This window comes from Pseudomonas sp. GW823-FHT02F05, from assembly GCF_058797315.1.
The window spans coordinates 170,168-226,724 of the sequence record NZ_JBXAJM010000006.1 but is presented as its reverse complement, the minus strand read 5'-3'; the positions used below and the strand labels follow the sequence as shown (position 1 = coordinate 226,724).

Sequence of the window (56,557 nt, the reverse complement as noted above, 5' to 3'; positions counted from 1 at the left end):
TGACCATCGTCTACCTGTCGATGGCGCACGAAGAGAACCATTAAGACCAGTCTCGACTAGTCTGATGTCCTTCCCGGTCAAACGGGAAGGTGGCCCAACAGGGCTATGAAACGATTTGTTTTACCGCTTTAAAATCTAAAAAACCTAAACCATACGACGTAAAAGTCGGGAGGAAAGATGGAAACTGTAGTTGGTCTAACCGCTATCGCTGTTGCACTGTTGATCGGCCTGGGCGCCCTGGGTACTGCCATTGGTTTCGGCCTGCTGGGCGGCAAATTCCTGGAAGGCGCAGCGCGTCAGCCAGAAATGGTCCCAATGCTGCAAGTTAAAATGTTCATCGTCGCCGGCCTGCTCGACGCCGTGACCATGATCGGCGTTGGTATCGCACTGTTCTTCACCTTCGCGAACCCCTTCGTTGGTCAACTCGCTGGCTAATCACTCGACTTTTCGAGTGATTGGGGTGATGGACAACGAATGAGCGAGGTGTTGGCGTGAACATTAATGCAACCCTGATTGGCCAATCCGTTGCGTTCTTCATTTTTGTAGTGTTTTGCATGAAGTTCGTGTGGCCTCCGGTCATCGCGGCTTTGCACGAACGTCAGAAGAAGATCGCGGATGGTTTGGACGCTGCCAGCCGTGCAGCTCGCGACCTGGAGTTGGCCCACGAGAAAGTGGGTCAGCAACTGCGCGAAGCTAAAGCACAGGCAGCCGAGATCATTGAGCAAGCCAAGAAACGCGGTAACCAGATCGTCGAAGAGGCTGTTGAAAAAGCCCGCGTCGAAGCTGACCGTGTGAAGGCTTCGGCTCATGCCGAGATCGAACAGGAACTGAACGGTGTCAAAGACGCGCTGCGTGCCCAACTGGGTGCTCTGGCCGTTGGCGGTGCTGAGAAGATCCTCGGTGCCACAATCGATCAAAACGCGCACGCGGAGCTGGTTAACAAACTGGCTGCTGAAATTTAAGCGAGGGCGATCATGGCAGAACTGACCACGTTGGCCCGACCTTACGCTAAGGCAGCCTTCGAGCACGCCCAGGCCCACCAGCAGCTGGCCTCTTGGTCAGCCATGCTCGGCCTGGCTGCAGCAGTGTCGCAAGACGACACTATGCAGCGCGTGCTCAAGGCCCCGCGCCTGACGAGCGCAGACAAGGCCGCCACTTTTATTGAAGTGTGCGGCGACAAGTTTGATGTGAAGGTGCAGAACTTCATCCACGTCATTGCCGAAAACGACCGTCTCCCGCTATTGCCGGAGATCGCCGCTCTGTTCGACCTGTACAAGGCCGAAGCAGAGAAATCGGTAGACGTTGAAGTGACCAGTGCTTTCGCATTGAACCAAGAACAGCAAGACAAACTCGCCAAGGTTCTCAGTGCACGACTCAATCGGGAAGTGCGCCTGCAAGCTTCGGAGGACGCATCGCTTATTGGTGGTGTTGTTATCCGTGCCGGCGACCTGGTTATCGATGGCTCGATTCGCGGCAAAATCGCGAAACTTGCCGAAGCATTGAAATCTTGAGTTTGAAGGGGCAGCAGAGCAATGCAGCAACTCAATCCTTCCGAAATAAGTGAAATTATCAAGGGCCGCATCGACAAGCTCGATGTGACCTCCCAAGCCCGTAACGAAGGCACTGTCGTCAGCGTATCTGACGGCATCGTGCGGATTCACGGTCTGGCCGACGTAATGTACGGCGAGATGATCGAGTTTCCGGGCGGCGTCTACGGTATGGCCCTCAACCTGGAGCAAGACTCCGTAGGTGCCGTTGTATTGGGCGCGTACACCAGTCTGGCTGAAGGCATGAGCGCCAAGTGCACAGGCCGCATCCTGGAAGTTCCGGTTGGTAAGGAACTGCTGGGTCGCGTAGTCGACGCACTGGGTAACCCTGTTGACGGTAAAGGTCCACTGGGCAACACCGAGACCGACGCGGTCGAGAAAGTTGCTCCAGGCGTGATCTGGCGTAAGTCGGTAGACCAGCCTGTACAGACTGGCTACAAGGCTGTCGATGCCATGATCCCAGTCGGCCGTGGCCAGCGTGAGCTGATCATCGGTGACCGTCAGATCGGTAAAACCGCTCTGGCGATCGACGCGATCATCAACCAGAAAGACAGCGGCATTTTCTGCGTCTACGTAGCCATCGGTCAGAAGCAATCGACCATCGCCAACGTAGTTCGCAAGCTGGAAGAAAACGGCGCCCTGGCCAACACGATCATCGTGGCTGCCAGTGCTTCGGAATCTCCTGCGCTGCAATTCCTGGCACCGTACTCCGGCTGCACCATGGGTGAATTCTTCCGCGACCGCGGTGAAGACGCGCTGATCGTTTATGACGATCTGTCCAAGCAAGCAGTGGCTTATCGCCAGATTTCCCTGCTGCTGCGCCGTCCACCAGGCCGTGAAGCTTACCCAGGCGACGTGTTCTATCTCCACTCCCGTCTGCTGGAGCGCGCATCCCGCGTTTCCGAAGAGTACGTAGAGAAGTTCACCAACGGCGCAGTGACCGGCAAAACCGGTTCCCTGACCGCACTGCCGATCATCGAAACCCAGGCTGGCGACGTTTCCGCGTTCGTTCCGACCAACGTGATTTCCATCACCGACGGTCAGATCTTCCTGGAATCGGCCATGTTCAACTCGGGCATCCGCCCTGCAGTGAACGCCGGTGTTTCGGTATCCCGTGTGGGTGGTGCCGCTCAGACCAAGATCATCAAGAAGCTCTCCGGTGGTATCCGTACCGCTCTGGCTCAGTATCGTGAACTGGCGGCATTCGCCCAGTTCGCTTCTGACCTGGACGAAGCGACCCGTAAGCAACTTGAGCATGGTCAGCGCGTTACCGAGCTGATGAAGCAGAAGCAATACGCCCCAATGTCGATCGCTGACATGGCGTTGTCGCTGTATGCCGCTGAGCGTGGGTTCCTGACCGACGTTGAAATCGCCAAGGTCGGCAGCTTTGAACAAGCGCTGATTGCTTACTTCAACCGCGATCACGCCGAATTGATGGCGAAGATCAACGTGAAGGGTGACTTCAATGACGATATCGACGCTGGCATGAAAGCCGGTATCGAGAAGTTCAAGGCCACCCAAACCTGGTAAGCCGCAGCGGGAGCCGCAAGGCTCCCGCTTGCTAACCTGATAGGTGTTACATGGCAGGCGCAAAAGAGATTCGCAGTAAGATTGCGAGCATCAAAAGCACGCAAAAAATTACCAGCGCCATGGAAAAAGTGGCGGTCAGCAAAATGCGCAAGGCACAAATGCGCATGGCTGCTAGCCGTCCTTATGCGGAGCGTATCCGCCAGGTAATTGGGCATCTGGCCAACGCCAACCCGGAATACCGCCACCCGTTCATGATCGACCGCGCCGTCAAGCGTGTGGGTTATGTGGTAGTGAGCAGTGACCGTGGTTTGTGCGGTGGTCTGAATACCAACCTGTTCAAGGCCCTGGTCAAGGACATGGCGGTAAACCGCGAAAACGGCGTCGAGATTGATCTGTGTGTTGTTGGTAGCAAGGGTGCGGCCTTTTTCCGCAACTTCGGCGGTAACGTCGTTGCAGCTATCAGCCACCTGGGTGAAGAGCCGTCGATCAATGATTTGATCGGCAGTGTGAAGGTGATGCTGGATGCGTACCTGGAAGGCCGTATTGACCGCCTCTCCGTGGTATCCAACAAGTTCATCAACACCATGACCCAGCAGCCAACCGTGGAGCAATTGATTCCACTGGTGGCGACTCCGGATCAGGAACTCAAGCACCACTGGGACTACCTCTACGAACCAGACGCCAAAGAGCTGCTTGACGGCTTGATGGTGCGCTACGTGGAGTCGCAGGTGTACCAGGCGGTGGTCGAGAACAACGCAGCTGAACAAGCGGCGCGGATGATCGCGATGAAAAACGCTACCGATAACGCCGGTGATCTGATCAGCGATTTGCAACTGATCTACAACAAGGCGCGTCAGGCTGCGATCACCCAAGAGATCTCGGAAATCGTCGGCGGCGCTGCCGCGGTTTAACGGTTCAAATATTCAGAGGATCCAGCTATGAGTAGCGGACGTATCGTTCAAATCATCGGCGCCGTTATCGACGTGGAATTTCCACGCGACAGCGTACCGAGCATCTACAACGCGCTGAAAGTACAAGGCGCGGAAACTACCCTGGAAGTTCAGCAGCAGCTGGGCGACGGCGTAGTTCGTACCATTGCGATGGGTTCCACCGAAGGCTTGAAGCGCGGTCTGGACGTTGTCGACACTGGCGCTGCCATCTCCGTACCGGTCGGTAAAGCGACTCTGGGCCGGATCATGGACGTACTGGGCAACCCGATCGACGAAGCTGGCCCGATTGCCACCGAAGAGCGCTGGGGCATTCACCGCGCAGCACCTTCGTTCGCAGAACAAGCGGGCGGCAACGACCTGCTGGAAACCGGCATCAAGGTCATCGACTTGGTTTGCCCGTTCGCCAAAGGCGGTAAAGTCGGTCTGTTCGGTGGTGCCGGTGTTGGCAAGACCGTAAACATGATGGAACTGATCCGTAACATCGCCATCGAGCACAGCGGTTATTCCGTGTTCGCAGGTGTTGGTGAGCGTACTCGTGAGGGTAACGACTTCTACCACGAGATGAAGGACTCCAACGTTCTGGACAAAGTGGCACTGGTTTACGGTCAGATGAACGAGCCGCCGGGAAACCGTCTGCGCGTAGCCCTGACTGGCCTGACCATGGCCGAGAAGTTCCGTGACGAAGGTAACGACGTTCTGCTGTTCGTCGACAACATCTACCGTTACACCCTGGCCGGTACTGAAGTATCCGCACTGCTGGGCCGTATGCCTTCGGCAGTAGGTTACCAGCCGACCCTGGCTGAAGAGATGGGCGTTCTGCAAGAGCGTATCACTTCGACCAAGGAAGGTTCGATCACCTCGATCCAAGCGGTATACGTACCTGCGGATGACTTGACCGACCCGTCGCCAGCCACCACCTTCGCCCACTTGGACGCCACCGTCGTTCTGTCCCGTGACATCGCTTCCCTGGGTATCTACCCAGCGGTCGATCCACTCGACTCGACTTCGCGCCAGCTGGACCCGAACGTGATCGGCCAGGAGCACTACGACACCGCTCGCGGCGTTCAGTACGTGCTGCAGCGTTACAAAGAACTGAAGGACATCATTGCGATCCTGGGTATGGACGAGCTGTCGGAAGCCGACAAGCAGTTGGTAAACCGTGCTCGTAAGATCCAGCGTTTCTTGTCGCAGCCGTTCTTCGTGGCTGAAGTCTTCACCGGTGCCTCGGGTAAATACGTTTCCCTGAAAGACACCATTGCTGGCTTCAAAGGCATCCTCAACGGTGACTACGACCACCTGCCAGAACAAGCGTTCTACATGGTCGGCGGCATCGAAGAAGCGATCGAGAAAGCCAAGAAACTGTAATCCTGGCGCCCGGAAACGGGCGCTCATCAGGTTGAGGCAATCAGATGGCTATGACAGTCCATTGCGATATCGTCAGCGCGGAAGGAGAAATTTTCTCCGGTCTGGTCGAGTTTGTAACAGCGCACGGTGACCTGGGTGATCTTGGTATCGCCATGGGTCACGCCCCGCTGATCACAAGCTTGAAGCCAGGTCCGATCACTCTGACCAAGCAAGGCGGGGAACGTGAGGTGTTTTACATCTCCGGTGGTTTCCTCGAGGTTCAGCCGAACATGGTCAAGGTACTTGCCGACACCGTGCAACGTGCTGGCGACCTGGATGAAGCCTCCGCTCAGGAAGCCGTCAAGGCTGCCGAGAAGGCGCTGAACGAAAAAGGCGCAGACTTCGACTACAGCGCTGCTGCAGTCCGTCTGGCCGAGGCCGCAGCCCAGCTGCGTACTCTCCAGCAGATCCGCAAGAAGTAAGCGGCGTCGCCGTTTTGTTTCATGCGTGATTGATTAAAAAGGGTAGCCTCGGCTACCCTTTTTCTTTTTTTGCAAAACACTTCTTTGGTCTGAACCCGGACCGCCCAGGATTGGTAGCCATTCATGTCTCTTGAAATCGTCATTCTCGCCGCAGGCCAGGGCACCCGCATGCGTTCAGCCCTGCCCAAGGTACTGCATCCGGTTGCCGGCAACTCCATGCTGGGCCATGTTATCCACAGTGCCCGCCAGTTGGACCCACAACGTATTCATGTGGTGATTGGCCACGGTGCCGACGTGGTCCGTGAGCGTCTGGCTGCGGACGATCTGAATTTCGTATTGCAAGACAAGCAACTGGGCACCGGCCACGCGACCGCGCAGGCTGTGCCTTTCATCACTGCGGACACGGTATTGATCCTCTACGGCGATGTCCCGCTGATTGAAGTGGAAACCTTGCAACGCCTGCTCAAGCACGTGGTGCCTGGCCAGATGGGCCTGCTGACCGTTGAGCTGGATGACCCTACGGGCTACGGCCGCATTGTGCGCAACGCCGACGGCAAGGTGGCTGCCATCGTTGAACACAAAGATGCCAGCGAAGCCCAGCGCGCGATTACTGAAGGCAATACCGGCATTCTCGCCGTGCCTGCCAACAAGCTCGCCGACTGGATGAGCCGCCTGTCCAACAACAACGCTCAGGGCGAGTACTACCTCACCGACGTCATCGAGATGGCCGTCAGCGATGGCCTGCTGGTCGCCACCGAGCAGCCCCACCATCCGATGGAAGTGCAGGGCGCCAACGACCGCAAACAACTGGCAGAGCTGGAACGTCACTATCAACTGCGCGAAGGCCTGCGCCTGATGGCCCAGGGCGTGACCCTGCGAGACCCGGCGCGTTTCGATGTACGTGGCGAAGTCACGGTGGGCCGCGACGTCCTGATCGATATCAATGTGATCCTCGAAGGCCGCGTGATCATTGAAGACGGTGTGGTCATCGGTCCGAACTGCGTGATCAAGGACAGCACCTTGCGCAAAGGCGTGGTGGTCAAGGCCAACAGCCATATCGACGGTGCCGTGATGGGTGAGGGCAGCGATGCCGGGCCGTTTGCGCGCTTGCGTCCGGGTAGTGAGCTGGGGGCCCAGGCCCATGTGGGTAACTTTGTCGAACTGAAAAACGCTCACCTCGGCGAAGGCGCCAAAGTCGGCCACCTGACTTATCTGGGGGATGCCGTCATCGGCGCACGCACCAACATCGGCGCTGGCACCATCACCTGCAACTATGACGGTGCCAACAAGTACCAGACCACCATTGGTGAAGACGTGTTCATCGGGTCCAATAACTCGCTGGTTGCTCCCGTGACCATCGGTGATGGTTCCAACACCGCAGCGGGCTCGACCATCAACCAGGATGTGGATAAGTCCCAACTGGCCGTTGCCCGCGCCCGCCAACGCAACATCGACGGCTGGAAACGCCCGGTCAAGATCAAAAAGAGCTGAGTTATCCACAACTCGATAGGTTGAGACTCACTCCTGTGGAAGCTGGCTTGCCTGCGATAGCGGTCTGACATTCATCATGATGTCGCCTGACACGCAGCTATCGCAGGCAAGCCAGCTCCCACAGTTGTTTAGTGGCATGCCCGAAAGCTCTACAAAAATGCCTTCCGCCTCTTGACGATCTTTCCCCAATAGGTTTTGATTGCCTTCGTTATCTTTCGAAACGAAACTTATCACTACCATGTCGAAACGAAACACCCCCCAGCGACGCCACAATATCCTCACCTTGCTCAACGAGCAGGGCGAAGTCAGCGTGGACGAGTTGGCCAAACATTTCGAAACTTCGGAAGTGACCATCCGCAAGGACCTTGCTGCCCTCGAAAGTAACGGCTTGCTCCTGCGTCGCTACGGCGGTGCAATCACTATGCCCCAAGAGCTGGTGGGCGACGCTGCCCAGCCCATCTCGGCCTACAAGCGCGCCATCGCCCGTGCGGCCGTGAAGCGTTTGCGTGAACATGCGCGCATCATCATCGACAGCGGCAGCACTACCGCCGCGATGATCCCCGAACTGGGCCATCAGCCGGGCCTGGTGGTGATGACCAACTCCCTGAACGTGGCCCGCGCCTTGAGCGAATTGGAACACGAGCCGGTGCTGTTGATGACCGGGGGTACCTGGGACCCACATTCGGATTCGTTCCAGGGCCAGGTCGCTGAGCAGGTGCTGCGTTCCTATGACTTTGACCAGCTGTTCATCGGTGCCGATGGCATCGACCTGCAGCGCGGTACCACTACCTTCAACGAACTGCTGGGCTTGAGCCGTGTGATGGCCGAGGTCGCCCGTGAAGTGGTGGTGATGGTCGAATCCGACAAGATCGGCCGCAAGATTCCCAACCTGGAACTGCCCTGGAGCAGCGTCCATACCCTTATTACCGATGATCGCCTGCCGCTCGAGGCCCGCGACCAGATCCAAGCCCGCGGCATTACGCTGATATGCGCGGCAATCATCTAGGAGAAACACCATGTGTGGAATTGTTGGCGCAGTCGCCGAACGTAACGTTACTGCCATCCTGATCGAAGGCCTCAAGCGCCTCGAATACCGCGGCTACGATAGCGCCGGTGTGGCCGTCTTCACCAACGCCGGCAAGCTGGAGCGCATGCGCCGCCCGGGCAAGGTCAGCGAACTGGACCAAGCCCTGGCCGGTGAGCCGCTGGCAGGCCGCCTGGGCATTGCCCACACCCGTTGGGCCACCCACGGTGCACCGTGCGAGCGTAACGCTCACCCGCACTTCTCCGGCGACCTGGCCGTGGTGCACAACGGCATCATCGAAAACCACGAAGTGCTGCGTGAACAGCTCAAGGGCCTAGGCTATGTGTTCACCTCGGACACTGACACCGAAGTGATCGCCCACCTGCTCAACCACAAGCTCAAGGATCAAAGCGACCTGACCACCGCCCTCAAGGCCACGGTCAAGGAACTGCATGGCGCCTACGGCCTGGCCGTGATCAGCGCCAGCCAGCCTGACCGCCTGGTTGCCGCACGCAGTGGCAGCCCATTGGTGATCGGCCTGGGCCTGGGCGAGAACTTCCTTGCCTCCGACCAACTGGCCCTGCGCCAAGTGACCGACCGCTTCATGTATCTGGAAGAAGGCGACATTGCCGACATCCGCCGTGAAAGCGTGCAGATCTGGGATGTGAATGGTCAGTCCGTCGAGCGCGAAGCCGTGCAATACCGCGACGGTGCCGAAGCCGCCGACAAAGGCGAGTTCCGCCACTTCATGCTCAAGGAAATCCACGAGCAGCCGTCCGTGGTACAGCGCACCCTGGAAGGTCGCCTGAGCCAGAACCAAGTATTGGTGAACGCTTTCGGCCCGCAAGCCGCCGAACTGTTCGCCAAAGTGCGCAATGTGCAAATCGTCGCCTGTGGCACCAGCTACCACGCCGGTATGGTGGCGCGTTACTGGTTGGAAGAACTGGCCGGCATCCCCTGCCAGGTCGAAGTCGCCAGCGAGTTCCGCTACCGCAAGGTGGTGGTGCAGCCCGACACCCTGTTCGTGACCATCTCCCAGTCCGGTGAAACCGCCGACACCCTGGCTGCCTTGCGCAACGCCAAGGAGCTGGGCTTCCTCGGCAGTCTGGCGATCTGCAACGTCAGCATCAGCTCCCTGGTGCGTGAATCCGACCTGACCCTGCTGACCCAGGCCGGTCGCGAAATCGGCGTGGCCTCCACCAAAGCCTTCACCACCCAACTGGTGGGCCTGTTGCTGCTGACCCTGTCCTTGGGCCAAGTGCGCGGCACCCTCGCCGAAGGTGTCGAAGCCACCCTGGTGGAAGAACTGCGTCGCCTGCCGACCCGCCTGGGTGAAGCCTTGGCCATGGACAGCACCGTGGAAAAAGTCGCCGAGCTGTTCGCTGACAAGAACCACACCCTGTTCCTGGGCCGTGGCGCGCAATACCCGGTGGCGATGGAAGGCTCGCTGAAACTCAAGGAAATCTCGTACATCCACGCCGAAGCCTACCCGGCCGGCGAGCTGAAGCACGGCCCGTTGGCCCTGGTGGACGACGACATGCCGGTGGTTACCGTGGCGCCGAACAACGAACTGCTGGAGAAGCTCAAATCCAACCTGCAGGAAGTACGCGCCCGTGGCGGCCAACTGATCGTTTTCGCAGATGAAAAAGCCGGCATGACCAACGGTGAAGGCACCCACGTCATCAACATGCCGCATATCCACGACACGCTGTCGCCGATCCTCTACACCATCCCGCTGCAGTTGCTGTCGTACTACGTGGCCGTGCTCAAAGGCACCGACGTTGACCAGCCGCGTAATCTGGCGAAGTCGGTGACGGTGGAATAAGCCTTACTGACGTACCCAATAGGGGCTGTTTTAAACAGCCCCTTTTTTTCGTTCTGGATTCGCTCAATTGAAGGATGCGTATTGATGCAAAGCCCTTCTGCTACCGTCCACGCACGTCTGCACAATCGTCGGTTTGTGGTCGCGAATAACGCGCAAGGCTTGTCCGGTACCGGCACCGTGTTTCATTACAAAGTCGAAGACGGGGTGATTTCGAGCATTTATCAGGGTGGCCGAATTCGCCTGGGAACGCAGGTCGGGCGGGTGACCGGCCCAGATACTATCGAGCTGCTTTATCAGTGCGTCACCCTGGACGGGGAGCTGCTCGCAGGGTGGTCACGAGGCACGGTAGGTGTTGATCACGCCGGGCGCACTACCCTGAGTTTCGTTTGGGGCTGGCTATCGGGTGCGACCGGAGGCGGAGAGTCTAGCTATATCGAGATCACTGGCTAGAGGCATTGAAAGCACCATAAAACCTACAGGTAGGCGCATATCCCCTGTGGGAGCGGGCTTGCCCGCGAAGGCGGCGTGTCAGTCGCTGCATCTGTTACTGCACTACCGCTTTCGCAGGCAAGCCAGCTGCCACATTTTGATCTCCATCGGGTTTGTGAAAGGGGTGGGTCAGGTCCACCAGTAGCGCACGAGATGAAAGAAGATCGGCGCCGCAAAGCACACCGAATCCAGCCGATCCAACATCCCGCCGTGTCCTTCGATCATGTGCCCCCAGTCCTTCACACCGCGGTCACGCTTGATCGCCGACATCACAATCCCTCCCGCAAACCCCAGCAAGTTGATCAGCAGCGCGATCAGAAACGACTGCCAGGGATTGAACGGTGTGGTCCACCACAGCGCCGCGCCGATCAAGGAGGACAGCAGAATTCCGCCCACAAACCCTTCCACGGTTTTCGATGGCGACAGGTTGGGCGCGATCTTGCGTTTGCCGAACAGCTTGCCGCACACGTACTGCAATACGTCCGACAGTTGCACCACGATCACCAGATAGGCGATCAGCAGCAGGTTGCGGCCTTCGTAGCCCGGTATGTCCAAGGTCAGTAGTGCCGGGACGAAAGACACGCAGAACACGGCGATCATCAGCCCCCATTGCACCTTCGATGCCCGTTCCAGAAAGTGCGTACTGTCGCCGCCCAGGGAGGCGAGGATCGGCAGCAGCAGGAACACGTACACCGGGATGAAGATCGAGAACAGCCCGTACCAGTCGGCGTAGATCAGCAGGTATTGCAGCGGCAGGGCCAGGTAGAACGCGGCCACCAGGGCCGGGTAGTCGCTGCGTCGGGTGGGCGTGAGGGTGAGGAACTCGCGCAGGGCGTAGAACGACACCGCGTAGAACAGCAGGATCACCGCGCCGGTGCCGAGCCAGAACGCGATGCCGATCACCACCACCATCACCCACCAGGCGTTGATGCGGGCGTTGAGGTTGTCGATCACGGCATTCGGGCTGCCACGGGTGCGCAGCTTGAGGATCAGGCCGATCAGCGAGGCGATGACCAGGATCGCGCCGATGCCGCCAAATAACATCAGGGTTTGGCTATCCATCTCAGGAATGCTCCGGGGCAAGGGCGAGCAGGGCGTCGCGGCTGCGGGCAAGGAAGTCGGCTTTGTCTTCGCCTTCTTCCAGTTGCAGGGGGGCACCGAAGCTGGTGGTGCATAACAAGGGCAGTGGCAATACGCGGCCCTTGGGCATAACCCGGTTCAGGTTGGCTATCCACACCGGGACCAGCTCGGCCTGTGGGTAACTCTTTGCCAGGTGGTACAAACCGCTTTTGAACGGCAGCAAGCCATCCTCCAGATTGCGCGTGCCTTCGGGAAAAATGATCAGCGAATCGCCGCCCTCCAACGCCGCAAGCATGGGCTGCAATGGGTTGTCCACAGGGTCCTTGCGCTCACGGTCGATCAGCACGCCATTGAACACTCGATTGATGATGTAGCGGCGCAGCGCACTCTTGTTCCAGTAATCACTGCCGGCCACCGGGCGTGTGAATTTGCGCAGGTTCTGCGGCAGTGATGCCCACACCAGGACGAAGTCGCCGTGGCTGCTGTGGTTGGCGAAGTAGATCCGCTGCACCGGGACCGGCGCGCACCCCAGCCACAGGCTGCGGGCGCCAGTGACGGTGCGGGCCATGGAAGTAATCAGCGTGGCGACCACGGGTTCGAACATGGGAATTCCTTATCCGGCGAAAGGTAGCCAAGGGCTGGCGAGAATGACGCCCAGGGTCAACAGCGCTTGCGCGCCCAGCAGCCAGGCTTGTTTACGCAGCAGTTTGAGGGCGCCGCGACGGCGTTCAGTCCATGGCCGACCGGCTCGCTTGGGCGATTGCAGGCCAAGGGTTTGCAGGGCCTGGTCCAGGTCTGGCGTGCGGGTGGTGTCGCGAGCGAGCAGGGCGAACAGGTCGGCGTCAAAGGCCACCCGCAGCGCCCAATACTTTTGCAGCAGGCCCAGCACGATCATCCACAGGGCCAACAGCAGACAAATGGTGGAAATGCTGGCCAACAGCAGCTGGGCGAGGCCAAACAGCACGCCTAGCAGCGTCAGGCCTGTGGATAACTGATCCAGGGAGCGGCCGCGGCGCAACAGGCTGGCGACGACCTGGAGTTCCATATCAGCAGGCATTTGGCAAACCCTCCAATGCTTGACGGTGTTCGGGGTGCAGGACCACATCGGCCCGCGCTGTACGAATAATAGCCAGCGCTTGCTCAACCGTGGTGGCTCGCCCCGTGTTCAACAGCCAGGCGGCGACGGCGGTGGCGCTGCGTGAGTAACCGAGGGCACAGCACACCAACAGGGGGCCGCTCGCTTGCAGGCGTTCAATGGTGTGGGCCGCTTTCAAGCATTCGTCGGGGGTTGGGGCGATCAGGTCCAGCACGGGCACGCGGGCGTAAGCACGGCCCTGTGGATTAATCGGCAGTTCGGCGCATAAGTCGACAATGGCCTTGAATGAACCCAGCTCGCGGGTGGCAGGAATACGCCCGAGCCAGACGTTATCCACAATCGGATCGGCCTGAGGATGTTTGCGCGTCCACAGCCGCGAATTGATCCAGGCGCCCGCCAGATAAGGTGCATATAACCAGCGTGCCGCAGGCGTAAGGTGGCCATCCTCACGTTTTTGAAAGCCCGACGCGCCGAGTACGAGGTAGTTGGCCGTGATCAACCCCAGAGAAACCGCAGGCCATAGCAGCCACAGGCAAGCGCCACCGCATAAGCAGGCCAGCACTGTCAGTATCACTGCGCCCAGCCCATAGCGTATCCCTAGCCGCCATCGTTGGTTATCCCGCGTCAGCCGTGCATTCAGTAAGGGGCTCGGGTGCTGCATCGGCCATAACCACACGCACAACCACCCCGCGAGGGCGCCTGTGGGTAAGTCGATAAAGTGATGTTGATAAGTGGTCAGCACCGAAACCCCGATTAGCGCGAACCAGCCGTGCACCACCCAACGCCAGAATCCTTGAGTATGCCGTTGGTACATCACCCACAGGATCACCAGCAGCGCGATATGCAGCGAAGGCGCCTGGTTGAAGGGCTTGTCAAAACCGGCCAGCACCGCAAACAACCAACCGAACACACCGTCCAGTTCCGGCCGCTCAAACGTGAAGCGCAGTGGCCAGATCAGGAAGCAACTCACGGCTATCACCTGCGCACTCAGCAGGCGCAGCGCATGCTGTTTGAGCTCATGACGCGTGTTGGGTAGCAGCAACGAGAAGCCGTAAAGCAGGTCGATGGACCAGTAGGGCACGATGGTCCATGCCCAGAACGGCATGTGTGTTTCCCAGCCGAACACCAGGGTGCCGACGTCGCTGCGCTGGCTGGTGACCCAGGTGGCGAAGCCGTAGGTGCTGAAAAACAGCGGTGCCAACAGCAGCAGCCAAAGCATCGCAGGTTTCAATAAACCGGTTTCGCGCATGTTCAGATCTTCTGTGCCAGGGACACGGTGAAAATGCCCCACTCATCCACGCGCTGGGTGATCTTGCGAAAGCCCGCTGCTTCGACGAGTTGGTCCATTTCCGCCTGGCTGCGCCGGCGCATCACCCAAGCCTGACCCTGACGGTGGCTGGTAAGCGAACGGGCAATCAGCTCCAACTGCGGGTGCCACGGTTGGCCGGTGTAGACCAGGTAACCACCTGGCTCCACGGCTTCGGCCAGGCCCGCCAGTGAACCGCCGACCATGGCGTTATCGGCGAACAATTCGTACAGGCCAGACACCACGGCCAGGGACGGCTTGGGGTCGAGGGCGGCCAGGTCGGCGCGGTCGAACGCGTCGCCTTTGACGAACTGGGCGATGTCCCCCAAACCCTTTTCGCGAATCAGCGCGCCACCGTCGCGCACATTGATATCGCTGTAGTCGCGCAGCAGGATCGACTCCGGCAACGGCGAGACGCCCTGCAAGGCTTCAAGAATGTAACGGCCGTGGCCGGCGGCGATATCGACGATACGGACTTCGCGGTGATCATCACGCAGCTTGGCCATGGCCAGGCGCAGCAGCTCTTCGACGTTCAGCTTGCGCTGGCGAATACCACGCCAGCCGATGGAGTTGAGGTAGTTGGTATCGATCATCCGCCCCAGCCCGCCCTTGCCGGTAGGCTTATTGCGATACACGTAGTCCAGGGTGCTGCCGGAATCGAAGCCGGTGTCGAAGCCCAGCTTCACCCCATCCGACAGGTTCTTGCCCAAGCCCATGCTGGCGCGGGTCATGCGCCAGTACAGGTCGCGCAGTGAATTGCGTGGCAACGGCGCGGCGAGGGATTCGGATTCGGCGCACGTGGCGCCAAGTTTGTCTGCATCCAGTAAAGAAGCGCGGTCCAGCGGGTGGGCGAAGTTCTGCAAGATAAAGCGCTTGGCGCTGCTCACAGCCACGGCGCGATCACGTTCGCCGAGGGTGTCGTGAAAAAAGCCGGGGAGGATATGCAGCTCTTTTTTAAGGCTGCCGAGGCGGTCGAAGAACTGCTGCTGGGGTTTACGGTGCACCACAAAGTCGGAGCCCGAAATAAGCAGTTGGGTGGGCACCTGGATCGCCTGGGCGTCGGCGACAACCCGGTCGGCCGCTTCGTAAAGGCCCAGCAGCACATTCACCGAAATGGCCTTGGTGATCAGTGGATCGCTGTCGTAGGACGCCACGCGTTCGGGGTCATGGCTGAGGAACTTGGCCTTGACGTAGCTGTTGACGAAAAAGTTGCCACGAAACTTGCGCATCAGTGCCAGGCCGGGGCGGGCGAAGGGCACGTACAGCTTGACCTTGAAGGCTGGCGAGGCGAGCACCAGGGCGCGGATTTTTGGCGCGTAATCATGAACCCAGGTGGCCGCGATCACCGCGCCGACGCTTTGGGCGATGACGGCGATGCCTTCCTCCTCGATGCCGTAGGTGGCATTGATGTGGTCACAGAAAGTCTGCACATCGCGGGCGCTGGTGGCAAAGCTGGGGCTGTCGCCGCGCTCGCCTGGGGATTGGCCGTGGCCACGGGCGTCCCAGGCGAAGAAGTCGAATTCAGGCAGGCCCAGTTCATCCACCAGGTGGGCAATACGCCCCGAGTGCTCATGGCCGCGATGGAACAACAGGATCGCCTTGCGCGGCCCGACACCTGCCGTGGCCGGCCAGTGCCGATAGAAAAGCTCGACGCCATCATGGGTACTGAAGGTGTGCTGTTGCTGTTCGCGCATCGCAAAATCCTTATGCAGAAGGGAGAGATTGTTGTTCTTTGAGGCCCTGACGCACCCGGTTGACCAAGGTATAGGCGAGCAGGGCGGCGACCAGCCACATCACCGTCTCCACCCAACCGGCGCCGAGCCAGCCCAGCGCCACGCCCGTGGCCAGCACCCCGAGTACGAACGCCCGATCACTCTTGCCCATGGGCCCGTCATAACGGCGCGAAGCGCCCACCATCGGCCCCAGCACCCCCGCGTATTCGCTGAATATTGCAAGCAGCGTCACCAGCAGCACCGACGCCAGGCTCACATCGGGGATCAATGCAAAAGGCAGGATCAGCGCGCTGTCGGCGATCACATCGCACAGTTCATTGAGATAAGCACCGAGGCGCGACTGTTGGCCGAATTCCCGGGCCAGCATGCCATCGATGGCATTGAGCGCCATGCGCACAATCATCCACAGCGGGATCAGTGCAAACAGCCAGAGGTGTTGGGCAAAGCCCGCGATCAACAGCCCCACCAGCAGGGAAACAACCCCGGCCAGCACGGTGATCTGGTTGGCGGTGGTGCCGTTGTCATAAAGGCGCTGCACGAGAGGCCGCAGCAGGTTTTGAAAACGCGGTTTGAGTTGGTAGATGGAAATCATGGGGGGTGGCGCTTCCTTGTCCGTGAACCCGCGAAAAACTGTCTGAAGTGTGCCGACTAATCGCAGCCGACACCAGTGATGGCTCGTGTTTATAGGGGATTAGTCACGCTCTTGAGCATAATCAATCACCGCTTGTGGGAGCGTCCTATGGGGCCTCAACAGCAGGTGATCGAGTTCGTGTCTATAGTTACATCTCTACACACGCAGAGGGTCGCAAATGTCTTCGACTTTGCACCGACAGACACCGACTCTGAGGGTGACAGACGCACGTAGGTTGCAAGTAGCGGTCGTTGCGTATCACCGACAGACATTAGACGAGGCACTGCAGGCACGTACCGAAAGGTATTCGCGCGATGTCCTTGGTCGAGTGCATGCACAATGGGACGCGCGATTGTGGGCAACGGGTGGTGAAACAGGGGAGCCCAACCAAGTTATGACCCATAGTCTGTCGGGCCAGCTGTTGCGTGTTGAAAGCGTAGATGCGGGCTGGCGTGTCAACCTTGTGGGCGACGCAGCTCAAACGCTGCATAGTTGGGATGGGCGGGGTACTGTCCGGCGGGTGTGCTATGACTCCCAAATACGTCAGGTTAGTGTGAGCGAAGAGTCAGCGACCACTCTCCAGACCTTCGTCGAGCGGCTGACGTACGGATCATCGACTGAAATGGGCAATCGTTGCGGTCGGCTGGTTCGGCATGACGATGGGGTCGGCAGCCAGGTTTTTGTCGATTACGGTTTGCTGGGGCACGTTGCAGGCCAGACTCAACAGTTTCTCAAGGCATTGGTACCCGCGGATTGGCCTGAGTCTTTGGATGAGCGCGACGCGTTATTGGAGACAGATCACCAAGGCGCGGCAATGCGGTATCTCACGCAATGGCATCACGATGCGTTGAATCAGTTGCTCCGCCAAACCGATGCGTTGGCGAATGTGCAGAGCCATTGCTACAACGTGGCGGGTGAACTGGTTCAATCCAGTCTGACTGAGGATGGAAAACCGGAGCAATTGCTGCTCAGCGCGGTCCGCTATAACGCTTGTGGTCAAGTCGAATCCCAGCTGGCGGGTAATGGTGTCATTTCCCGGCCCGGCTACGACGCCCGCAGTGGGCGACTATTAAGACTGAACACAATCCGGCAGGATAAAGTACTCCAGGACCTACATTATCAGTGGGACCCCGTGGGTAACCTGCAATGCTTGGAGGACCGGGCACAACCAACCCAATGGTTTGATTCTCAACGAATTGTCCCCGTTAGCACTTATCGCTACGACACGCTTTACCATTTGATTGAGGCCACCGGACGGGAAAGCGTCCTGGCCGGCATTCAGCCTGGCCTGCCCGGTGTTGTACTACCAGGAGGAGGTGACGCGAGTCGGTTGCGTAACTACACGCAGGTTTACACCTATGACCTCGGCGGAAATCTAATCACGCTCAAGCATGGCAGCGAACCCTTGCGCATGATGAAGACAGCCGAGCGTAGTAATCGAAGCATGTACATGGCCGATGAGATGAATCCACCGGATTTAGCCAATGGGTTTGATGCAAACGGCAATTTGTTGATGTTGGACGGCGCGCAGAGGATGACATGGGACGCCCGTAATCAATTGCACCAAGTCACCCAGGTGCTGCGCAAGGCGGGGCCTGCGGATAACGAACGGTATTTCTACCATGGCACTGGGCAGCGTGGACGCAAGGTACGAGTGTGGCAGGCAAAGTCTGTTGAGCATGTGGCCCAGGTCATGTATCTGCCGGGTTTGGAGATACACAGCGATACGGCGACGGGAGAAGTCCTGCATGTCATCAGCGTGGCGTTAGGGCGCAGTCAAGTTCGACGGTTAAACTGGCGAGCGAACGGTCGCAAGAGACTACCTGTCCCACAGTGGCGCTACAACGTTGATGACCATCTGGGCAGCGTTGCGTTGGAACTCGATGAATATGGCGACGTGATCAGTCATGAGGGGTATTACCCCTTCGGTGGTACGGCGTGGTGGGCGGTCAGAAGTCAGACTCATGTTAATGGCAAGACCATCCGTTATTCAGGCCAAGAGCGGGATGCGACCGGATTGTACTATTACGGTTCGCGTTACTATGCGCCATGGCTGATGCGCTGGATCAACCCGGATCCCTCGGGCGAAATCGATGGGCTGAATCTGTATCGAATGGTCCGAAATAATCCGCTCCGGTATCGAGACCACGATGGCAGGGCTCCGGAAGTCGCCGACGACTATTCGGATAATTCCTCCAGTGCCCATGTTCCGGCTTATCGACAGAATCCAGAGACATTCCGGCGTCGTGACGTGGATGCTCACGTCGCCGCCGAGCGCCGGGACGCCGTGGAGAGGAGCATGACTCACCGTATGTATGGCGAGCACCGCGTTGAGTCTACTTACACGTCTGCTTCAATCCCAGGCAGGTATCGGTTCAGAAACGAATTCTTGCCCGGCCGCTGGCGCTTGATGGAAAACTACCGTGCGCCAGTAGAGGGGCCCAATGCTACCGACGTTACCTGGCATCAGTATGAAATGATTTCAAGGCATAACAATTTTTACGGTGTTTTACCGCAAGCCATTGTGCGCTGGAACGTTCAAAACAATGAGGCTCTGCTTGCTACGCAGCAGCAGGAAGGCATGCTGGAGCGGTTTTTGGCCAGTGAGGGCAATGGCCGTTCAACTCAGAGAATCATGACTGCTTTCGGCCTGCGTGCTACGGGTATCACGCGACAGGAAGTTTACGATTATCAACTGGGGGCGGACGTTGACATCATAGAGGTTCATGTCGAGCCTCAGCCTGTTCTCGAACCCGCTCCGATGGTTAGGAGCCCGTCCCTGGAGGCTTTGACTCGAGCAGTAGAGCGAGACTTGCGCCGTGCGGCGCGCAACCCTGTCTCACGGGTTGTCCATCGTGTTTGGCGAAACATGCGTAGAGTCATTCAAGGTAGCAGTGCCCGACGTGCCCTGAGGTAACTCTGTGAAGGCCGGACAGCCGACGGATATTTTGCGAGTGCTCCTCGATCTAAATGTGCGAACGGGGTTGAGAACAAAAATTTCACGCTTCGTGTTATATCGTAACGAATTGTGTGCAAGTGGGCGTTGAGCAGATGCAAGTGGATCTAGAGGCTGACGGGGCTTCGGTTGAAGGCCTCGCGCGTTTTCAGCAGGGGCTGTTCCACGCCCGTCGATTGCGCCAGGCCGGTATAGGCCTGACAACCCTGGCCCTCAGTGGTTGGATATTGGCGCTGTTCGTAGCGTTGTTTGCACCCGTGTCGATCTGGCCGGTGGTATTGATCAACTGCGCGTCGGCCTTGCTGCTGCTGGTGGCCGGCTTGCAGTCGGCCTGGTGGGTGGCCGATTGGCGTGCCCAGGCGCTGGAAGCGCCGAGCGGTGAAGCGGTCGAACAATCCATCGAGCCTACACCCTGGCATAGGGGCCTGATCAACCGGTTCGGCAACGGCCTGTTGGCGCAGATTGGCGCACCGGTGCTGTGGTTGGGAGGCTGGTCGTTGCTGGCGCTGGTCAGCATCCTGCAGTTCTGGAACCTGGGCTTGCCCGCTGCTGCCATCGGGCAATCGGCAAGTATTGGCGCAGCGCTCGCTTTGGCTCTGGCGTTTGGCCTGCTGGTATTCGAACGCCGCCTGGGCCAGGAAACCGCTGCCCAATGGCCGGAAGCCTCACAGTTGGCGCAATTGAGCCGGATGGCAATTATCTGCCTGGTGCTCAGCGCGATCTGCCTGCTGTTTGCCAATGCGGAGTCGGTCTGGCCGCTGCGCCTGGCGACACTCGTCGGCCTGTTGCCGGCGCTGGTGGCGCTGGAGTTCCTGCTCCGGGGCGTGCTCTCGCTGTTCAGCCCGCGCCAGCCGCGCCTCGAGCCACGCTTGATGGCGCAGAGTTTTATTGCCGGCCTGCTGCGTTGGCCGCCGCAGCCGTTGCTGGCGTTGCAGCATGAATTGCACAACCGCTTTGGCATCGACCTGCGCCAGATCTGGGCCTTTACCTACATGCGCCGAGCGTTTTTCCCGGTGCTGCTGGTGGTGCTGGGGGTAGGTTGGGCGCTGACCGGTGTGCATGAAGTGCCCCTGCAAGGCCGTGGGATTTATGAGCGTTTTGGTAAACCGGTCGAGGTGTTCGGCCCCGGGCTGCATGCGGGTTTGCCGTGGCCGTTGGGCCGCGTACTGAACGTGGAAAACGGCGTGGTGCATGAGCTGGCGACCAGCGTCAGTGACGCCGCCACACCGCAGTTGGCCGCAGCCGAAGGCCCGGCGCCGTTGATCGCCAACCGCCTGTGGGACGCCAGCCATGTGAATGACAAATCCCAGGTTATTGCCAGCAGCAGCGGCGACAAGCAGGGCTTCCAGATCGTCAATATGGACGTGCGCTTTGTCTACCGCATCGGCCTCACCGATCAGGCCGCGCTTGCCGCCACCTACAACAGCGCGGATATTCCGACCCTGATCCGCAGCACCGCCAGCCGCATCCTGGTGCACGATTTTGCCTCGCGCACCCTGGATGAATTGCTCGGGGAAGAGCGCACCAGCCTCGCCGACGAGATTGGTCGCAGCGTGCAAGCCGACCTGCAAACCCTCCACAGCGGTGTGGAAATCCTCGCCACGGTGGTCGAGGCGATCCATCCGCCGGCCGGGGCCGCCAACGCTTATCACGGTGTGCAAGCCGCGCAGATTGGCGCCCAAGCGCTGATCGCCCGTGAACGCGGTGCCGCCAGCGAACAGACCAACCAGGCGCTGCTTCAAGCCAGTACCGCCCGCGATCAGGCCCAGGCCAGTGCCCGCGAAGTGAATGCCGGCGCCCAAGCAGCGAACCTGCGCTTTGCCGCCGAACAAAAAGCCTACGCCGCTGCGGGCCAAGCCTTCGTGCTGGAACAGTACCTGGGCCAACTGAGCCAGGGCCTGGCCCAGGCCAAGCTGCTTATTCTGGATCATCGTTTGGGTGCCGACAGTGCGCCGACGATCGATCTGCGTTCTTTTACCTTGCCCGCCGACCCGTCGGCGCCGCGCAAAGCCGTTCAATAAGGAGTCTGTCTGTTGAGCGCTCATTCCCACGATCATGATCACGGTCATCACCACCATCACGGCCACCACCATCACCATCACGGCGATGAGCAGGCGGCCGGGCCTTTTCCCTGGCGGCGCATGGCGTGGGCGGTGTTGCTGGTGCTGTTTGCCGTGGCAGCGGCAAGCCTGGTGCAAGTGCGTTCCGGTGAGGCCACGGTGATTACCCGCTTCGGCAACCCTGCGCGCGTGCTGCTGGAGCCGGGCCTGGGCTGGCGCTGGCCGGCACCGTTCGAAGCAGCGATCCCGGTGGACCTGCGCCTGCGCACTACGTCCAGCGGCTTGCAGGATGTGGGCACCCGCGATGGCTTGCGGATTATTGTGCAGGCCTATGTGGCGTGGCAGGTGCAGGGCGATGCCGACAACGTGCAGCGTTTTATGCGTGCGGTGCAGAACCAGCCGGATGAGGCGGCGCGGCAGATTCGTACCTTCGTCGGCTCGGCGTTGGAAACCACGGCGGCCAGTTTTGACCTCTCCAGCTTGATCAATACCGACGCCAGCCAAGTGCGCATTGCTGATTTTGAAGCGCAGTTGCGCCAGCAGATTGATCAACAATTGCTCACCACCTATGGTGTGCGCGTGGCGCAGGTCGGTATCGAGCGCTTGACGTTGCCATCGGTGACCCTCACCGCCACGGTTGACCGCATGCGCGCCGAGCGTGAAACCATCGCCACCGAACGCACCGCCGTGGGCAAGCGCGAAGCGGCGCAGATCCGCTCCGCTGCCGAGCGAGATGCGCGCATCATGCAGGCCGATGCCACCGTGAAAGCCGCCGACATCGAAGCGCAGTCGCGGGTTGAAGCTGCGCAGATTTATGGCCGCGCCTACGCTGGCAATCCGCAGTTGTACAACCTGCTGCGCTCGCTGGATACCTTGGGCACGGTGGTCACGCCGGGGACCAAGATCATCCTGCGCACCGACGCCGCGCCGTTTCGCGCACTGGTGGATGGGCCGAAGGACCTGCAGCCATGAGCGAGCCTGAAAGCCCGGACAGCCCGTGGATCCAGGCCGGGCGCCTGACGTTCCTGGCACTGTACGCGGTCACTGTATTGGCGGCGTTGGCCTGGGCCTTTTCCAATGTGCGCCAGATCGACCCGCAGAATCGCGCCGTGGTCCTGCATTTTGGCGCCCTCGATCGCATTCAGAACGCCGGATTGTTGCTGGCTTGGCCGCAGCCTTTCGAACAAGTCGTCCTGCTGCCAGCGGCCGACCGGGTGATCGAACGGCGGGTGGAAAACCTGCTGCGTTCCGATGCGGCGCTGCAGGCCGATCGCGTGGCCAGTTTCGCCACCCCCTTGAGCGATGCCCTGGCCGGCTCCGGCTACCTGCTGACCGGCGATGCCGGGGTGGTGCAGTTGGACGTGCGGGTGTTCTACAAGGTGACCGAACCCTACGCCTTTGTGTTGCAGGGCGACCACGTGCTGCCGGCCCTGGATCGGCTGGTGACACGCAGCGCCGTGGCCCTCACCGCTGCGCGGGATCTGGACACCATCCTGGTAGCCCGCCCGGAACTGATCGGCAGCGACAATGGCGCCGCCGAACGGCGTGAGCGGCTGCGCGGCGACCTGGTGCAAGGCATCAACAAACGCCTGGCGGAGTTGGCGGCCAGCGGCTTGGGGCTGGGTATCGAAGCCACCCGCGTCGATGTGCAATCGAGCCTGCCTGGGCCTGCGGTGAATGCGTTCAACGCGGTACTGACCGCCAGCCAGCAAGCCGATAAAGCCGTGGCCAACGCCCGCACTGAAGCGGAAAAACTCACCCAGACCGCCAACCAGGAGGCTGACCGCCAGGTGCAAGTCGCCCATGCCCAGGCCAGCGAGCGCTTGGCCAATGCCCAGGCGCAGACCGCTACCGTTGCCAGCCTCGCCCAGGTCAAAGACCCCGGTTTGCTGTTGCGCCTGTACCGCGAACGCTTGCCGAAAATTCTCGGCCAGGCCGGTTCCGTGACCACCGTCGATCCCAAAGACGACTCCCGTTTGATCATCCAGGGAGCCGAGCAATGAGCGCACCCATGCTGACCTCAGCCGAGCAGCGCAGCGCTGCCCGGCAATTGACCTTGGCGATGCTCGCCCTGGGCTTGCTCGTGCTGGGCCTGGTGTGGCGCTGGCTCGCGCCCGACCAGAGCGGCGTCAGCCAGCTGCTGCTTGGCGTGGCATCCCTGTTGGTGGCGGTGCCGGTGATGCGTTCGGCCTGGTACAGCCTGCGCTTTCCGAGCCTGCACGGCATCACCGACCAATTGATCGCCCTGGCCATGCTCGGCGCCTGGGCCACCGGTGATCTGCTCACCGCCGCGTTGCTGCCGATCATCATGATCTTTGGCCATGTGCTGGAAGAGCGCAGCGTGATTGGCTCCCAGGAAGCGATCCATGCCCTGGGCAAACTCACCCGCAGCCACGCCCGCCTGGTGCAGGCGGACGGCAGCATCACCGAAGTGGATAACGGCACCTTGAACACCGGCGATATCGTCGAAGTGCGTGCCGGTGACCGCGTGCCGGCCGATGGCGTGGTGTTGTCCGGCCAGGCGAGCCTGGACACGGCGCCGATCACCGGCGAGTCGGTGCCGTTGGAAGCCAGCGTGGGCGTGCAGGTGTTTGGTGGGGCGATCAACCTCGATGGCCTGCTGCGCCTTGAGGTCACGCGTACCGGCAACGAATCGACGTTGGGCAAAGTCATTGCGCTGATGCAGAACGCCGAGCGTTCCAAGCCGCCGATCACCCGGCTGCTGGAGCGCTACGCCGGCAGCTATATGGTGTTGGTGCTGTTGCTGGCGGCGGTCACCTGGTTTGTCACCAACGATGCGCAGGCGATGCTGGCGGTGTTGGTGGCGGCGTGTCCGTGCGCTTTGGTGCTGTCGGCGCCGGCCACCGCGATTGCGGGGATCGCCGTGGCGGCGCGCCATGGCATTCTGATTCGCAGCTCGGCGTTCCTGGAAGAACTGGCCGACCTGACATCGCTGGTGGTCGACAAGACCGGCACCCTGACCTTTGGCACCCTGCGTTTGCAGTCCATCGAAACCGCCGCGCCGGATCGCCAAGCGCTGCTGAACCTGGCGGCCAGCCTCGGTTCGGCAAGCAGTCATCCGGTCAGCCGAGCGTTGGCGGGGTTGGCGACCCAGGAGCAGATGCTGGTGCTTAGCGACATCCGCGAGCGTCAGGGCCTGGGCGTGATCGCCCAGACCGAGCAGGGCGAAGCGGCGCTGGGACGGCCGGAGTTGTTTGAACAGTTGGGCATCGTCACCACCGCCGTGCCCACCCATGATGGCCCGATTGCCGGGCTGGCGTTGAACGGCGAGTTCCTCGCCTGGCTGCTGTTGGCCGACAGCGTCAAACCCGAAGCGCGCCAGGCCCTGCAAGAGCTGCGTGACTTGGGCCTGGGCCGCCAACTGCTGCTGACCGGCGACCGCCAAAGCGTGGCCGACAGCCTGGCGCTGGACGTGGGCATCAGTGATGTCGAAGCCCAAGCGCTGCCGGAAGACAAGCTCAACCGCGTGCTGGGCGAAATCAGCAGTGGCTTCAGGCCAATGGTGGTGGGCGATGGCATCAACGACTCCCTGGCGCTCAAGGCCGGCGTGGTCGGCGTGGCCATGGGCGCGGGCGGTGCGGACATCGCCCTGGCCTCTGCGGACGTGGTGTTGATCGGCAGCGACTTGCGCCGCCTGGGCACCTGTGTGCGCTTGAGTCGCCAGTGTCGGCAGACGTTGCAGGTCAATGTGATCATTGGCTTGGGCTGGACACTGGCCATTGTGGTGTTCGCCGCATTTGGCTGGCTGGGGGCGGCGGGCGCGATGATCGCGGCGGTGCTGCATAACCTCAGCACCTTGCTGGTATTGGGGAACGCCGGGCGTTTACTGCGCTTCCAGGAGCCGCTGTTGAAACTCGACGAATAATTTCAGAAATATTTGCTCACGGCTGTAACGCCGACAGGAGGCCTCACTCTAGTGCTGTGTCGAGACTGAACAATCCGTTCGGACCGGCTCCACTACTGATCATGAGGAATACAACAATGAGCATTAAATCCGCTGCTGCTGGTGCCGCCCTCGCAATGGCCGCTGCTTCTCTGTTCGCGGGTGTGGCCACCCAGGTACAAGCGGCAGACGCCACCGTTCACTGCTACGGCGTGACCTCCTGCAAAGGTATGAACGACTGCAAAACCAAGGACCACGCGTGCAAGGGCCAGGGCGAGTGTAAAGGGATGGGCTTCAAGGCCATGACCAAATCGGCCTGCGACGCCGCTGGCGGTAAAGTCGGCGAGTAACCGGCAAACAAGTGCAACCGCGGCGGCTGCCTGCTACCGCTGCGGACACTTTGCCCTGGAGTGAGTCATGTCCGCGTCCCTTCCAAGTCTGGGTTACGGCCTGGGTTTACGCAGTGAGTACTACCACCAGATCCTAGAACAGTCGCCGGCCGTGGATTGGTTCGAAGTGATCTCCGAGAATTACTTGGTGCAGGGCGGCAAGGCCTTGTACTACCTGGATGCGATAGCCGAACGTTACCCCTTGGTGATGCACGGTGTGTCGTTGTCCATCGGCGGGCCACATGCCCTCGATACGGATTACCTGAACCACATCAAACAGCTCGCAGAGCGCATTCAGCCGGCGTGGATTTCCGATCACCTGTGCTGGAGCCGTGGCAGCGCGCACCAGTTACATGACTTGCTGCCCCTGCCTTACACCGAAGAAAGCCTCTACCACGTGGCCGGCCGCGTGCGTCAGGTGCAGGACGTCTTGCAACGGCCGCTGGTGCTGGAAAATGTCTCAAGCTACGTGCGTTCCAAGGCGGATGAATTCACCGAGTGGGAGTTCCTCAACGCCTTGGCCCACCTGAGCGGCTGCCAATTGCTGCTGGACGTCAACAACGTCTACGTCAGCGCACGCAACCATGGCTTTGATGCCTGGACGTTCATTCGCAACCTGCCACCCGAAAGCATTCGCCAACTGCATTTGGCGGGGCATATGGACTATGGCGACTATGTGGTCGATACCCATGACCATCCAGTGTGCGACCCGGTGTGGGCGCTGTATCAGCAAACTTTGGAGCATTTGGGCCCGGTGTCGACCTTGCTGGAACGCGATGACCATTTTCCGCCCTTCGAAGAGTTGCTCACCGAGTTGAACAAAGCCCGTGAGTTGGGTGCCAGCGCCTTGGCCCGGAGAGCGTTATGCGCCTGATCGACTGGCAGTTGGCGTTTGAACAGCATCTATTATCCGAAGCGCCCGCGGCCAGCAGTGGCTTTGCCGCCACCTTGCTGGGAGGGCCGACGTTGGATGTGGACACCGGCCTGGCGATTTACCACAACGCCTATCTGTCGCGACTGCAAGAGGTGCTGCGCCATGACTTCGGTGCCATCTGGTATTGGCTGGGAGATGAGCAGTTTTGCTCACTGACCGAGGCCTACATCCGCCGTTATCCGTCGGCCCATTACAGCGTGCGCTGGTTGGGCGAGCGCTTTGCGATGTTTATCGTTGAGCATTTGATGGCTGCGCAAAGTGCGCCTTTGGCTGAGTTGGCACGCCTGGAGTGGGCGTTCACCTTGGCGTTTGACGCCGCCGAAGGGGAGCCGCTGACCTTGAATGACATGGCGCATTTGGCGCCTGAAGACTGGCCCACCTTGCAGGTTGCGCTGGCGCCTTCGGTGCAGCAGCTGCTTTGCCGTTTCAACACGGTGGCGATCTGGCGAGCCAGCAAGGATGAGTCGGATTTCCCCGGCAGCCAGGCGCTGGAACCGGCGCAAATCTGCCTGGTGTGGCGCAACCAGAACCGCTGCCACTACCGCAGCCTGGAAGCCGCTGAAGCTTGTGCACTCTCGGGCATGGTGACCATGGGGTGGAATTTTTCAGAACTGTGTACTGAGGTCGCGGTCACTTATGCAGAGGGGGCGTCGCTGCAAGCGGCCACTTGGCTGAAACAGTGGGTCCAGGAAGGTTTGCTCGAGCGCCGAGCGCCATAGAAGGGGGGCTATTCATTCGATAGCTTCCTACTTTGTTTGGCATGGTCTACCCTCACAGCAGACGTCTGAAACAAGGGGGGACTACTCATGCTCGCGCAACTTCCACCGGCCTTACAGAATCTTCAGCTACCGCTGCGTCTTCGACTCTGGGACGGCCATGAATTCAACTTGGGCCCTGAGCCCAGCGTCACCATCGTGGTCAAGGACCCCACGGTTGTATCCAGGCTGACCCATCCAACGCTCGACTCACTGGGCGAAGCCTTCGTCGAGGGCAAGCTGGAGCTGGAAGGCTCCATCACCGAAGTGATCAGGGTATGTGACGAGTTGAGTCACGCCTTGGTCGATGACGACGAGGAGAGTCGCCCGGTACGCTCGATTCACGACAAGGCCACCGACGCGGCGGCCATTTCCTACCATTACGACCTGTCCAACGAGTTCTACCAGCTATGGCTGGACCAGGACATGGCCTACTCCTGCGGTTATTTCGAAACCGGCAGCGAGTCGATCGACCAGGCCCAACAAGACAAATTTCGCCACCTGTGCCGCAAGTTGCGGCTGCAGCCGGGTGAATATCTTTTGGATGTGGGCTGCGGCTGGGGCGGGTTGGCGCGCTATGCCGCACGTGAGTTCGGGGTCAAGGTGTTCGGCATCACCTTGAGCAAGGAACAACTGGCGCTGGCCAAGGAGCGGGTGAAAGCCGAAGGCCTGGAAGACCAGGTCGACCTGCAATTACTCGACTACCGCGACCTGCCCCAGGACGGCCGTTTCGACAAAGTGGTAAGCGTGGGCATGTTCGAACACGTCGGCCACGCCAACCTGGCGCAGTACTGCCGGACCCTGTTCGGCGCGGTGCGTGAAGGTGGTCTGGTGATGAACCATGGCATTACCGCCAAGCACACCGATGGCCGCCCCGTAGGCCGTGGCGCCGGCGAGTTTATCGAGCGCTACGTGTTCCCTAACGGCGAACTGCCGCACCTGGCGATGATGACCGCCGAGATCAGTGAAGCAGGGCTGGAAGTGGTCGATGTCGAAAGCCTGCGTATGCATTACGCCCGCACATTGGACCATTGGAGTGAACGCCTGGAAGACAACCTGGAAGCAGCGGCGAAGATGGTACCGGAACAGGCGCTACGCATCTGGCGGCTGTACCTGGCCGGTTGCGCTTATGCATTTGCCCGAGGCTGGATCAACCTGCACCAGATACTGGCGGTGAAACCCCATGCCGATGGCGGGCATGAACTGCCGTGGACGCGGGAAGACCTCTACCGCTGATCACGCTCAAAACCGTAGGAGCGAGCTTGCTCGCGAAAAACGTCAACGATAACGCGTACTAGCTGAATGAACGCGGCGCCTGTGAGTTTTTCGCGAGCAAGCTCGCTCCTACATTATTGGTTGTGTGTTGGCGGTTAGAGGATGGGTGAGATCAAGCGCGCCACGCGCATCCCCAGTTGTTGCAGGCGACGGGTCTCGCGGCTTTCTTCCTGGCTGACTTCATGGGCCAGGGCAAAGTCGTCCAGCAGCATCTGCTCAACCTGGCTGGCGAAGGCTTCATCCACCGTCAGCAGCATCACTTCAAAATTCAGCCGGAACGAACGGTTGTCCATGTTGGCACTGCCAATGGCGCTGATTTCGCTGTCCACCAACACCACCTTTTGATGCAAAAAGCCCGGCGTGTAGCGAAACACCCGCACGCCCGCTCGCACCGCTTCGTTGGCATACAGGCTGGACGCGGCATATACGATGCGGTGGTCGGGCCGTGACGGCAGCAGCAGGCGCACATCGACTCCGCGCAATACCGCCAGGCGCAGGGCGGCAAATACCGCCTCGTCGGGGATGAAGTAGGGGCTGGTGATCCACACGCGCTCGGTCGCCGCATGGATGGCCTCGACGAAAAACAGCGAACAGGTTTCATAAGGGTCCGCTGGCCCACTGGCGAGCAACTGGCAGAGCACGCCGTCTTCCGGGTAGGCATCCGGCAGGATCAGTGGCGGCAGTTCCCGTGCGGCCCAGAACCAGTCCTCGGCAAACGACTCCTGCAGGCACGCCACCACCGGGCCGGTGACCTGCACATGGGTATCGCGCCATGGCGCCAGGGGCGGTTTTTTACCCAGGTATTCATCGCCTACGTTATGCCCGCCGACAAAACCGGAGATGCCGTCCACCACGACGATCTTGCGATGGTTACGGAAGTTGACCTGGAAGCGATTGAGCCAGCCACTGCGGGTGGCGAATGCCTTGACCTGGACGCCTGCGTCACGCAGCGCTTGCACATAACGATGGGGCAGGGCGTGGCTGCCGATGCGGTCGTACAGGACGTAAATGGCCACGCCCTGAGCGGCTTTTTCCTTCAACAGGGTCTGCAATTGGCGGCCCAGTTCATCATCGTGAATGATGAAAAACTGGAACAGCACGGCGGTCTTTGCGTTACGAATAGCCTCGAAGATCGCGCCGAAGGTGGCATCGCCATTGATCAACAGGCGCACTTCGTTGTTGGCCAGGCAGGGCATGCGGCCCAGCTTGGGCATGGCGCGCAAGGAGGCGTAGGCGCTGGAGTTGCGCGCCGCAAGCGCTTCCTCCACCCACGGGCGCCAGTTCAGTTCGGTGATGGCCGTGTGCATTTCCTGGTTGGCCTGGCGACGGGCCTGGATGTACGCGTCGAAGGTGCTGCGGCCAAAAATCAGGTAGGGGATCAGCGTCAGGTAGGGCATGAACATCAGTGACAACGCCCAGGCAATCGAGCCTTGTGCGGTGCGCACGGTCAGTACTGCGTGGATCGCGGCGAGCGTTCCGAGAAAGTGCAGCGTGGCAATGACGTAGGCGAGCAGGTGCGGGCCAAAGAAATCCATGAACGACGTAACTCCAGGCAGTCCAGTGCGTAACAGACCATGAACGGCTGTGAATGTCGCTATTTTATTTGCCATGCAACACTGGCTGCTTTGCGACGTCTAACGCCCACAATTACCCAGGAGTTACCCGATGAATGCTCGTCTGCTTGGTTTGGCCATGGTTGTTGGTTTGTCGCTGCCTGTGGCGGCGCAGGCGCAGATGCTGGCGCCGGGCTTGTGGGAATTGACCACCAGCAATATGAAAGTCGATAACCAGGACCTGCCGGACTTGTCGCTGATCCTCGGTCAACTCAAGCAACAGATGACCCCTGAACAGCGCGCCGTGCTCGAAAAGCAAGGCATCAACATGGCCGGTAAAGGCGTACAGGTGTGCCTGACCCCGGCTCAGGTGGCCTCCGATTCGATCCCCCTGACCGACCCTCAATCGGGCTGCAAACAGGAAGTCACCGACAAGAGCGGCAACCAGTGGAAATTCCGTTTCAGTTGCCCGAAAGCCCAGGGCACTGGGGTGGCAACGTTCCAGAGCCAGAAAGAATTCACCACCAGCGTCAACGGTACCTTCAATGCCACCGGGATCCAGCAGAAGGGTAGCCTGGACAGCCACGCCCAGTGGCTGGGCAACGATTGCGGTTCGGTCAAACCCCGCGCTTAACGCCCAAACTGCAGGGGCAAGCCCTGGCAACTGTTGACCACCTGGCCGTTGTGCCAGGCCAGGTGGCCGCTGACCAGTGTTGTACTCACGCTGTGACGAAAGCTGCGCTCTGCAAAAGGTGTCCAGCCACAACGGGCGAGAATGGGTTGGCTGTTGACCGGCTTGCCGGCAGGCTCGGGTTTGATCAGCACCAGGTCGGCCCAGTAGCCTTCGCGCAGGTAGCCGCGATCAGCAATGGCAAACAGGTCGGCCACGCGGTGGCTGGTCTTGGCTACCAGAGTGGTCAGGGGTAAATGCCCGTCGGCCACCAACTCCAGCAACGCCGGCAGGGCATGCTGCACCAGGGGCAAGCCCGAGGGTGCTTGCCGATAGTCCAACTGTTTTTGCGCCCAGGTATGCGGCGCATGGTCGGTGCCAATCACATCCAGACGATCACTCAATAACGCCAGGCGCAGCGCGTCGCGGTCGGCGCGGGTCTTGATCGCCGGGTTGCATTTGATCTGGTGGCCGAGGCGGTGGTAATCGCGGTCATCGAACAGCAGGTGGTGCAGGCAGACTTCGGCGGTGATGTGCTTGTCGGCCAGGGGCTTGTCTTCGAACAGCGCGAGTTCGCGAGCGGTGGTCAGGTGCAACACATGCAGGCGCGTGCCATGGCGTTTGGCCAATTCCACGGCAAACGATGACGAGCGATAACAGGCCTCGGCATCACGGATCAGCGGGTGGGCGACGGCGGGAATATGCTCGCCGAAGCGTTCGCGCAGGCGCTGCTCGTTGGCCAATATGCTGGGCGTGTGTTCGCAGTGAGCGAGCAGGATGGTCGGCGCCTCGGCAAATAGGCGCTCCAGAACGCGTGGGTCGTCCACCAGCATATTGCCGGTGGAGGCGCCCATGAACACTTTGACTCCAGCTACTTCACGAGGAGCGAGGGCCGCGACGGTGTCGAGGTTGTCGTTGCTCACGCCAAAATGGAAGCCGTAGTTGGCCACTGAATGCAGTGCGGCACGGCGCTTTTTATCGGCAAGGGCTTCCAGGTTCAGCGTGGCCGGGTGGGTGTTGGGCATGTCCATGAAGCTGGTGATACCACCGGCCACCGCCGCGCGGGATTCGCTGTAGAAACTGCCTTTTTCCGGTGCGCCGGGTTCGCGAAAGTGCACCTGATCGTCGATCATCCCTGGCAGTAGCCACTGGCCGTTGGCATCGATTTCCACCGGTTCGTTATCGCCTTGAATGCTGGCGGCAATTTTCTCGATACGACCATTGGCGATCAGTACGTCGGCGTCGAATACCTGGCCCTCGTTGACCAGTCGGGCGTTGCGGATCAGCAGGCGGCTCATGGTTCAGAACTCGTTTTGCAGGGCTTTGTAGCCGCGCACCAGGTCGACGTTGGTGCGTGCCACATCCTCGGAAAACTCCGAGGCGCTGACACTCACCGGCGGGAAGTGCGACAAGTCGGTGTTGGGGCCGATACGCGTGGTAGAGGGCACGTAGAAAGCGGTGGGCAGGTCACGGCCGTCGACCACCGAGTTGTGGCGCACCACGCACCCATCGCCCACGGCGCAATTGAACAGCACGCTGTTGAAGCCAATAAACACGCGGTTGCCCACTGTACAGGGGCCGTGGACGATGGAGCGGTGAGCGATGGAGGTGAATTCGCCGATGGTCACCGCTGCGCCGGACTTGGAGTGGATGACCACGCCGTCCTGGATGTTGGAGTTGGCGCCGATGGTGATCGGGTCCATGGCGCCGCTGGCATCCACTTCGTCGGCGCGGATCACGGCGTAAGGGCCGACGAACACGTTCTCACCGATGATAACTTTGCCGCAGATGATCGCGGTCTTGTCGACGTAGGCCGATTCGGCAATCACCGGCAGGTCGCCGGAAGGATTTTTGCGGATCATGGCTGGCTCAGTGCGGCGCACAGGGTGTTGAGGTTGTATTCGAACAGCCCGATAAAGGTGCTGGCCGGGCCTTCTGCAGCGAGAGCGTCGGAGTACAGCGTGCCGCCGATCTGTGCGCCGCTTTCGTCAGCGATCTGCTTGAGCAGGCGTGAGTCCTTGATGTTTTCCATGAACACGGCTTTGACCTTGTCTTTGCGAATCTGGGTGATCAGCGCGGCAACTTCAGCGGCCGAAGGGTCACGTTCGGTGGACAAGCCCTGGGGCGCGAGGAACTGGATGCCATAGGCCTGGCCCAGGTAACCGAAGGCGTCATGGGAAGTGACGATGCGACGGTTTCCCGGTGGCAGGGCGCCGAACTTGGCCTTGGCCTCGTCCAGCAGGCTACGGATTTGCTTGAGGTAGGCCTGGCTGTTGCTCAGGTAGGCGGTCTTGTTGGCAGGGTCGGCGGCTACCAGCGCTTTGGTGATGTTGCTCACATAAATCTCGGCGTTGGCCAAGTTGTGCCAGGCGTGCGGGTCGGGAATGGTTTCGCCATCCTCGTCCATGGTGTGGGAAATCACGCCTTTGCTGGCGGTGACCACCGTTGCCTTGGTTTCGGTGCTGGTAACCAGGCGGTCCAGCCACGGCTCGAAACCGAGGCCGTTCTTGATGATGACCTTGGCCTTGAGCAGTGCCTTGGCGTCGTCCGGCGTGGGTTCATAGGTATGGGCGTCGGCGTCCGGGCCGACCATGTTGCTGATCTGGATATGCTCGCCACCGATCTGGTGGGTGATGTCATCGAGAATACTGAAGCTGGTGACCACTTGCAGTTTGTCGGCGGCGTGGGCCATCGAAAGCGGCAGCAGCAGACTGAACAGCACGAATAGAGCGCGCATCGGGAAACACCTCATTGGGATGTGAGCAAAGGCGGGCGGCGCAACAAACCGTGCACCGGACCGAACACCACGGACAACAAATACCCAGCGCCTGCCACCAGCACGATCGCCGGGCCGCTGGGCAGTGAGTAGTAGAACGACAGCAGCAGGCCCAACCACACCGACAGGCATCCCAGCAGCGCCGATACCGCGATCAGCACTGGCAGGCGTCGACTCCAGAAGCGTGAGGCGATGGCCGGCAACATCATCAAGCCGACCACCATCAACGCGCCGATGGCCTGGAAACCGATCACTAGGTTCAGCACCACCAGGGTCAGGAACACGCCATGGGCGAGGGGCCCGAGGCGGCTGACGGTTTGCAGGAACAGCGGGTCGAGGGTGTCCAGCAGCAGCGGTTTGTAGATCAGCGCCATGGCGATCAGGCTGAAACCCGAGACCCATAGCATGCCGGTCAGTGTGGTTTGATCCACGGCCAGGGCGGAGCCGAACAGCAGGTGCAGCAGGTCCAGACGCTTGCCGGCAAGGCCCAGGATCAGCACGCCGGCGGCCAAAGAGATGGGGTAGATGGCGGCGAGGCTGGCGTCTTCGCGCAGGCCGGTGCGGCGAGTGATCCACGCGGCCAGGCCGGCCATGCTCAGGCCCGCACCCAGGCCGCCGAGGGTCAGCGCGGGCAGGCTCAGCCCGGCGAACCAGAAACCCAGGGCTGCGCCGGGCAGGATGCCGTGGGCCACCGCATCACCGATCAGGCTCATGCGCCGCAGGATCAGAAACACTCCTAGCGGCGCGGTGCTGCAAGCCAGTACCAAACCGCCGATGAGTGCGCGGCGCATAAAGACGAACTCATGAAACGGCAGCCACAAGTGGGCAGTGAAGTGCATTCAGGCCACCTGCATCTGCGGTTGCGGGCGGATCAGCTCTTTGCTGGGGCCGAATACGCAGCCGGTGTTTTTGATCTGCAGTACGTGCTGGGTGTGGTGACGCACGGAGGCCAGGTCATGGCAGACGATCACCAGGGTGCGGCCTTCGTTGTGCCAAGCGTGGATGTGCTTCCAGCACAGCGCCTGACCGTCCTCATCGAGGGCTGCGTGAGGTTCGTCGAGCAGCAGGACGGATGCGTCGGCCAGGCTCATGCGTGCCAGCAGGGCGCGCTGCAATTCGCCTCCGGACAATGCCATCAACGGTCGGTGTTCCAAGCCAGTCAGGCACCAGTCTTCGAGTACCGCGTGCAGGCGTTGGCTGCGTTGTTGCGCGGTGTGTTGGGTGCCCCAGAAACCGGCAGCGACCAGCTCTTGCAGGCTGATGGGGAACTGGCGGTCCAAGTGTTGCTGCTGGGGCAGGAATGCCAGGCCGCCACGGCGTGGAACATCCACAATGACCTTTCCCGCCAGCGGCTTTTGCAGGCCGGCGATGACTTTGAGCAGGCTGCTCTTGCCTGTGCCATTGGCGCCGATGATGCCGGTGAGGCTGCCTTTTTCCAGGGTCAAATCCAGTGCCGGGGTGAGCGGTTGCCCAGGGGCACCCCAGCGCAAAGAGTTACAGGTGATCATGCAAAGTCTCTCGTCCAGCGGCTTTCAGCCACGGCATCGTGCGCGTGCAGGCTTTCGGCGTGGATCACTTTGAGGTGGAAGGCTTTGATGGCATCCGAGCGTTTCAAGGCGAGGTTCAGGCGGCGAGCGGCGTCTTCGCAGAACATCAGGTTCTGCCCGTTGGCCAGGGCGAAGGCTTGTTCGTCTGCGCGTTTCACCGCGGTTTGTACGGCGGTACCGAGCGCGGCTTCGGCAGCGTTGATCAAGTCGATTATCGGCAGGTCAGTACCTTGCAACTGAACGTGCAACTGCGCGCTGCTGCGTTGGCTATGGGGTGTGGCGACGATGCCGTTGGCACTGCCGAGCCAGGCCAGCAGCGCTTCGTGCTGCAACGGCGTGTTGGCGAAATCATCCACAAATTGCTGCTGAATCAACTGCCTGGCGAGTGCGGCGGAGCAAGGGCAGGTTGAGGAATAAGTAACGTCAATTTTTAGTTCCACGTGGAACATCTGGTTTTCCAGACGCGCTTCGATGCTCACCGGGTAGCTCTTCCAGCCGGCTAGCGGACTGACCAGGGCGGGTCGTTTAAGCAGCAACTGGGTGTTGATGCGCAAGTAAGCGTTCTTAGATAAACCTTCATGTGTGTCGAGAAAACGCTGCAGTACATTACGCAGCAGTGCAGGTGTCAGCGGGTGTTGATCGAGCATTTCCAGAGCCAGGTACAGGCGTGACATATGAATGCCACGGGCCGTGCCGTCGTCCAGGCTTACGCCCGCATCAGCGGTGGCGGCCAGGCGTTGACCGTCAATCAGGATCGGCAAGGCGATGCCGCACATACCCACCCAGTCGAGTGGCAAGGCTTGGCGTGAAGCCTGCGCGGCAATGTCCGGCAGAGTCAGCGCATTCATAAGCAGGTCCATCGTTGGAAATAATTCGACATGTTATAGTATAACAATACGAGCTACGATGAATTTTCTGCTCCAGCCTTTGTTCAGTCATATCGAGTAGGGACACTCCTTTATCTGCGGTATATGCCATGCACCGACGTCAGCTCCTCAACCTGCTGCTGGTCAGCCCCTTGTTTGCCTTGCCTTTGGGGGCTTACGCCACGCAGATTCGCAATGCACGCCTGTGGCGCTCAAACGACAAGCTGCGCCTGGTGTTCGACCTCAGCGGCCCGGTGCAATACAAGACCTTTTCCCTGGCCTCACCGGACCGCTTGATCATCGACTTGAGTGGCGCCGGTCTCAGCGGCGACTTTTCCCAATTGGCGTTGAAGAACAGTGGGATTATCTCGATCCGTTCCGGGCATTTCGGCAAGAGCGATACGCGCATCGTGCTGGACCTGGTCGAGCCCATGCAGCTCAACAGCTTCGTGCTGCCGCCCCAGGATGGCCAAGGCCATCGCCTGGTGTTGGATTTGACCAACGCGACCCGTGCGCCCCGTCAAATCGCCGCAGAGCCGGCACTCTTGGTGACGCCGGTAGACAAGGCGCATCCCAAGCGCGACATAATCGTGGTGGTCGACCCTGGCCATGGCGGCAAAGACCCAGGTGCCATTGGCTCCAAGGGCCAGCGCGAAAAAGATGTGGTGCTGTCGATTGCCCAGTTGTTGGCTAAACGCTTGAAGCGCGAAAAGGGTTTTGACGTAAAACTGGTGCGCAACGACGACTTCTTCGTGCCGCTGCGCAAGCGCGTGGACATCGCCCGTCAGCACAAGGCCGATATGTTTATTTCGGTACATGCCGACGCCGCGCCACGGCTGACCGCGTCGGGCGCTTCGGTGTATGCGTTGTCTGAAGGGGGCGCCACCTCCGCCACGGCCCGCTTCATGGCCCAACGCGAAAATGGCGCCGACTTGCTGGGCGCCACCACCTTGCTCAATCTGAAGGACAAGGACCCGATGCTGGCCGGGGTCATTCTCGACATGTCGATGAATGCGACCATCGCCTCCAGCCTGCAACTGGGCAGCTCGGTATTGGGCAGCCTGCAAAACATCACCAGCCTGCATCAGAAACGTGTGGAACAGGCCGGGTTCGCCGTGCTCAAGTCACCGGACGTGCCTTCGATCCTGGTGGAGACGGGTTTCATTTCCAACCCTCGGGATGCCCAGCGGCTGGTGACGGCGCGCCATCAACAGGCGGTGGCGGATGGCCTTTTCGAAGGACTCAAGCGTTACTTCCAGAAGAACCCACCCATGAACAGCTACATGGCCTGGGTGCAGGCGCAGAAAAACAGCCAGGTCTAACAGCCGGTCATTCGGCTGCAAGTGAACTTGGCGCTGGCGCCCCCTGAGCTGGAAAACCGGTTGATGGTGGTCCAGCCCACGCGCCGCGTGTAGCCAACCCACGCCTCGCCATCCGATGCCAACCCGGTAAAAAACGTCAGTTGCCCATAACGGCTGTTGGTCTGCGCCCAATAGCGTTTGCCGATCACTTCGAAACCGCGCAGATACGTAGTGCTGCCGACGGTTGCCACGCTATAGGCATTGCCCAACGGGTCCACACAAGCGAGCAGGTTGGCGCTGCGTGTGCAGTTGGCCAACAGGCTGGGTGCCTGGGCGCAGGCAGGCCCGGCGACTGCCAATAGCAGCGCGCACAGCAGGTATTTCATCGAGGTTCTCAACATAGGCAGGTGACCCAGCATTGCGCCCTTCGTCGCGGCGAGCAAGAGGGATTGGCTTATTTGTATTGTTATACTATAACATAAATGCACAGCCCGACCCGCGAACCGCTTCCATGACCGAACACGACCTTTTGGCCCAACCAGCGGCCGACTACATGAATGAGGCCCAGCAGCGCTTTTTCCGCGAACTGCTGCTGGCTCAGCGCGATGACCTGCAAGCCCGTATCGACGCAGAGTTCCAGGCGCTGCGCGAGCAGGAAACCAACAGCGATCTGGCGGATATCGGCAGTGCCGAAGAGCAACGCCAATGGCAACTGCGCCTGCTGGAGCGTGAAAAGAAGCTATTGGACAAGATCGACGACGCCTTGGAGCTGCTGGCTCGTGGCGAATACGGCTGGTGCCGTGAAACCGGCGAACCCATCGGCCTGCAACGCCTGCTGCTGCGTCCCACCGCCACCTTATGTATCGAAGCCAAAGAACGTGAAGAGCTGCGCGAACGCCATAGACGGGCAGTTTGACCGGCCAACCTTGATGAGGAATACCTGATGCCCAATCGTCTCCCTGTGACCGTGTTGTCCGGCTTTCTCGGTGCCGGTAAAAGCACGCTGCTCAACTATGTCCTGCGCAACCGCGACAACCTGCGGGTGGCGGTGATCGTCAACGACATGAGCGAAATCAACATCGACGGCAGCGAGGTGCAGCGTGATGTCACGCTCAATCGTTCGGAAGAAAAGCTGGTGGAGATGAGCAATGGCTGCATCTGCTGCACCTTGCGTGAAGACTTGCTTGAAGAGGTGGGAAAACTCGCCAAAGAAGGTCGTTTCGATTACCTGCTGATCGAATCCACCGGTATTTCCGAACCTTTGCCCGTGGCCGAAACCTTCACTTTTCGCGATGAAAACGAGCAAAGCCTGGCCGACATTGCACGCCTGGACACGATGGTCACTGTGGTCGACGGTATGAATTTCCTGCTCGACTACCAGGCCGCCGAAAGCCTGGCTTCACGGGGCGAAACCCTCGGTGAGGAGGATGAACGTTCCATCACCGACCTGTTGATCGAACAGATCGAATTCGCCGACGTCATCCTGATCAGCAAGATCGACCTGATCAGCAGCCGTGAGCGCGAAGAACTGATGGCCATCCTCGAGCGCCTCAACGCCCAGGCGGAAATCATCCCGATGGTTATGGGCGAAGTGCCGCTGAACAAAATCCTCAACACTGGCCGTTTCGACTTCGAACGCGCCGCCCAGGCCCCGGGCTGGTTGCAGGAATTGCGCGGTGAGCATGTGCCGGAAACCGAAGAATACGGCATAGCGTCCACGGCTTACCGTGCTCGCCGGCCGCTCCATCCACAGCGGTTTTTCGACTTTATCGACCGCCCCTGGGTCAACGGCAAGCTGTTGCGCTCCAAGGGTTTCTTCTGGTTGGCCAGCAAACATCAGGATGCGGGCAGTTGGTCCCAGGCGGGCGGGTTGATGCGCCATGGGTTTGCCGGGCGTTGGTGGCGCTTTGTGCCGAAAAGCCAGTGGCCTCAGGACGAAGAAAGCGTGGCGGCGATCATGGCTAACTGGCAGTTGAGCACGGGTGACTGCCGTCAGGAACTGGTGTTTATCGGGCAAAACATCGACTTTGCCCAGATGCGTACCGAGTTGGACGCCTGCTTGCTCACCGATGAAGAAATGGCCCTGGGTGTCGAAGGTTGGCGCCAGCTACCCGACCCGTTTGGCCCTTGGTACGAGCAGGTCGCCTGATGCTGGCCCCGGTCATTCCCCTACGCCCTGTCATCCGCCAAAGCTGTGGAGAAACGCCGCTGGCGCTGTCCGACATCCTCAATGATGGCGTCAACCTGGCGATCTGGCAGCGCCAATTGCCCCTGCATATCGCCGAGTTTGGCGCTTTGCTGGTGGCGCTCAATGAATCGTTGGCCGAGTCCTTGGTGGTCGAGTTGACTAGCGAAGACTCCGTGCCGAACTTGCAAGGTTTGGCGTCCAGCTGTCGCGATCTTGAAGGCTACGATGGGTTTATCGCCGATGTGACGTGGCTGGTCAGTGCATTCGCCTGCCTGCTGGGCGCCAAGCGCATCGGCGTACGCTTACGGCTGTTGGACAAGGCCATGTGCCCGCGTTTTCACGTCGATCACGTGCCGGTTCGGCTGATCACCACCTACGCCGGTATCGGTAGCCAATGGTTGCGCGAAGGCGTTATGGACCGGCGCACATTGAGCCAGGCGGATGCCGAGCCCACTGAGCGCATCGAGCAGATCCATTGCGGTGAAGTGGCGCTGCTTAAAGGCACGAAATGGCACGGCAATGAAGGACAAGGGCTGATCCACCGCTCGCCAGCGCTCAAGGCCGATGAGCGACGGTTGATCCTGACACTGGATTGGCTGGCATAACCGCGTAGGATCAAACGCTCTACACGGCCTGAACGATGCCTCTCATGTTGCAGAACATTCCTACCCACGTGATTGCAGGGCCCTTGGGCGCCGGCAAGACCAGCCTGATCAAGCACCTGCTTGCCCAGCGCCCGGCCAACGAGCGCTGGGCGGTGCTGATCAACGAGTTCGGCCAGATCGGCCTGGACGCAGCCCTACTCACACAAGACGATGACGGCATCGCCTTGGGCGAGGTGGCTGGCGGCTGTTTGTGCTGTGTGAACGGTGCACCGTTCCAGGTAGGGCTGGGCCGCTTGTTGCGTAAGGCTAAGCCGGACCGGTTGTTTATCGAGCCCTCAGGCTTGGGCCATCCGGCGCAATTGCTCAAGCAACTGCGGCACGCACCATGGCAAGACGTGCTCGCCGTGCAGCCGTGCGTGCTGGTACTCGATGCTCAGGCTTTGGCAGCGGGCAAGCCGTTGCCGCAGGCACAGCAGGAGGCGTTGACCAGCGCCGGCCTGCTGGTGCTGAACAAGGACGAGACGCTGACCGCGGCTCAACGTCAGGCGATTGAAGTGCAATTACCCGATTGCCCGCTCTATTGGACACGCCAGGCGCAACTGCCACTCGACCGGTTGCCCGGTTTGAAAGCACGGGCCCAAGTAGCGGTGGATAATTTCGGCGTGCCTGAAGCGGTGGGGCAAATGCCGGCGATCTGGAGCGACCCGGGGTTGCCGATCTGTCTGAGTCAGAGCCAGGAGGGCGGCTGGAGCATTGGCTGGCGCTGGCACCCAAGCCAGCGATTCGATGTCAGCCGTCTGCATCAGTGGCTATTCAGTTTGGGCTGGCGCCGTGCCAAATTGGTTATCCACAGCGTTGAGGGTTGGGTGTCTGCCAACGCTGTGGACAACAGCCCACTGCACTGGCAACCCAGCGCTTGGCGGCGCGATTCACGTGTTGAGTTGATCTTCAGCGCACCACAGGACGTGGCCGCATTGCAAAGCGCCCTGGCAGCCTGCCGTTACTGATGTTTCTTGCTAGCGTGGTCCTGGCGCCACTGGCTCAATTCGATGATCTCGGCGCTGGGCAGCGGCTCCTTGGTTTCGAACGGGTAGGGCGCCAGTTCGATCTGCGCGCTGTGGGCGCCGAATTGGGTGATGACCCCGGCATGCCGGGTTTCGCCGGTCACCGTGAACTCGAAATTATAGATGCGCGCCAGGCGTCGGCGGCCATTGGCATCCTTGACGAAACCGATGCGCTTGAGCGCCACGGCACCGTCAAGCAGCTCGATATCGAGCTTGGCGCAATGCTGCTTGACCCGCGCCAGCGCCCGTTCACGCAGGCCGTGGTTATGCCAAACCCAGGCGGCGCCGGTGGCCAGCAGCATCAAAACGAAGATGTTTCCCAGGGTCAGCATTCCATGAACTCCAACAAAGTGAGCGCAGCTTAACTGTGTCGCCGGTCTGTCGTACAGGCTGCGTTTAGTCGCATACTGCTCGGCCAGAAATTCAACGGTTTTACGGAAATCTCCCGCATGAAACGTACACCTCACCTGCTTGCGATCCAGTCTCATGTGGTCTTCGGCCACGCCGGAAACAGCGCCGCCGTGTTCCCCATGCAGCGGGTCGGGGTGAACGTCTGGCCGCTCAACACGGTGCAGTTCTCCAACCACACACAGTATGGACAGTGGGCGGGCGAAGTGCTGGCGCCGCAGCAAATTCCTGCGCTGGTGGAGGGTATTGCCGCGATTGGCGAGCTGGGCAACTGTGATGCGGTGCTGTCCGGTTACCTGGGCAGTGCCGACCAGGGCCGCGCCATCCTCAGCGGTGTGGCGCGCATCAAGGCGATCAACCCCAAGGCGCTGTACCTGTGCGACCCGGTGATGGGCCACCCGGAAAAGGGTTGCATCGTGCCGCAGGAGGTCAGCGATTTCCTTTTGGATGAAGCCGCCGCCATGGCGGACTTCCTGTGCCCCAACCAACTGGAGCTGGACAGTTTTGCCGGGCGCAAGCCGCAATCGCTGTTCGATTGCCTGGCGATGGCCAAGGCCTTGCTGGCGCGCGGACCCAAGGCGGTGTTGGTCAAGCACCTGGATTACCCAGGCAAACTGCCAGAAGGTTTTGAAATGCTGCTGGTGACAGCTGAGGGCAGTTGGCACTTGCGCCGGCCCCTGCTGGCGTTTCCGCGCCAGCCAGTGGGCGTGGGCGACCTGACGTCGGGCCTGTTTCTGGCGCGGGTGCTGTTGGGTGATAGCCTGGTGGCTGCCTTTGAATTCACCGCCGCGGCCGTGCATGAAGTGCTGCTGGAAACCCAGGCCTGCGCCAGTTATGAACTGGAACTGGTGCGGGCGCAGGACCGTATTGCCCACCCTCGTGTGCGCTTCGAAGCCATACCGATCAGCCTGTAATGACACAGAATCCAATGTGGGAGCGAGCAAGCCCGTTCCCACATTTTGATTGGGTTTACAAATTACGGCGCGTCGGCTTTGATTTCCCGGTAACGCTTTTCCAGTTCCTGACGAATCTGCCGACGCTGCTGAGCCTGCACAAAGCGGCGCTTGTCTTCGCTGTTCTGCGGCTGCAACGGCGGTACGGCGGCAGGTTTGCGCTGGTCGTCCACGGCCACCATGGTGAAGAAGCAGCTGTTGGTATGGCGCACCGAGCGTTCACGGATATTCTCGGTCACCACCTTGATGCCCACTTCCATCGACGTATTGCCGGTGTAGTTGACTGACGCCAGGAAGGTCACCAGCTCACCGACATGAATCGGCTCGCGAAAGATCACCTGATCTACTGACAGCGTGACCACATAACGACCGGCATAACGGCTGGCGCAGGCATAGGCCACTTCGTCGAGGTACTTGAGCAGCGTGCCGCCGTGCACATTGCCAGAGAAGTTGGCCATGTCAGGGGTCATCAGTACCGTCATCGACAGCTGGGCGTTTCCGGGTTCCATAGCACACTCACGGGTTGTAGGCATTGGTTGGGGGGAGGCACCTCTGCGGGTACTCAAAGTCTTTGCAGCGCCATCCCTAACGGGACGCCGTCAGGCGGCTTGCCGTCACGCGCGCAGCGATCTGTTTCCATATATTGCACCGGCTTTCCAGCAGAAGTCGCGGTGTTACCCTTCAAAAGCCCTTCTCAGGGCTTTTCTTACGATCAAGGCAGACTTTTCCGACGCTTCAAAGGCGCGGCCGGAAGTGGGAAAAGCGCCGGCACCCTCAAGGAGCCCCTCGCCATGCACGCCATCAGCTTTATCCAGGACTTGGCCGTGATCATGCTGGTGGCAGGGGTGGTCACCATCCTGTTTCACCGCTTCAAGCAGCCGGTGGTGTTGGGCTACATCGTCGCCGGCTTCATTATCGGCCCCCACACCCCGCCGTTTGGCCTGATCCACGATGAAGACACGATCAAGACCCTGGCGGAGTTGGGAGTCATCTTCCTGATGTTTTGCCTGGGCCTGGAATTCAGCCTGCGCAAGCTATTCAAAGTCGGGGCCACGGCGTTTATCGCGGCGTTCCTGGAAATCGTGCTGATGATCTGGATCGGCTACGAGATCGGCCGCTGGTTCGACTGGAGCACCATGGACTCGCTGTTCCTCGGCGCGATCCTGGCAATCTCCTCGACCACCATTATCGTCAAGGCTCTCAACGACCTGAAGATGAAAGACCAGCGGTTCGCCCAGCTGATTTTCGGTGTGCTGATTGTCGAGGACATCCTGGGTATCGGCATCATTGCCTTGCTGTCGAGCATCGCCGTGAGTGGCACGGTCAGCTCCGGCGAGGTGTTCTCCACAGTCGGCAAGCTCTCGCTGTTCATGATCGTTGCGTTGGTGATTGGTATTTTGCTGGTGCCGCGCCTGCTGGCTTATGTGGCCAAGTTTGAAAGCAACGAGATGCTGCTGATCACGGTATTGGGGCTGTGCTTTGGTTTCTGCCTGCTGGTGGTGAAGTTGGAATACAGCATGGTGCTCGGGGCCTTTTTGATCGGCGCGATCATGGCTGAATCCCGGCAGTTGATTAAGATCGAACGCCTGATCGAACCCGTTCGCGACATGTTCAGCGCGATTTTCTTCGTGGCGATTGGCTTGATGATCGACCCGCAGATCCTGTTGCAATACGCCTGGCCCATTGCGGTGATCACCGTGGCCGTGGTGCTGGGCAAGATGCTGTCTTGCGGGCTAGGTGCGTTTATCGCCGGCAATGATGGTCGCACCTCGCTGCGGGTGGGTATGGGGCTGTCACAAATTGGCGAGTTTTCTTTCATCATCGCGGCGCTGGGGATGACCCTGCAGGTCACCAGCGACTTTCTGTATCCCGTGGCGGTGGCCGTTTCGGCGATCACCACGCTGCTGACGCCCTACCTGATTCGCGGGGCCGACCCGCTATCATTGAAGATCGCCGCACTGATGCCCACGCGAATGAGCCGAGTGTTCGGCATGTATGGAGAATGGTTGCGCAGCATTCAGCCCCAGGGCGAGGGGGCGATGTTGGCCGCGATGATCCGCAAGATCATCCTGCAAGTCGGGGTAAACCTGGCATTGGTGATCGCAATCTTCTTTGCCGGCAGCTTTTTCGCAGGGCGCATCGGTGGGTATCTGGAAGGCTGGGTCAGCGATCAAAGCTGGCAGAAGGCGTTGATCTGGGGCGGGGCGCTGCTAGTGTCGTTGCCGTTTCTGATTGCGGCGTATCGCAAGCTCAAGGCGCTGTCGATGCTGCTGGCGGAGATGAGCGTGAAGCCAGAGATGGCCGGGCGTCATACCCAGCGTGTGCGAAGGGTGATTGCGGAGCTGATCCCCCTCTTGTCGCTGCTGGTGATCTTCCTGCTATTGGCAGCCTTGTCGGCCAGTATTCTGCCGACCAACAAGTTGCTGGTGTTGATTGCCGTGGTCACGGCGGCGGTGGCTGCAGTGCTCTGGCGCTGGTTTATCCGTGTGCATACGCGGATGCAGGTTGCGTTGCTGGAGACGCTGGATAACCACAAGGATACGGAACACTGACTGGCGTTGGCGGGGGCTGCTTTGCAGCCCAGCGGGAGCAAGCTCCCTCGCCACAAAAGCCGGTTGCCAGAGGTCAGGGGACTCAGCTTTCCAGCCAGACGTCCCGTGCCCAGTGCCACACCGATTCCCAGGTTTCTTCAGTAACCAGTTCTTCCTCACCGGACCACAGCACGACGGTGCCGTCTTCTTCGACGCAATAGTAGTCGTCGCCGTCCTGGCAGATAGGGATCAGGCTGCGATCAACACCGGCATCCCAGGCGTTGGCGGCAACGTCTGGCAGGTAAGTGTGGGACTGTGGGTCGGTGACGGTCACCGGCTCCAGGCTGCCGTAGACCACGTCACTGACGGTCAGCAAGAATTCACGGAAGACAAAGGGGATGTCGATGAACAGTTGTTCCTCGATTTCCACCAGCAGGTCTTCGTCAGGCAGCTCCAAAGGCACCGGGACCGGTTCGTTGGCTTCACGCAGTTGTTCGATGATTTCTTCCACGGCCGGGATCCTCTTGCTAGATGGCGCGGTTTATAGGGGCGTTTTATACAGTAGCTCGCTATAAGTGCAACCGTGAAATAGAAAACCCCGGACATGTCCGGGGTTTTTGTTACCGCTTGCTCAAACGAGCAGGTATTAGCCGTTCTGGCGGATACCGGCGACCAGCCATGGCTGGTCGTCGCCCTGGGCGCGTTCCATATTCCAGCTTTCGCTGAACACTTCGCCCTGGTCGAAGCGCGAGGACTTCGACACGCCGCTGAAGGTCAGGGTGGCGATAGTCTTGTCGGCACGATCATCCACGCCATCGAGCTGTACGCGCAGGTCGTCGATGTAGGTCGACTGGAAGGCGTCACCGATCTCGGCACGTTCGCGCTTGAGGAACTCCAGCAACTGCGGGGTCACGAACTCGGAGATCTTGTCCATTTCGTTGGCGTCCCAGTGCTGTTGCAGGGACTGGAAGTGGCTGCGGGCCGCTTCGACGAAACGCTCTTCGTTGAACCAAGCCGGTGCGTTGATCACCGGACGGGCGGCAGGGGCTGCCGAACCACCGAATATCGAACCCATGGCAGGCTTCTGTTCGAACGCTTCACGCTGCATCGGCGCGCCGGCTGGAGCCAGGTGCTCCTGCTGCTTGCGGCGACGGGCGGCGATAAAGCGGAAGACCAAAAAGGCGATGACGCCCATGATCAGGATGTCGAAGATCTGCATGCCCTGGAAGCCGTCGCCCATGAACATGGACGCAAGCAGGCCACCGGCGGCGATGCCGGCCAGTGGGCCCAGCCAACGCGAAGCACCGCCGGCCTTGGCAGCAGCGCCAGCGGCACCGGCTGCGCCTGCAGTAGCCGCAGCACCGCCGGCACCGGCGGATGGAGCCATTTGGCTGGTCTGGTGAGTCGGTGCCGCGCCCGAGCTTTTGCCGCCACCGAAGCGTTTGGCGTTGGCGTCGAGGCTCATCGTCAGGCCGATGCACAACGCCATGGCGATGCTAAGAAAACGTTTCATATAGGGAATTCCCATTTGTGGATTGCACGCGCGCCATGTTGCACAGGTGTCGTGGCAGAGGCTAGCGGCATAATGTTTCGGGCTTTTGCGTAAGACCAAATCCGAAGGGTCTGTAGGACCAATTACAGATATTGGCCCGCACGCCTCTAAAACAAGGCTGGGCCAATAATCTTCATGTTACGCAGTGTTTCATGATGGTGGGCTTATTGTGGCCAGAGATTGCTCCCGCTGGGCTGCGCAGCAGCCCCAAAAAACGGGCGCGCTGCGCACGCCAGCGGAAGCAATCTATGGTCACAGGTGATCAGCTCAGACCGCTTCGAGCTTGGCGTAACCCATCATCAGCCACTTGCTGCCCTCGGCGAAGTTCACCTGCACCCGCGCCTGGGCGCCTGCGCCTTCGAAGTTGAGGATCACGCCTTCGCCGAAGATCGCATGCTTGACCTGCTGGCCCAGGCTGAACGGGGTTTCCGGTATTTCGGAACCGGCAAACATGCTGCTGGAGTTCTGTTGCTGGCCACCGCCGAACGGGCGGCTGACGCTGTTGGACAAGCGTACTTCCTGGATCAGCCCCTTCGGCACCTCACGTACGAAGCGCGACACCTTGTTGTAGGTTTCGCTGCCGTACAGGCGTCGGGTCTCGGCGTAGGTCATCACCAGGTTCTGCATCGCCCGGGTGATGCCCACGTAGGCCAGGCGGCGTTCTTCTTCAAGGCGGCCGGGCTCTTCCAGGCTCATCTTGTGAGGGAACAGGCCTTCTTCCATGCCCACCAGGAACACATAAGGGAATTCCAGGCCTTTGGCGCTGTGCAAGGTCATCAGCTGGATACTGTCTTCATGCTCGTCGGCCTGGGTATCGCCGGCTTCCAGCGAGGCGTGGCCCAGGAAGGCGGCGAGCGGCGTCAGCTCTTCGTCGTCCTCGGTGTTTTCGAACGCGCGGGCGGCGCTGACCAGTTCCTCAAGGTTTTCTACCCGGGCCTGGCCTTTCTCGCCTTTTTCCGCTTCGTGATAGGCGATCAGCCCGGACTGCTCGATCACGGTCTGAGTCATCAGGTGCAGCGGCATCTCTGCGCACTTGGCGGCCAGGTTCTCGATCAGCTCGACAAACACCCCCAACGCCCCCGCCGCACGGCCAGTCAGGCCTTTGTTGGCGATCAGCAAGCGCATGGCTTCCCACATCGACACATCGGCATGGCGCGCATGGTCGCGGATCGCTTCGACGGTTTTCTCGCCAATGCCACGCGCCGGGATGTTGATCACCCGCTCCAGCGCTGCATCGTTACCCCGGCCTTCAAGCAAACGCAGGTAGGCCATGGCGTTCTTGATTTCGGCGCGCTCGAAGAAGCGCTGGCCGCCATAGATGCGGTACGGGATGCGTTCGCGCAGCAAGGCCTCTTCCAGCACCCGCGATTGGGCGTTGGAACGGTACAGAATCGCGATATCGCTGCGGGCCAGGCCGGTTTTCAGTGCGCTTTCGATGGTTTCGACCACGTAGCGCGCTTCATCGTGCTCATTGAACGCCGCGTACAGGTTGATCGCCTCGCCTTCGCCGCCGTCGGTCCACAGCTCTTTGCCCAGGCGCCCGGTGTTGTTGGCGATCAAGGCGTTGGCCGCCTTGAGGATCCCGGCGGTGGAGCGGTAATTCTGCTCCAGGCGGATGGTCACCGCGTCCGGGAAGTCTTCGGAATACTGGTAGATGTTCTCGATTTTCGCGCCACGCCAGCCGTAGATCGACTGGTCGTCATCGCCCACCACCATCAGGCTGTCACCGCCCTTGGCCAGTAGACGCAACCAGGCGTACTGCACGGCGTTGGTGTCCTGGAACTCGTCCACCAGGATATGGCGGAAGCGTTTCTGGTAATGGGCCAGCAAACCGGGGTTGTCGCGCCACAGGTCGAGGGCACGCAGCAGCAGTTCGGAGAAGTCGATGACGCCAGCGCGCACGCAGGCCGCTTCATAGGCCTCATAAATGCTGCGCATGGTGGCCAGGAACAGGTCGCCGCTGGCTTGGATATGTTGCGGGCGCAGGCCCTCGTCTTTCTGGCCGTTGATAAACCACTGTGCCTGGCGCGCCGGCCAGCGTTGTTCGTCCAGGCCCAGTTCGCGGATCACGCGCTTGACCAGGCGTTGCTGGTCGTCGCTGTCGAGAATCTGGAAGGTCTGGCTCAGGCCGGCTTCCTGCCAATGCGCCCGCAACAGGCGGTGCGCCAGGCCGTGGAAGGTGCCCACCCACATGCCCGCCGGGCTGATGCCCATCAACTGCTCGATGCGATGACGCATCTCGGCAGCGGCCTTGTTGGTGAAGGTCACCGACAGGATGGAATGCGGGGACGCGTTTTCGACCTGGATCAACCAGGCGATACGGTGCACCAGCACTCGGGTTTTACCGGAGCCAGCACCGGCCAGGACCAACTGACGGCCAACGGGGGCCGCTACGGCCTGGCGTTGGGCATCGTTGAGAGAGTTCAGCAAAAGAGAGAGATCATCGCGCATCGACGCATTCTATGGGCCTTGGGGGGCCTGGGCAAATCCCAATGCCGGATGGTCGATGCAAAACGCCTGCAAGCTATCGACGGGCGAACATTCTGACGGGGGTGATGACCGGTTGGTCATCGCCCGCAGCCCATGCCGTGTCTTGCTCAAGCGGTCTGGGCCAAAGGTTTGCGGCCTATCGCAGCAGGTTTTTTATGACTTGTAGCAGTTTGGCCCAGGCGCTTGCTTGTGTATGCTCCGTCGACGTTTCGGGCTCACCATTATAAGAACACCGCCTATGACCCTTAGCACCGACCTGTTTGGCCCCTCGCCGGCCCCGGCACAGGTCATCCGTAAACACTATGCAACCGAAATCGCGGTTGAGCGCACGCGCCTGCTCTATCAGGGCTCGTTGCTGCCGACGCTGCTGATGCTGGTCAACGGCCTGGTCTGCGCCTGGTTACTGTGGAACCCCAATCAGTACCTGCTGGACAGCGTCTGGCTGCTCTGGTTGCTCGCCCTGGTGGCGATGCGCGTGATTCAAGTGGCGGCCTTTGATTCGGCCATGCCCAGCCGGCAGGCCCAGCCCGTGTGGCGCCGTATGTTCATGCTCGGCTCGGCGGTCAGTGGCCTGACCCTCTCGGTTGCGGCTATTGCCCTGGTGCCCACGGACAGCTTCATGCATCAGGCTTGGGTGTTTGGCCTGATTGGCGCCGCCACCTTGTCGGCCAGCGTGGCCTATGCCGTGAGCTTTTGGGCCTACCTGTCGTTTGCCTTGCCGTGCCTGGTGCCGGCCATCGTCTACCTGTTCTGGAATGGCACACCGCAGCAACAAGGCTGGGGCGTGCTCGGGCTGATCCTGCTGGCGTCCCTGAGCCTGGTCGCGTGGCAGGTCAACCGCCTGATCCAGCGCGGGTTGTTGCGCCGTTTCCAGAACCAGGCCCTGATCGAGCATTTACAGCAGGCGCAGCAACGCAGTGAGCAGTTGAACCAGGACCTGGTGCGCGAAGTCGAGCAGCGCCGCGAGGTGGAGCAGAACTTGCGTGAAGCCCAGGTCGGTCTGCAAGATCGTGTGGCGCAACGCAGCCAGCAATTGGATGCTGCCAGCCTCGCCTTGAGTAAAAGCGAAGCGCGCCTGGCTATGGCCCTGCAAGCCAGTGAACTGGGCCTGTGGGACTGGAACCTGCAAACCGACGAGGTCCACCACACGCAACTCAAGGAGTTGTTTGGCCTGGAGCCCGAATACGTCACGGCGATGCTCAGCCACCTCAAACCGCGCCTGCACCCCGACGATCTGCCACTGCTCAAGCACGCACTGGTAGAGCATCTCAAAGGCCGCAGCGAGGACTATCAGGTGGAGTACCGGATACGTCATGGCGATGGGCATTGGGTGTGGATCGAAGACCGCGGGCGCGCCGTGGAGCGCACACCCAGTGGCCGCGTCGTCCGTATGCTGGGCACGCGCCGCGACATCAGCGCCGGCAAGGCGGTGGAGGAGCAGCAACGCCTGGCTTCGACGGTGTTCGAGGCGGCCAGCGAAGGCATTGTGATCCTCGACCCGAACTACGCGCTGATCGCCGTGAACCAGGCGTTCAGCCGCGTCACCGGTTTCGACATCGACGACATGCTTGGCCGCAACGTCGTGGAACTGCCCAGCAGTCGCGATGCGCGGCGCCACTTCCCGCTGATCCGCCAGGCATTGCTCAGCCACGGCACCTGGCAGGGCGAATTGGTGGAGACGCGCAAGAACGGCGAACTGTACCCGCAATGGCTACAGCTGAATGTGGTGCGTGATGTACGGGGGAACGTCAGTCATATCGTAGGATTCTTCGCCGATCTGTCCGCCCGGCGCGAGTCGGAAGAGCGCATGCGCTACCTCACCCACTACGACGAGTTGACCGGCCTGGCCAACCGCTCGCTGTTTCGCGAACGGCTGCGCGAAGCTCACCAGCGGGTGCGCCAAGGCGGTCGCAGCCTCGCGCTGCTGCATATCAACCTCGACCGCTTCAAATTGCTCAATGACAGCCTGGGCCATGAAGTGGCCGACCAACTGCTGCAGAAAATGGCGCGGCGCTTGATCAACGCGCTGCCGGAGGCCGACACCATTGCGCGCCTGTCCGGTGATGAGTTCGCCGTACTGTTTGACGCCTATGGCAACTTATCCAGCCTGGCGCGGGTGGCGACCCGGTTGCTGGCGAAGCTGCGCGTGCCGGTGAACGTGGAGGGCCATGAGCTGGTGGTAAGCGCCTCTATGGGCGTCAGCCTGCTGCCTGATAACGCACGGGAGATTTCTGCACTGGTCAGCCAGGCGAATATGGCGATGCAGCACGCCAAGCATTTGGGCGGGAATAATTTCCAGTTCTTCACCGACAGCCTGCAAGCCAGCACCCTGGAGCGTTTGCAGCTGGAAAACCACCTGCGCAAAGCCATCGACGAGCGTCAGCTCACGGTGTTTTACCAACCCAAGCTGTGCCTGGTCACTGGCAAGCTGAAGGCTGCCGAGGCGTTGGTCCGCTGGGAGCATCCGCAATGGGGCATGGTGCCGCCGAGTGACTTTATCGGTTTGGCGGAAGAAACCGGCTTGATCGTGCCGTTGGGCGAATTTGTGCTGCGCCAGGCCTGCTGGCAGGCCTGCGAATGGCAGCGTCAGGGGCTGGCGCCGATTCGCGTGTCGGTCAACCTGTCGGTGCATCAGCTGCGCCAGGGCAAGCTGGTCAGCCTGGTGCGCCAAGTGCTGGAGGAAACCGCACTGGACCCGCAGTACCTGGAGCTGGAACTGACCGAAAGCCAGTTGCTCGACAGCGTTGAACACATCATCGCCACCTTCCAGCAATTGCGCGACCTGGGGGTGAAGCTGGCCATCGACGACTTTGGCACCGGTTATTCGTCCCTCAGCTACCTCAAGCGTATCCCGGTGGACTACGTAAAAATCGACCAGGCCTTTATCCGGGGGCTTGGCCAGGGGCGCGAGGATGCGGCCATCACCCGTGCGATCATCGCCATGGCCCACGGGTTGGCGCTCAAGGTAGTGGCCGAAGGAGTGGAGGATCAGCAGCAGCTGGATTTCCTGCGCGGTGAGCAGTGTGACGAGGTACAGGGTTACCTGATCAGCCCGCCCATGAGGGCCGAAGGGCTGGCGGATTTGTTACGCAAAAACGCAGATTTTTCTTAACGCAGCGTAGGCCGCCTTTATGGCTACATAGCGGCTGCCCGCTGAATCAGAGGGGAGCAGGGCGATTTAGTGATGCATCGAACGGGCAAAACGACAATTCTTGTAGTATAACTACAAGCTTGCTACATCCCTGGCGCCTGCCAATAACAAGAGTCCTGCCCTTTGAACCTGTTGCAACATATCGCCCAGTCGCGCCACCTGTTACGCAAATCGGAACTCAAGGTTGCCGATCATGTGCTGCTTGACCCTGCGGCTGTGATGCACAGTTCCATGGCCGACCTGGCCCACAGCGTGGGCATCAGCGAGCCGACCATCGTGCGCTTCTGCCGCGCCATTGGTTGCTCCGGCTTTCAGGACCTCAAGCTCAAGCTGGCGCAAAGCCTGGCTGCCGGTGCGAGCTTCGGCCAGTTTGCAATCCATGAAGACGACTCCGTCGCCGACTACAGCCTGAAAATCTTCGACACCACCTTGCACACCTTGATGGAAGTGCGTGAGAAGCTCGACCCGGTGGAGCTGCAAAAGGCCGTGACCGCAATGTCCCAGGCCCAGCGCGTCGAGTTCTACGGCTTCGGTGCGTCCGGCGCGGTGGCGGCCGATGCCCAGCACAAGTTCTTCCGCCTGCTGCTGACCGCCGCGGCCTACAGCGACCCGCACATGCAGGCGATGTCGGCGGTGACCTTGAAGCCCACTGACGTGGCCATCTGCATTTCCCAATCAGGTCGTTCCAAAGACCTGCTGATCACCGCCAACCTGGTGCGTGAGAGCGGCGCGTCGTTGATTACCCTGTGCCCGAGCCAGACGCCATTGGCGGAGTTGTCCACGGTGAACCTGGCGATCGACGTGCATGAAGACACCGAAATCTACACGCCGCTGACCTCGCGCATTGCCCACCTGGTGGTCATCGACGTGTTGGCGATGGGCGTGGCCATGGCCCGTGGCCCGAGCCTGGTCAACCACCTCAAGAGCGTGAAGCGCAGCTTGCGCAGCCTTCGCCTCTCGCCAAAATCCGTCAAAGCCCTCGACGACTAAGCCCAGGCCATACTCGGTCAAAGTGTGGGAGCTGGCTTGCTGTGGCGAGGGAGCTTGCTCCCGCTGACTGCGCAGCAGTCTCCGGCTTTTTGGGGGCGCTTCGCACCCCAGCGCAAGCAAGCTTGCTCGCCACAGCGAACCAGCTCCCACAGGGAGTTTGCGTCAATTTCGCAAGATTCATCATCCTGTAATCCCCGCGCCGCCAAACCGTCATCCCCCAAGCCCATCCTGTACTCCCCGTACTCGCATTGGGAGACTCCAAATGACCCGGCCCTACGAAGACAGCAACAGCACCGTCAAGACCCGTCGTCAGCAGGAAGACCAGCGCCGCATGGCGTTCCGTCGCGCCATCGAAGACCGTTGCGAGGAGCGCCAGTTGCTCCAGAGCATCAGTGACTACCCGGAACTGCATTGGCAGGCACCCGTGGCTGCCCAGCGAAACGCTCAGCCAGCGCGCTGATCTGCACCCGTTCGCTGCGAATAAAGCCCAGGAACGCATGGGCCACCGGTGACAGGCGTTTAGCTTTGGCCTGTACCAGGCACCAACTGCGGTACAGCGGCAGTTCTTCCACCGGCAGCTCCTTGAGCCCGCCGGTGGCCAGCTCCAGGTTCAAGGCGTGGCGCGTCAGCAATGCCACGCCCAACCCTGCACTCACACATTCACGCTGCGCCTCGGCCGAGGCCACTTCCACCGTCTGGGTGAAGTGCACGCGTTTTTCCTTGAAGTATTCCTCGCAGGCCAGTCGCGTGCCAGAGCCCGGCTCGCGGATGAGCAGGGTATAAGGCTCCAGGTCCTGCAAGCGCAGTGGCCCTTGCAGGCTCAACGGATGATCTGGCAGCGCCACGGCGACAATCGGATTGTTGAGAAACGGCAGGAATTCCAGGCCCATGTCCTGGGGCACCATGGACATGATCACCAGGTCGTCGCGGTTGTCCGAGAGTCGGCGGATCACCTGGGCACGGTTGACCACCGTGAGCTGCAATTGCACTTCCGGATGCTGGCGCTTGAAGGCGGCGAACAGGTGCGGCACGAAATACTTGGCGCTGGACTCCACCGCCAGTTTCAGTTGGCCTTGCAGTGAACCCTGCATGTCCGACAGCTGCATATCGAGGTTTTCCAGGCGCCCGAAGATGTCGCGGCTGGCCCGTTGCAAAGCTTCGGCGGCCTCGGTCATGTAGAGTTTTTTGCCGACATAGTCGAACAGCGGTTGGCCGATCAGTTCTTCCAGCTGGCGAATTTGCAGGCTGACCGCCGGTTGGGTGAGGGACATTTCCTCGGCAGCACGGCTGTAGGAACGCAAATCACACACTTCATTGAAGATCTGCAATTGACGCAATGTCATACGCATCAATGACTTACGCATTTTATAAAGCCTCGGCCCCTTGGTGTTCCGGCCAACTATAAGTCTTTACTTATACACAACCCAATAATTATTGATTTTTGTTAATTCTCCTGTGCGCATAGTGTGTGTCTCGCGACTGTCATGAAACATTTGGTCACGCGCCGGCCCGGCTGCAACGGGTCGAAGCACGCAAATCGGCTCAAGGGAATTTCCAAGTGATAAAAAAGATCCTGATCGCCAACCGTGGTGAAATTGCCGTACGAATCGTGCGTGCCTGCGCCGAGATGGGCATTCGCTCGGTCGCGGTTTATTCGGACGCCGACCGCCATGCGTTGCACGTCAAGCGTGCCGACGAAGCCCACAGCATCGGTGCCGAGCCACTGGCCGGTTACTTGAACCCGCGCAAGCTGGTGAACCTGGCGGTGGAAACCGGCTGCGATGCGCTGCACCCCGGCTACGGCTTCCTGTCGGAAAACGCCGAATTGGCAGATATCTGTGCCGAGCGCGGCATCAAGTTCATCGGCCCCTCGGCAGAAGTGATTCGCCGCATGGGCGACAAGACCGAAGCGCGCCGCAGCATGATCAAGGCCGGTGTGCCGGTCACGCCGGGCACCGAAGGCAACGTTGCCGACATCCACGAAGCCCTCACTGAAGGCGACCGTATCGGTTACCCGGTGATGCTCAAGGCCACCTCCGGTGGTGGCGGCCGTGGCATTCGTCGTTGCAACAGTCGCGAAGAACTTGAACAAGCCTTTCCCCGCGTGATTTCCGAAGCCACCAAGGCCTTCGGTTCGGCGGAAGTGTTCTTGGAAAAATGCATCGTCAATCCCAAGCACATCGAGGCGCAGATCCTCGGCGACAGCTTTGGCAACGTGGTGCACCTGTTCGAGCGTGACTGCTCGATCCAGCGTCGCAACCAGAAGCTGATCGAAATCGCCCCCAGCCCGCAACTGACCCCGGAACAGCGCGCCTACATCGGCGATCTGTCGGTGCGCGCCGCCAAGGCCGTGGGCTACGAGAACGCCGGCACCGTGGAGTTCCTGCTCGCCGAGGGCGAGGTGTACTTCATGGAGATGAACACGCGGGTGCAGGTGGAACACACCATCACCGAAGAAATCACCGGCATCGATATCGTTCGCGAGCAAATCCGCATCGCCTCCGGCCTGCCGTTGTCGGTCAAGCAGGAAGATATCCAGCACCGTGGTTTCGCGTTGCAGTTTCGTATCAACGCTGAAGACCCGAAGAACAACTTCCTCCCAAGCTTCGGCAAGATCACCCGTTACTACGCCCCTGGCGGCCCCGGCGTGCGTACCGACACGGCGATCTACACCGGCTACACCATCCCGCCGTTCTATGACTCCATGTGCCTGAAACTGGTGGTGTGGGCGTTGACCTGGGAAGAAGCCATGGACCGCGGCCTGCGTGCCCTGGACGACATGCGCCTGCAAGGCGTGAAGACCACTGCCGCCTATTATCAGGAAATCCTGCGCAACCCGGAATTCCGTAGCGGCCAGTTCAATACAAGCTTTGTGGAAAGCCACCCTGAGCTGACCAACTACTCGATCAAGCGCAAACCCGAAGAGCTGGCCCTGGCCATCGCCGCCGCCATCGCCGCCCACGCAGGCCTGTGAGGAATATAACAATGAGCAAGAAGATCTTCGTAACCGACACCATCCTGCGCGACGCCCACCAATCGTTGCTGGCCACCCGCATGCGCACCGACGACATGCTGCCGATCTGCGACAAGCTCGACAAAGTTGGCTACTGG

General features: G+C 60.4%; 54 protein-coding genes (2 of these 54 cut by a window edge). 34 read left to right on the top strand and 20 right to left on the bottom strand.

Annotated features, from left to right (window positions below):
- The 12 genes from atpB to AC1RAC_RS10140 all read left to right on the top strand — a co-directional run.
- On the top strand, positions 1–44 hold the 3' portion of the coding sequence (gene atpB, locus AC1RAC_RS10195) for a F0F1 ATP synthase subunit A (protein WP_003195886.1). 826 nt of this gene lie to the left of the window's left edge; only the last 44 of its 870 coding nucleotides appear in the window; the start codon falls outside the window, past its left edge; it ends in the stop codon at positions 42–44.
- A 133-nt stretch (positions 45–177) separates the two neighbouring features.
- On the top strand, positions 178–435 hold the full coding sequence (atpE, locus tag AC1RAC_RS10190; RefSeq protein WP_002555987.1) for a F0F1 ATP synthase subunit C: 258 nt from the start codon (positions 178–180) through the stop codon (positions 433–435).
- A 56-nt stretch (positions 436–491) separates the two neighbouring features.
- Entirely contained in the window at positions 492–962 is a 471-nt protein-coding gene (locus AC1RAC_RS10185; RefSeq protein WP_003195835.1) for a F0F1 ATP synthase subunit B, read from the top strand.
- Positions 963–974: 12 nt separating this feature from the next.
- Positions 975–1,511: a F0F1 ATP synthase subunit delta gene (locus AC1RAC_RS10180; protein WP_003195833.1), complete on the top strand. Its 537-nt coding sequence runs from the start codon at positions 975–977 to the stop codon at positions 1,509–1,511.
- A 21-nt stretch (positions 1,512–1,532) separates the two neighbouring features.
- The gene (gene atpA, locus AC1RAC_RS10175) at positions 1,533–3,077 is read left to right on the top strand and encodes a F0F1 ATP synthase subunit alpha (protein WP_003195831.1); all 1,545 of its coding nucleotides are present in this window, start codon (positions 1,533–1,535) and stop codon (positions 3,075–3,077) included.
- Between the two features lie 50 nt (positions 3,078–3,127).
- Positions 3,128–3,988: a F0F1 ATP synthase subunit gamma gene (atpG, locus tag AC1RAC_RS10170; protein WP_003233565.1), complete on the top strand. Its 861-nt coding sequence runs from the start codon at positions 3,128–3,130 to the stop codon at positions 3,986–3,988.
- A gap of 27 nt (positions 3,989–4,015) precedes the next feature.
- Positions 4,016–5,392 carry a F0F1 ATP synthase subunit beta gene (gene atpD, locus AC1RAC_RS10165; protein WP_003195827.1) on the top strand — a complete coding sequence of 459 codons (1,377 nt, stop codon included), beginning with the start codon at positions 4,016–4,018 and terminating at the stop codon, positions 5,390–5,392.
- Positions 5,393–5,436: 44 nt separating this feature from the next.
- On the top strand, positions 5,437–5,853 hold the full coding sequence (locus AC1RAC_RS10160) for a F0F1 ATP synthase subunit epsilon (RefSeq protein WP_003195825.1): 417 nt from the start codon (positions 5,437–5,439) through the stop codon (positions 5,851–5,853).
- Between the two features lie 123 nt (positions 5,854–5,976).
- Positions 5,977–7,344 carry a bifunctional UDP-N-acetylglucosamine diphosphorylase/glucosamine-1-phosphate N-acetyltransferase GlmU gene (gene glmU / locus AC1RAC_RS10155; protein ID WP_054898304.1) on the top strand — a complete coding sequence of 456 codons (1,368 nt, stop codon included), beginning with the start codon at positions 5,977–5,979 and terminating at the stop codon, positions 7,342–7,344.
- 238 nt (positions 7,345–7,582) lie between these two features.
- Positions 7,583–8,350, top strand: coding sequence for a DeoR/GlpR family DNA-binding transcription regulator (locus AC1RAC_RS10150; protein ID WP_003195822.1), 768 nt, complete (start codon positions 7,583–7,585; stop codon positions 8,348–8,350).
- Between the two features lie 10 nt (positions 8,351–8,360).
- A complete protein-coding gene (gene glmS, locus AC1RAC_RS10145) occupies positions 8,361–10,193 on the top strand; it encodes a glutamine--fructose-6-phosphate transaminase (isomerizing) (protein WP_054898302.1) in 1,833 nt (610 codons plus the stop codon).
- Positions 10,194–10,277: 84 nt separating this feature from the next.
- Complete coding sequence (locus AC1RAC_RS10140; RefSeq protein WP_054896099.1) at positions 10,278–10,643, top strand: avidin-fold protein; 366 nt, start codon at positions 10,278–10,280, stop codon at positions 10,641–10,643.
- Positions 10,644–10,811: 168 nt separating this feature from the next.
- Here the strand turns inward: AC1RAC_RS10140 and AC1RAC_RS10135 are convergent, their stop codons facing one another.
- Genes AC1RAC_RS10135 through AC1RAC_RS10110 form a run of 6 tightly spaced genes read right to left on the bottom strand, consistent with a single transcriptional unit; the run spans position 10,812 to position 16,489 of the window.
- On the bottom strand, positions 10,812–11,744 hold the full coding sequence (locus AC1RAC_RS10135) for a phosphatidate cytidylyltransferase (RefSeq protein WP_034129176.1): 933 nt from the start codon (positions 11,742–11,744) through the stop codon (positions 10,812–10,814).
- A gap of 1 nt (position 11,745) precedes the next feature.
- On the bottom strand, positions 11,746–12,366 hold the full coding sequence (locus tag AC1RAC_RS10130; protein ID WP_034129175.1) for a lysophospholipid acyltransferase family protein: 621 nt from the start codon (positions 12,364–12,366) through the stop codon (positions 11,746–11,748).
- 9 nt (positions 12,367–12,375) lie between these two features.
- The gene (locus AC1RAC_RS10125) at positions 12,376–12,819 is read right to left on the bottom strand and encodes a hypothetical protein (protein WP_054896098.1); all 444 of its coding nucleotides are present in this window, start codon (positions 12,817–12,819) and stop codon (positions 12,376–12,378) included.
- Positions 12,809–14,107 (bottom strand): phosphatase PAP2/dual specificity phosphatase family protein, encoded by a 1,299-nt coding sequence (locus AC1RAC_RS10120; protein WP_057975208.1) that lies wholly within the window; start codon positions 14,105–14,107, stop codon positions 12,809–12,811. The genes AC1RAC_RS10125 and AC1RAC_RS10120 overlap by 11 nt, the downstream gene beginning before the upstream one ends.
- A 2-nt stretch (positions 14,108–14,109) precedes the next feature.
- Positions 14,110–15,858 (bottom strand): bifunctional alpha/beta hydrolase/class I SAM-dependent methyltransferase, encoded by a 1,749-nt coding sequence (locus tag AC1RAC_RS10115; RefSeq protein WP_252949172.1) that lies wholly within the window; start codon positions 15,856–15,858, stop codon positions 14,110–14,112.
- A 10-nt stretch (positions 15,859–15,868) separates the two neighbouring features.
- Positions 15,869–16,489, bottom strand: coding sequence for a CDP-alcohol phosphatidyltransferase family protein (locus AC1RAC_RS10110; RefSeq protein WP_252949174.1), 621 nt, complete (start codon positions 16,487–16,489; stop codon positions 15,869–15,871).
- A gap of 433 nt (positions 16,490–16,922) precedes the next feature.
- Here AC1RAC_RS10110 and AC1RAC_RS10105 point away from each other — a divergent pair, with 433 nt between their 5' ends.
- The 9 genes from AC1RAC_RS10105 (at position 16,923) to cfaB (ending at position 28,762) form a co-directional block, all read left to right on the top strand.
- Entirely contained in the window at positions 16,923–19,445 is a 2,523-nt protein-coding gene (locus AC1RAC_RS10105) for an RHS repeat-associated core domain-containing protein (protein WP_492616542.1), read from the top strand.
- 134 nt (positions 19,446–19,579) lie between these two features.
- Positions 19,580–21,505 (top strand): protease modulator HflK, encoded by a 1,926-nt coding sequence (gene hflK, locus AC1RAC_RS10100; protein ID WP_492616541.1) that lies wholly within the window; start codon positions 19,580–19,582, stop codon positions 21,503–21,505.
- A 9-nt stretch (positions 21,506–21,514) separates the two neighbouring features.
- A complete protein-coding gene (gene hflC, locus AC1RAC_RS10095; RefSeq protein ID WP_161903768.1) occupies positions 21,515–22,516 on the top strand; it encodes a protease modulator HflC in 1,002 nt (333 codons plus the stop codon).
- A complete protein-coding gene (hflK, locus tag AC1RAC_RS10090; protein WP_003195796.1) occupies positions 22,513–23,547 on the top strand; it encodes a protease modulator HflK in 1,035 nt (344 codons plus the stop codon). Before hflC ends, hflK (AC1RAC_RS10090) begins: the two co-directional genes overlap by 4 nt.
- A complete protein-coding gene (locus AC1RAC_RS10085) occupies positions 23,544–25,430 on the top strand; it encodes a cation-translocating P-type ATPase (RefSeq protein WP_181124431.1) in 1,887 nt (628 codons plus the stop codon). Before hflK (AC1RAC_RS10090) ends, AC1RAC_RS10085 begins: the two co-directional genes overlap by 4 nt.
- A gap of 116 nt (positions 25,431–25,546) precedes the next feature.
- Positions 25,547–25,798: a BufA2 family periplasmic bufferin-type metallophore gene (gene bufA2, locus AC1RAC_RS10080; RefSeq protein ID WP_003195792.1), complete on the top strand. Its 252-nt coding sequence runs from the start codon at positions 25,547–25,549 to the stop codon at positions 25,796–25,798.
- Positions 25,799–25,865: 67 nt separating this feature from the next.
- The gene (gene bufB / locus AC1RAC_RS10075; RefSeq protein WP_034134115.1) at positions 25,866–26,711 is read left to right on the top strand and encodes an MNIO family bufferin maturase; all 846 of its coding nucleotides are present in this window, start codon (positions 25,866–25,868) and stop codon (positions 26,709–26,711) included.
- Positions 26,702–27,490, top strand: coding sequence for an HvfC/BufC N-terminal domain-containing protein (locus AC1RAC_RS10070; RefSeq protein WP_057975213.1), 789 nt, complete (start codon positions 26,702–26,704; stop codon positions 27,488–27,490). The genes bufB and AC1RAC_RS10070 overlap by 10 nt, the downstream gene beginning before the upstream one ends.
- Positions 27,491–27,577: 87 nt before the next feature.
- Positions 27,578–28,762, top strand: a complete 1,185-nt coding sequence (gene cfaB, locus AC1RAC_RS10065; protein WP_014720571.1) for a C17 cyclopropane fatty acid synthase CfaB — start codon at positions 27,578–27,580, stop codon at positions 28,760–28,762.
- A gap of 134 nt (positions 28,763–28,896) precedes the next feature.
- Here the strand turns inward: cfaB and cls are convergent, their stop codons facing one another.
- Entirely contained in the window at positions 28,897–30,336 is a 1,440-nt protein-coding gene (cls, locus tag AC1RAC_RS10060) for a cardiolipin synthase (protein ID WP_492616540.1), read from the bottom strand.
- Positions 30,337–30,466: 130 nt separating this feature from the next.
- Here cls and AC1RAC_RS10055 point away from each other — a divergent pair, with 130 nt between their 5' ends.
- Positions 30,467–30,988, top strand: coding sequence for a DUF3617 domain-containing protein (locus tag AC1RAC_RS10055; protein WP_492616539.1), 522 nt, complete (start codon positions 30,467–30,469; stop codon positions 30,986–30,988).
- On the opposite strand, the gene AC1RAC_RS10050 is transcribed toward AC1RAC_RS10055, so the two are convergent.
- From AC1RAC_RS10050 to folE2, 6 genes are read right to left on the bottom strand one after another with little or no spacing between them, the layout of a single operon-like run.
- On the bottom strand, positions 30,985–32,322 hold the full coding sequence (locus AC1RAC_RS10050; protein WP_492616538.1) for a dihydroorotase: 1,338 nt from the start codon (positions 32,320–32,322) through the stop codon (positions 30,985–30,987). The genes AC1RAC_RS10055 and AC1RAC_RS10050 overlap by 4 nt on opposite strands.
- A 3-nt stretch (positions 32,323–32,325) precedes the next feature.
- The gene (locus AC1RAC_RS10045; RefSeq protein ID WP_089041552.1) at positions 32,326–32,886 is read right to left on the bottom strand and encodes a gamma carbonic anhydrase family protein; all 561 of its coding nucleotides are present in this window, start codon (positions 32,884–32,886) and stop codon (positions 32,326–32,328) included.
- Positions 32,883–33,761 carry a metal ABC transporter substrate-binding protein gene (locus AC1RAC_RS10040; RefSeq protein ID WP_492616537.1) on the bottom strand — a complete coding sequence of 293 codons (879 nt, stop codon included), beginning with the start codon at positions 33,759–33,761 and terminating at the stop codon, positions 32,883–32,885. Before AC1RAC_RS10040 ends, AC1RAC_RS10045 begins: the two co-directional genes overlap by 4 nt.
- An 11-nt stretch (positions 33,762–33,772) precedes the next feature.
- Positions 33,773–34,639, bottom strand: a complete 867-nt coding sequence (locus tag AC1RAC_RS10035) for a metal ABC transporter permease (RefSeq protein WP_003195772.1) — start codon at positions 34,637–34,639, stop codon at positions 33,773–33,775.
- Positions 34,640–35,308: a metal ABC transporter ATP-binding protein gene (locus AC1RAC_RS10030; RefSeq protein WP_492616536.1), complete on the bottom strand. Its 669-nt coding sequence runs from the start codon at positions 35,306–35,308 to the stop codon at positions 34,640–34,642. It abuts the gene before it with no gap.
- Positions 35,305–36,195: a GTP cyclohydrolase FolE2 gene (gene folE2 / locus AC1RAC_RS10025; protein ID WP_492616535.1), complete on the bottom strand. Its 891-nt coding sequence runs from the start codon at positions 36,193–36,195 to the stop codon at positions 35,305–35,307. The genes AC1RAC_RS10030 and folE2 overlap by 4 nt, the downstream gene beginning before the upstream one ends.
- A gap of 128 nt (positions 36,196–36,323) precedes the next feature.
- Here folE2 and AC1RAC_RS10020 point away from each other — a divergent pair, with 128 nt between their 5' ends.
- On the top strand, positions 36,324–37,535 hold the full coding sequence (locus tag AC1RAC_RS10020) for an N-acetylmuramoyl-L-alanine amidase (protein WP_236453491.1): 1,212 nt from the start codon (positions 36,324–36,326) through the stop codon (positions 37,533–37,535).
- Here the strand turns inward: AC1RAC_RS10020 and AC1RAC_RS10015 are convergent.
- Positions 37,532–37,900: a hypothetical protein gene (locus AC1RAC_RS10015; RefSeq protein WP_034129159.1), complete on the bottom strand. Its 369-nt coding sequence runs from the start codon at positions 37,898–37,900 to the stop codon at positions 37,532–37,534. The genes AC1RAC_RS10020 and AC1RAC_RS10015 overlap by 4 nt on opposite strands.
- A gap of 125 nt (positions 37,901–38,025) precedes the next feature.
- Here AC1RAC_RS10015 and dksA point away from each other — a divergent pair, with 125 nt between their 5' ends.
- Genes dksA through AC1RAC_RS09995 form a run of 4 tightly spaced genes read left to right on the top strand, consistent with a single transcriptional unit; the run spans position 38,026 to position 41,314 of the window.
- Positions 38,026–38,430 carry an RNA polymerase-binding protein DksA gene (dksA, locus tag AC1RAC_RS10010; RefSeq protein WP_034129158.1) on the top strand — a complete coding sequence of 135 codons (405 nt, stop codon included), beginning with the start codon at positions 38,026–38,028 and terminating at the stop codon, positions 38,428–38,430.
- 27 nt (positions 38,431–38,457) lie between these two features.
- Positions 38,458–39,663, top strand: coding sequence for a zinc metallochaperone GTPase ZigA (gene zigA, locus AC1RAC_RS10005; protein WP_197900101.1), 1,206 nt, complete (start codon positions 38,458–38,460; stop codon positions 39,661–39,663).
- Complete coding sequence (locus tag AC1RAC_RS10000; RefSeq protein WP_492616534.1) at positions 39,663–40,307, top strand: DUF1826 domain-containing protein; 645 nt, start codon at positions 39,663–39,665, stop codon at positions 40,305–40,307. The genes zigA and AC1RAC_RS10000 overlap by 1 nt, the downstream gene beginning before the upstream one ends.
- A 44-nt stretch (positions 40,308–40,351) precedes the next feature.
- A complete protein-coding gene (locus AC1RAC_RS09995) occupies positions 40,352–41,314 on the top strand; it encodes a CobW family GTP-binding protein (RefSeq protein ID WP_492616533.1) in 963 nt (320 codons plus the stop codon).
- Here AC1RAC_RS09995 and AC1RAC_RS09990 read toward each other — a convergent pair.
- Entirely contained in the window at positions 41,308–41,703 is a 396-nt protein-coding gene (locus AC1RAC_RS09990; protein WP_003195752.1) for a DUF3301 domain-containing protein, read from the bottom strand. The two genes, AC1RAC_RS09995 and AC1RAC_RS09990, sit on opposite strands and share 7 nt — an antisense overlap.
- 117 nt (positions 41,704–41,820) lie before the next feature.
- Between AC1RAC_RS09990 and pdxY the strand changes: the two genes are divergently transcribed.
- Entirely contained in the window at positions 41,821–42,693 is an 873-nt protein-coding gene (gene pdxY / locus AC1RAC_RS09985) for a pyridoxal kinase PdxY (RefSeq protein ID WP_181124443.1), read from the top strand.
- 62 nt (positions 42,694–42,755) lie between these two features.
- Here the strand turns inward: pdxY and AC1RAC_RS09980 are convergent, their stop codons facing one another.
- The gene (locus AC1RAC_RS09980) at positions 42,756–43,241 is read right to left on the bottom strand and encodes an acyl-CoA thioesterase (RefSeq protein WP_003195747.1); all 486 of its coding nucleotides are present in this window, start codon (positions 43,239–43,241) and stop codon (positions 42,756–42,758) included.
- A gap of 282 nt (positions 43,242–43,523) precedes the next feature.
- Here AC1RAC_RS09980 and AC1RAC_RS09975 point away from each other — a divergent pair, with 282 nt between their 5' ends.
- Positions 43,524–45,284, top strand: coding sequence for a cation:proton antiporter (locus AC1RAC_RS09975; RefSeq protein WP_490614458.1), 1,761 nt, complete (start codon positions 43,524–43,526; stop codon positions 45,282–45,284).
- Positions 45,285–45,366: 82 nt separating this feature from the next.
- Here the strand turns inward: AC1RAC_RS09975 and AC1RAC_RS09970 are convergent, their stop codons facing one another.
- From AC1RAC_RS09970 to uvrD, 3 genes are all read right to left on the bottom strand, one after another.
- On the bottom strand, positions 45,367–45,774 hold the full coding sequence (locus tag AC1RAC_RS09970; protein WP_034129154.1) for an SMI1/KNR4 family protein: 408 nt from the start codon (positions 45,772–45,774) through the stop codon (positions 45,367–45,369).
- Between the two features lie 135 nt (positions 45,775–45,909).
- Positions 45,910–46,776, bottom strand: a complete 867-nt coding sequence (locus AC1RAC_RS09965; RefSeq protein ID WP_003195740.1) for a Tim44 domain-containing protein — start codon at positions 46,774–46,776, stop codon at positions 45,910–45,912.
- A gap of 306 nt (positions 46,777–47,082) precedes the next feature.
- On the bottom strand, positions 47,083–49,266 hold the full coding sequence (gene uvrD, locus AC1RAC_RS09960; RefSeq protein ID WP_014720554.1) for a DNA helicase II: 2,184 nt from the start codon (positions 49,264–49,266) through the stop codon (positions 47,083–47,085).
- A 277-nt stretch (positions 49,267–49,543) separates the two neighbouring features.
- Here uvrD and AC1RAC_RS09955 point away from each other — a divergent pair, with 277 nt between their 5' ends.
- The 3 genes from AC1RAC_RS09955 to AC1RAC_RS09945 all read left to right on the top strand — a co-directional run bounded on the left by AC1RAC_RS09955 (position 49,544) and on the right by AC1RAC_RS09945 (position 53,906).
- Positions 49,544–52,417: a putative bifunctional diguanylate cyclase/phosphodiesterase gene (locus AC1RAC_RS09955; protein WP_054896080.1), complete on the top strand. Its 2,874-nt coding sequence runs from the start codon at positions 49,544–49,546 to the stop codon at positions 52,415–52,417.
- A 162-nt stretch (positions 52,418–52,579) separates the two neighbouring features.
- Entirely contained in the window at positions 52,580–53,446 is an 867-nt protein-coding gene (gene hexR / locus AC1RAC_RS09950) for a transcriptional regulator HexR (RefSeq protein ID WP_003177007.1), read from the top strand.
- Between the two features lie 262 nt (positions 53,447–53,708).
- Positions 53,709–53,906: a PA3496 family putative envelope integrity protein gene (locus AC1RAC_RS09945; RefSeq protein WP_073526287.1), complete on the top strand. Its 198-nt coding sequence runs from the start codon at positions 53,709–53,711 to the stop codon at positions 53,904–53,906.
- On the opposite strand, the gene AC1RAC_RS09940 is transcribed toward AC1RAC_RS09945, so the two are convergent.
- The gene (locus tag AC1RAC_RS09940) at positions 53,836–54,810 is read right to left on the bottom strand and encodes a LysR family transcriptional regulator (RefSeq protein WP_034129151.1); all 975 of its coding nucleotides are present in this window, start codon (positions 54,808–54,810) and stop codon (positions 53,836–53,838) included. The genes AC1RAC_RS09945 and AC1RAC_RS09940 overlap by 71 nt on opposite strands.
- 194 nt (positions 54,811–55,004) lie before the next feature.
- Between AC1RAC_RS09940 and AC1RAC_RS09935 the strand changes: the two genes are divergently transcribed.
- Together AC1RAC_RS09935 and oadA are read left to right on the top strand one after the other, a co-directional pair.
- Positions 55,005–56,420, top strand: coding sequence for an acetyl-CoA carboxylase biotin carboxylase subunit (locus AC1RAC_RS09935; RefSeq protein ID WP_003195732.1), 1,416 nt, complete (start codon positions 55,005–55,007; stop codon positions 56,418–56,420).
- 11 nt (positions 56,421–56,431) lie between these two features.
- Positions 56,432–56,557: the 5' portion of a sodium-extruding oxaloacetate decarboxylase subunit alpha gene (gene oadA / locus AC1RAC_RS09930; protein WP_197900103.1), read on the top strand. 1,683 nt of this gene lie beyond the right edge of the window; only the first 126 of its 1,809 coding nucleotides appear in the window; the start codon lies at positions 56,432–56,434; its stop codon lies beyond the right edge, outside the window.

Coding starts and splice junctions, on each gene's coding strand:
- atpG (WP_003233565.1), top strand. CDS start 3,128: ATGGCAGGCGCAAAAGAGATTCGCAGTAAGATTGCGAGCATCAAAAGC.
- AC1RAC_RS09955 (WP_054896080.1), top strand. CDS start 49,544: ATGACCCTTAGCACCGACCTGTTTGGCCCCTCGCCGGCCCCGGCACAG.
- AC1RAC_RS10035 (WP_003195772.1), bottom strand. CDS start 34,639: ATGCACTTCACTGCCCACTTGTGGCTGCCGTTTCATGAGTTCGTCTTT.
- AC1RAC_RS09975 (WP_490614458.1), top strand. CDS start 43,524: ATGCACGCCATCAGCTTTATCCAGGACTTGGCCGTGATCATGCTGGTG.
- glmU (WP_054898304.1), top strand. CDS start 5,977: ATGTCTCTTGAAATCGTCATTCTCGCCGCAGGCCAGGGCACCCGCATG.
- AC1RAC_RS09980 (WP_003195747.1), bottom strand. CDS start 43,241: ATGGAACCCGGAAACGCCCAGCTGTCGATGACGGTACTGATGACCCCT.
- AC1RAC_RS10105 (WP_492616542.1), top strand. CDS start 16,923: ATGACCCATAGTCTGTCGGGCCAGCTGTTGCGTGTTGAAAGCGTAGAT.
- hflK (WP_492616541.1), top strand. CDS start 19,580: ATGCAAGTGGATCTAGAGGCTGACGGGGCTTCGGTTGAAGGCCTCGCG.
- hflK (WP_003195796.1), top strand. CDS start 22,513: ATGAGCGAGCCTGAAAGCCCGGACAGCCCGTGGATCCAGGCCGGGCGC.
- AC1RAC_RS10115 (WP_252949172.1), bottom strand. CDS start 15,858: ATGCGCGAACAGCAACAGCACACCTTCAGTACCCATGATGGCGTCGAG.
- AC1RAC_RS10135 (WP_034129176.1), bottom strand. CDS start 11,744: ATGGATAGCCAAACCCTGATGTTATTTGGCGGCATCGGCGCGATCCTG.
- AC1RAC_RS10120 (WP_057975208.1), bottom strand. CDS start 14,107: ATGCGCGAAACCGGTTTATTGAAACCTGCGATGCTTTGGCTGCTGCTG.
- AC1RAC_RS10125 (WP_054896098.1), bottom strand. CDS start 12,819: ATGCCTGCTGATATGGAACTCCAGGTCGTCGCCAGCCTGTTGCGCCGC.
- AC1RAC_RS10110 (WP_252949174.1), bottom strand. CDS start 16,489: ATGATTTCCATCTACCAACTCAAACCGCGTTTTCAAAACCTGCTGCGG.
- atpE (WP_002555987.1), top strand. CDS start 178: ATGGAAACTGTAGTTGGTCTAACCGCTATCGCTGTTGCACTGTTGATC.
- AC1RAC_RS09940 (WP_034129151.1), bottom strand. CDS start 54,810: ATGCGTAAGTCATTGATGCGTATGACATTGCGTCAATTGCAGATCTTC.
- folE2 (WP_492616535.1), bottom strand. CDS start 36,195: ATGAATGCGCTGACTCTGCCGGACATTGCCGCGCAGGCTTCACGCCAA.
- zigA (WP_197900101.1), top strand. CDS start 38,458: ATGCCCAATCGTCTCCCTGTGACCGTGTTGTCCGGCTTTCTCGGTGCC.
- AC1RAC_RS10050 (WP_492616538.1), bottom strand. CDS start 32,322: ATGAGCCGCCTGCTGATCCGCAACGCCCGACTGGTCAACGAGGGCCAG.
- AC1RAC_RS10085 (WP_181124431.1), top strand. CDS start 23,544: ATGAGCGCACCCATGCTGACCTCAGCCGAGCAGCGCAGCGCTGCCCGG.
- AC1RAC_RS09945 (WP_073526287.1), top strand. CDS start 53,709: ATGACCCGGCCCTACGAAGACAGCAACAGCACCGTCAAGACCCGTCGT.
- AC1RAC_RS10000 (WP_492616534.1), top strand. CDS start 39,663: ATGCTGGCCCCGGTCATTCCCCTACGCCCTGTCATCCGCCAAAGCTGT.
- cfaB (WP_014720571.1), top strand. CDS start 27,578: ATGCTCGCGCAACTTCCACCGGCCTTACAGAATCTTCAGCTACCGCTG.
- AC1RAC_RS09995 (WP_492616533.1), top strand. CDS start 40,352: ATGTTGCAGAACATTCCTACCCACGTGATTGCAGGGCCCTTGGGCGCC.
- AC1RAC_RS10040 (WP_492616537.1), bottom strand. CDS start 33,761: ATGCGCGCTCTATTCGTGCTGTTCAGTCTGCTGCTGCCGCTTTCGATG.
- cls (WP_492616540.1), bottom strand. CDS start 30,336: ATGGATTTCTTTGGCCCGCACCTGCTCGCCTACGTCATTGCCACGCTG.
- AC1RAC_RS10055 (WP_492616539.1), top strand. CDS start 30,467: ATGAATGCTCGTCTGCTTGGTTTGGCCATGGTTGTTGGTTTGTCGCTG.
- AC1RAC_RS09965 (WP_003195740.1), bottom strand. CDS start 46,776: ATGAAACGTTTTCTTAGCATCGCCATGGCGTTGTGCATCGGCCTGACG.
- bufB (WP_034134115.1), top strand. CDS start 25,866: ATGTCCGCGTCCCTTCCAAGTCTGGGTTACGGCCTGGGTTTACGCAGT.
- AC1RAC_RS10150 (WP_003195822.1), top strand. CDS start 7,583: ATGTCGAAACGAAACACCCCCCAGCGACGCCACAATATCCTCACCTTG.
- AC1RAC_RS10140 (WP_054896099.1), top strand. CDS start 10,278: ATGCAAAGCCCTTCTGCTACCGTCCACGCACGTCTGCACAATCGTCGG.
- atpD (WP_003195827.1), top strand. CDS start 4,016: ATGAGTAGCGGACGTATCGTTCAAATCATCGGCGCCGTTATCGACGTG.
- AC1RAC_RS09990 (WP_003195752.1), bottom strand. CDS start 41,703: ATGCTGACCCTGGGAAACATCTTCGTTTTGATGCTGCTGGCCACCGGC.
- AC1RAC_RS10130 (WP_034129175.1), bottom strand. CDS start 12,366: ATGTTCGAACCCGTGGTCGCCACGCTGATTACTTCCATGGCCCGCACC.
- AC1RAC_RS10180 (WP_003195833.1), top strand. CDS start 975: ATGGCAGAACTGACCACGTTGGCCCGACCTTACGCTAAGGCAGCCTTC.
- AC1RAC_RS10015 (WP_034129159.1), bottom strand. CDS start 37,900: ATGAAATACCTGCTGTGCGCGCTGCTATTGGCAGTCGCCGGGCCTGCC.
- AC1RAC_RS10030 (WP_492616536.1), bottom strand. CDS start 35,308: ATGATCACCTGTAACTCTTTGCGCTGGGGTGCCCCTGGGCAACCGCTC.
- AC1RAC_RS10045 (WP_089041552.1), bottom strand. CDS start 32,886: ATGATCCGCAAAAATCCTTCCGGCGACCTGCCGGTGATTGCCGAATCG.
- AC1RAC_RS10160 (WP_003195825.1), top strand. CDS start 5,437: ATGGCTATGACAGTCCATTGCGATATCGTCAGCGCGGAAGGAGAAATT.
- pdxY (WP_181124443.1), top strand. CDS start 41,821: ATGAAACGTACACCTCACCTGCTTGCGATCCAGTCTCATGTGGTCTTC.
- bufA2 (WP_003195792.1), top strand. CDS start 25,547: ATGAGCATTAAATCCGCTGCTGCTGGTGCCGCCCTCGCAATGGCCGCT.
- AC1RAC_RS10020 (WP_236453491.1), top strand. CDS start 36,324: ATGCACCGACGTCAGCTCCTCAACCTGCTGCTGGTCAGCCCCTTGTTT.
- dksA (WP_034129158.1), top strand. CDS start 38,026: ATGACCGAACACGACCTTTTGGCCCAACCAGCGGCCGACTACATGAAT.
- uvrD (WP_014720554.1), bottom strand. CDS start 49,266: ATGCGCGATGATCTCTCTCTTTTGCTGAACTCTCTCAACGATGCCCAA.
- glmS (WP_054898302.1), top strand. CDS start 8,361: ATGTGTGGAATTGTTGGCGCAGTCGCCGAACGTAACGTTACTGCCATC.
- atpA (WP_003195831.1), top strand. CDS start 1,533: ATGCAGCAACTCAATCCTTCCGAAATAAGTGAAATTATCAAGGGCCGC.
- AC1RAC_RS10070 (WP_057975213.1), top strand. CDS start 26,702: ATGCGCCTGATCGACTGGCAGTTGGCGTTTGAACAGCATCTATTATCC.